Raw genomic sequence first — 57,227 nt, forward strand, 5'->3', positions numbered from 1 at the left:
ACGGAAAAATCAACCCCGACACACCCCGCCAGGCCGCCACCAAATACGACCTCCTCAACGTCAACGCCGGCACCACCGGCAACGCCGGAGGCGACAGCTAACCCCAACCGGCGACAACAAGCCCGGCGACAACAAGCCGAAAGGGGCCGGTACGGGCAGTTTGCCTGTACCGGCCCCTTTTGCGTGCCCGGAACGGCCGGCGCCCGTGCCGGGCACGCGCCGTCGTCCGGTTGTAGAATTCACACAATTAACGGCTTTGGGGGTCGGAGGACATATCCTCGAGGAATGGCAGCAAAGAATTCCGGCACGGCAGCCGCCCCCGCCGCGGTCTCCCCCGTTCCGAAACCGGCACGGGAACGCCGGCGCCCGGGGCAGGCCAAGGCGTCCCCCGAGACACTTCAGCGGCTGCGCGCCACCATCGGGCCCCTGTCCACCACGATGCTGCGTGAACTGGAGAACACCCTGCCCTGGTACCGCCGGCTCAGCGCGGATGAACGGTCCACCCTGGGGCTCGTGGCACAAAACGGGATAGCCGCCTTTGTCTCGTGGTACGAACAGCCGTCCTCGCCCAGCTGGGTGCTCTCCGATGTCTTTGGCACGGCCCCCACGGAGCTGACGCGGTCCATCAGCCTGCAGCGTGCCCTGCAGTTGATCCGCACCGTGGTGCAGGTGGTGGAGGATAGGGTGCCGGAGCTGGCGGCCGCCAGCGAGCAGGTGGCCCTCCGCGAGGCGGTGTTGCGCTATTCGCGTGAAGTGGCGTTTGCGGCAGCCGACGTTTACGCCCGTGCAGCGGAAAACCGGGGCGCCTGGGACACCCGGCTGGAGGCCCTGGCGGTTGACGGGATCCAGCGCGGGGAGAACCCGGATGCACTCCAGTCACGCATTTCCGCCCTGGGCTGGACCTCCCACAACCGCTTCACCATCATGGTGGGCCCGGCCCCGGCGGAGGCCAACGCCACGTTCCTGGCCACGCTGCGCCGCGCCGCGGGCCGCTTTGCCGCGGACGTCATGGTGGGCATCCAGGGCGACCGGCTGATCCTGGTGCTGGGCAACGTTGCCGACCCCGAAACCGCCTACCTGCGCCTGAGTGACCTGTTCGCGGCCGGCCCCGTGGTTTACGGTCCGCTCGCCGCCACGCTGGCGGATGCCACGGCGTCAGCCCAGGCCGCGTTTGCCGGCATGGCCGCGGCCAAGGGCTGGACGGGTGCGCCCCGGCCCGTCTCGGCGGACGACCTGTGGCCCGAACGCGTCATGGCCGGCGACGACTCGGCCCGCCGGGCGCTGGTGGCCGGCATCTACCAGCCCCTCGTGGCAGCGTCCAACGGGCTGGTGGAGACACTCAACAGCTACCTGGAGCTGGGCCATTCGTTGGAGGCTGCGGCCCGGGACCTGTTTGTCCACTCAAACACCGTCCGCTACCGGCTCCGCCGCGTCTGCGACGTCACCGGCTGGGACCCGCTGGTCCCCCGCGAGGCTTTTGTGCTGCAGACAGCCCTCGTGGTGGGCCGCCTGGCCGCCCCGCCCAGGCAGGCGCCCGAGCGCCCGGCTGCGCGCGGCTGACGCCCCTGAACCCGGCGGCGATATTGTAGACTTCCTACAAATCCTTCTCGTGAGCTTGGTGCACGCAAACACCGTGCAAACACCCTTAAGTTTGGAAAGCTGGTAAATGTGCTTGCAATAGTCTGCCCTGGTCAGGGGTCCCAAACGCCCGGCTTCCTTGCGCCCTGGCTCGAACGCCCCGGCGTCGAGGAAAAACTGGCGTCCCTCAGCGAAGCGGCGGGCCTTGACCTGATCGCCCACGGCACCACCTCGGACGCCGAAACCATCAAGGACACCGCCGTGGCGCAACCCTTGATCGTCGCCGCCGGCCTGGTGGCCGCGGAGGCGCTGCTCGACGTTCCGCTGGAATCCCTGCAGGTGGTGGTGGCCGGGCACTCCGTCGGTGAAATTACCGCAGCCGCCCTGACCGGCACCCTGTCCTACGCGGACGCCATGGCGTTTGTGCGCGAACGCGCCAACAGGATGGCGGACGCCGCTGCCGTCACGCCCACCGGCATGGCCGCCGTCGTGGGCGGGGACCCGGAGGAGGTCCTGGCCGCCATTGCCGCCGCCGGCCTGGCCCCGGCCAACATGAACTCCAAGGGCCAGACGGTCGCCGCCGGCACGCTGGAGCAGATCGACGCCCTCGTCGCCGCCCCGCCGGCCAAGGCCCGGGTCATTCCGCTCCAGGTGGCCGGCGCGTTCCACACCCACCACATGGCACCGGCCGTCTCCGCGCTGGAGGCCCTCGCCCCGTCGCTTTCCCCCCATGCCCCCAAGGTGCCCCTGCTCTCCAACTACGACGGCGCCGTCGTGCCTTCCGGGACAGCGGCCCTTGAGTCGCTCATCGCCCAGGTGTCGCGGCCCGTGCGCTGGGACCGGTGCATGGAGACCATGTCCGCCATGGGGGTCACGGGCCTGATCGAGCTGACGCCCGCCGGAACCCTGACGGGCCTGGCCAAGCGCGGCATGAGCGGTGTTGCTACCGTTGCAGTGAAAACGCCCGATGATTTGGAAGCCGCCAAGCAACTGCTGAACGGGCACGCGCAGCAGGAAGAGGACCATAAGTGAGCACAGCCACGTTGAATCAACACACCGCACGCAGCGGCGCCCGGATCATGGGCGTTGGCGCCTACCGCCCCGATGTGGTCGTCACCAATGAAGACGTCTGCCAGTGGATCGACTCCTCCGACGAGTGGATCCGCCAGCGCACCGGCATCATCACCCGCCACCGCGCCCCGCGCGACGTCTCCGTCATCGACATGGCCGTCGCTGCCGGAACCGAGGCCATCCAGCGCGCCGGCATCGAGCCGGCACAGCTCGGCACCGTGCTCGTCGCGACGGTCACGCACCCGTATGCGACGCCGTCGGCCGCCGCCATGATCGCGGACCGGCTCGGCGCCACCCCGGCCCCGGCCTACGACATCTCCGCCGCATGTGCCGGCTACTGCTACGGCGTGGCCCAGGCCGATGCCCTGGTCCGCTCCGGAACGGCCGAATATGTGCTGGTCATCGGCGTCGAGAAGCTCTCCGACGTCATCGACAACCACGAACGCACCATCTCCTTCCTGCTCGGCGACGGCGCAGGGGCAGTGGTGATCGGCCCGTCCGACGAGCCCGGCATCAGCCCCAGCGTCTGGGGCTCGGACGGCGGGCGGTGGGACGCCATCGGCATGACCCACTCGCTCACCGAGGTGCGCGACTTCAGCGACCGGGCCATGAAGGCCGACGACATCGAATCGGCCGCGGCCGACGAGGCCCACGCAACACTGTGGCCCACCCTGCGCCAGGACGGCCAGACCGTGTTCCGCTGGGCCGTATGGGAAATGGCCAAGATGGCCAAGAAGGCCCTGGACGACGCCGGCATCACCGCCGGGGACCTTGGCGCCTTTGTCCCCCACCAGGCGAACATGCGCATCATTGACGAACTGGCCAAGCAGCTCAAGCTGCCCGAGGATGTCGTCATTGCACGCGACATTGCCGACGCCGGCAACACCTCCGCGGCGTCCATTCCCCTGGCCACGCACCGCCTGCTGGCGGAAAATCCCGAGCTTTCCGGTAAACTCTCGCTTCAGATCGGCTTTGGTGCCGGACTGGTGTTTGGCGCTCAAGTGGTGCGCCTCCCCTAGGTTCAGCTAGCACGGCAAGCCGCAAACGTGGTTTGATCAACACTGCCTGAAAAGATCAAAGCCCTTGATCACAGCGAAAACAACAAAAGAAGGAGCCATCAATGGCTAGCAACGAAGAAATCCTGGCCGGCTTGGCTGAAATCGTCAACGAAGAGACCGGCCTGGCCCCGGAGGCCGTTGAGCTGGACAAGTCCTTCACGGACGACCTGGACATCGACTCGATCTCGATGATGACGATTGTGGTCAACGCCGAAGAGAAGTTCGACGTCAAGATCCCCGACGAAGAAGTCAAGAACCTCAAGACCGTTGGTGACGCAGTCAGCTTCATCGCCGGCGCACAGGCGTAGTTTTCGCCCCTGCTGCCCTCCTCCGCAAGCGCGACACGGGGCATTCGTGGGTGGCCGGCACACTGCGTGCAGGCCACCCACAGCACTAATTGAGTCTGTCCTGAACATTTTTCTTTTTTTAGAGAGTTGAACCATGGCCCGCAAAGTAGTCATCACTGGACTCGGAGCAACCACGCCCATCGGCGGCGACGTCCCCACCACCTGGCAGAACGCGCTGAAGGGTGTTTCCGGCGCCCACACCATGACCGACGAGTGGGTGGAAAAGTACGACCTCCCGGTGCACTTTGCCGCCCGTGCCTCGACTGCAGCCACCGAGACCCTCAGCCGTGTGGAAGCCAAGCGCATGGACCCCTCCACCCAGTTTGCCGTGGTGGCCGCCCGCGAGGCCTGGAAGGATTCCGGGCTGGAAGAGATTGACCACGACCGCCTGGCCGTGGCCTTCGCCACCGGGATCGGCGGCGTATGGACGCTGCTGGACGCCTGGGACACCCTGCGCGAGAAGGGCCCCCGCCGCGTGCTGCCCATGACGGTGCCCATGCTCATGCCCAACGGCCCCGCCGCCGCCGTCAGCCTGGACCTCGGCGCCCGCGCAGGAGCCCACACTCCCGTCTCCGCCTGCGCCTCCGGCACCGAGGCCCTGCACATGGGCCTGGAGCTGATCCGCTCGGGCAAGGCCGACGTCGTGATGGCCGGCGGCGCCGAAGCCGCCATCCACCCGCTGCCCATGGCCGCCTTCGCCGCCATGCAGGCCCTGTCCAAGCGCAATGACGACCCCGAGCACGCGTCGCGGCCGTACGACGTCAACCGCGACGGCTTCGTCATGGGCGAAGGTGCCGGTGCCCTGGTGCTGGAGGCCGAGGAACATGCCCTGGCCCGCGGCGCCCGCATCTACGGCGAGCTGGCGGGCACCTCCGTCACCGCGGACGCCTACCACATCACGGCCCCGGACCCCGAGGGCCTGGGCGCCACGCGCGCCTTGAAGGCCGCCCTGTTCGACGCGCGCGCCCATGCCACAGATGTGGTCCACGTCAACGCGCACGCCACGTCCACCCCGGTGGGCGACCGCCCCGAGTACATTGCGCTGCGGGCCGCGCTGGGGGACCACGTGGACAACGTGTGCGTCTCCGCCACCAAGTCGCAGATGGGGCACCTGCTGGGCGCCTCGGGGGCTGTCGAGTCGGTGCTGACGGTGCTGGCCGTCTACCACCGCCTGGCCCCCGTCACCATCAACCTGGAAAACCAGGATCCGGAGATCCCCCTGGATGTTGTGACCGGCACGCCGCGCGAACTGCCCGCCGGCCAGGTCATGGCGCTGAACAACTCCTTCGGCTTCGGCGGCCACAATGCCGTGGTTGCCATCCGCAGCACCGGGCCCAAGGTTGAGCTGGCCTAGGCACCCCGCTGGCATTAACCACGAAGGCGGCGCGCACCTTGTGAAGGTGCGCGCCGCCTTTTGTTCGGGTCGGGGCTGCGTGCGGCCACGGCGCCGGCTTCGGGTGGATCGACGCTGGAATGAAGCGGGGTCAGTCAGCCCACATGGTGGAGCCACCGGACGGGGGCCCCTGCTGCCGCGTGCCGGAACGGCTCCAGCTCTTCGTCCCAAGCCTCTCCCAGGGCAAGCGACAGTTCCTGGTAGACGGCGGAAGGCTCGCCCTTGCCAGCCTCGTAGGCATATCGGATGCGGTCTTCGGAAACCATGATGTTGCCGTGGACGTCGGTGACCGCATGGAAGATGCCCAGCTCGGGGGTGTGCGACCACCGGGAGCCGTCGCAGCCGGCGCTGGGTTCCTCGGTGACCTCGTAGCGGACGTTGGCCCAGCCGCGGAGGGCCGAGGCCAGGCGCGCACCGGTGCCGGCCAGGCCGTGCCACACATATTCCGTGCGCATGACATTGGGCGCCGCGGGCTGTGGCGTCCACTGCAGTCCCGTGCGCTGATCCATCACGGCGGCGATGGATGATTCAATATGTGGGCACATGACAGCCGGGGCTGAGTGCACATACAAGACACCGCGCGTCATTACGACGTTCATTCCATCCTCCATTGCAGTAGGTGCGTCTTCCCCAACGACCTTCATACGGATGGAACTGTTTGTGCGGAGCTGCTTGTGTGCCGACCCTTCCCTGCCAGCGGCCTGTTATCTCCCCCTGGTTTGTTCCGGCAATGCACCGTTCGCCCCAAGGTTCCCTCTCATTGTGCCGTAGCCGGGCCGATTGCGCCACCGGACGCGGCAAATTCGCCATACGGCCCGAAAAAATGTCCTGGTGCCGGGTTGCTGCCGGCCCGGTCCGGGTTCCCGGACGTCGGGCACAGTCCGGGTTCAGGCCCTGGGGTGCGCCTGCCGGTAGCCCTCGCGCAGCCGTTCGACCGAGACGTGCGTGTACAGCTGGGTGGTGGCCAGGGAGCTGTGCCCCAGGATTTCCTGCACCGCGCGCAGGTCCGCCCCGCCGTCGAGCAGGTGGGTGGCCGCGGAATGCCGGAGCGTATGCGGGCCCGTGGCCGCGGTGTCCCCCAGGGCGCCAAAGGCCCGTTCGACGACGGTGCGCACGGTGCGCTGGTCGATCCGGCCGCCGCGCCTGCCGAGAAAGAGCGCTGGTCCGCTGGCGTCCTTGGCCAAATGCGGCCGGCCGGCCAGCAGCCACCGTTCCACGGCCCGGGCGGCCGGCAGCCCGTAGGGGACCACCCGCTCCTTGTCGCCCTTGCCGAGGACACGAAGGGTGCGGCGTTCGCGGTTGAGGCTGTCGACGTCGGTGCCGGATAGTTCACCGACGCGGATGCCCGTTGCGTACAGCAGTTCCACCATGGCGTGGTCCCGGAGTGCTGCTGCGTCCCCGCCCGCCGCGGCCTCCCCAAGCCTGGCCATGAGCCGCTGGATTTGCTGTTGCTGCAGCACGGCCGGGAGGGCATGGTCCTGCCTGGGCGCCTTCAACCGGAGCGCGGGGTCAACGTCAAGGAGCTCTTCACGAAGCGCCCAGGCGGTAAAGCTGCGGGCCGTGGCCGCCCGGCGGGCCAGCGTCGAGCGGGACATGCCTTCCGCGCTTTGCCCGCCCAGCCAGCGGCGCAGGAGCGGCAGGTCGAGGCCGCCGAGGCCCGTGACCCCTTCGGCGACCGCGTGGATGAGCAGGGCGTCGACATCGCCCCTGTAGGCCCGCACGGTGTGCGCAGACCGGCCGCGCTCCGCGGCAAGATAGCGCTCAAATCCTTCAGCTGCCCGGGCCAGCGGTTCGGGCAGGTGCGTGCGTTCGTCATGGTCCACACCCCCACTGTGCGCTGTCCGGCCCGTCCGGGCAAGCTGACCCGCCGCCGGGGTCCGGCTTAGCCCGCGGCTTCTCGGAATGCGCGGGCCATGGCGGGCGAAAAGGCCACGAGAACCACTGCCTCCGGAAGCTGCGGCCCGCCCCGGACCCTGGCGGCGTGCCCGGCGGCGGCAAGGCCCGCCATTGCCGCGGCGGCGACGTCCGTGGCCGACCAGCCGTACACCCCGCCGCCGATGGCGGGAAATGCCATGGTCCGGGCCCCGATCTCGGCGGCCACCTCGCAACAGCGTGAAAAGCAGCTCTCCAGCAGGGTCCGGTCCACCTGCCCGGCATAGCGGTTGGGGCCCACGGTGTGGATCACCCAGCGCGCCGGCAGCAGCCCTGCGCCCGTGGCCACGGCATCCCCAACGGGCAGTCCGCCGGGATAGCGGGTGCGCCGCAGTTCCCGGCACTCGGCCAGCAGTTCCGCTCCGGCGGCCCGGTGGATGGCACCGTCCACCCCGCCTCCCCCGAGCAGGCCCGGGTTGGCCGCGTTGACGATCGCGTCCACGTCCAAGGTGGTGATGTCCGTCTGGACAACGGTGATATCCATGCGCCCACGCTATCAAAGGTGCCGTTGCCGCTGTCAGGGGCACCCGGCCCTCCCGGCCAGGTTCGTGCGGCCCGGCATGCCGGCCACGGCGCACCCGCCAGGCGGGAAGAGGGTCCTGCAGGCCCCTCGCGCACTGATGGCATTGTGGCCGCCCCCCCACGGCGCGCCCGGCAGCCGGGCAGCGGCTGCTGCACCTGGTTGGACCGCCGGGCAACACCCCGTGCTTCGGCCGGCTTCATCGATTGCGCTTCCAGCCGTTGTTCAGCCGCTCGGCCAGCCCGAGCAGTTCCAGCCGGCCCAGGCCCGCCAGCACGGTGGCCGTCCCGAGCCCGGCCACCACGGTGAGCTTGTCCACCGTGGTGGCCGAACGCAGCGGCAGGGCGTCGAGCAGCAGGAGGTCTTCCACGCCGAGCCCGTCGTGCACGGCCGGTGCGGCATCCCGTTCCGGTGCCAGGTTGGCCCCGGCGGCTCCGGCCAGTTCGGCAATGTCCGCCGCGTCGGTCACGCACACGGCAGCCCCTTCCCGCAGCAGCCGGTGGCAGCCGGCGGAGTTTGCCGAGTACACCGAGCCGGGGACGGCTCCGACGGACCGGCTGAGCTGCTCGGCATGGTGGGCGGTGTTGAGGGCCCCGGACCGCCACCGTGCCTCGACCACGACTGTCATTTCACACAGCGCCGCGATTAACCTGTTCCGTTGCAAAAAGCGGTAACGGGTCGGGTTGGTGCCCGGGGGAACCTCGGCGATGATGCAGCCTTGTTCGGTGATGGTGCGCAGGAGGTCCTCGTTGCCCGACGGGTAGAACCTGTCGAGGCCCCCGGCCATGACCGCCACGGTGGGCGGCTGGGCCGTGCCGCCGGCTCCGGGCAGGGGCGCCGCTCCGGCGGGCGGGGCAGCGCCCCAGTAGGCGGGGTCCTGCCTGGCTGCGGCGAGTGCGCCGCGGTGGGCACTGGCGTCAATGCCGTAGGCCCCGCCGCTGACCACGGTGTAGCCGCGCTGCACGAGGGACGAGGCGATTTCCGCGGTGAGGTTGACGCCGTAGCTGGTGCCGTCCCGGGAACCGACCAGGGCAATGCAGCGCTGTTGCCCCGGCAGGTGCAGCATGCGCCCGCGCATCCACAAGGCAATGGGTGCCGTCAGCTGCAGGTCGGCCAGGGAGGCCGGCCACTGGGGGTCTTCGGGGATCAGCAGCCCGCCGCCGTACCGTTCCAGCAGTCCCAGGTCGCGTTCGGGGGCCAGGTCGGCCAGCCGCGGCCGCCACCGCCCCAGCGCGTCGGCCAGGCCCGGCCAGCGGCCTGTGCCGGCCTCGGCCATCACCTCGGTCATCTCCTGTTCCAGCACGGCGCTGGACGCGGCGCCGCTGCGGATGAAGGCCAGCGCGTCCACGGGGCCTGCGACGGCAATGAGCGCCAGTCCGGCCAGGTCGGACGGTTCCATCAGCCGGGTCAGGGCCGCCCTGGCCACGCGGATGTCTGCACTGCCGTCGCCTGGGCCCGTGCCGCGGTGGTTGGTGTCGTTCATTGTCCTTCTCCTCGTTGTCGCAGTGTCAGGGCCAGGCCGACGTCGTCGGCGCGGGGCCGTTCGCGGCCCTGCAGGTCCGCGACCGTCCAGGCCAGGCGCAAGACCCTGTCATAGCCGCGGGCCGTCAGGGTGCCCAGGCCCATGGCCCGGTCCAGCAGGGCCGTGTCAACCGGGGGCAGCCGCAGGGGCCCGCGCAGGATCCTGCCGGTGAGGTCTGCGTTGTGCACCAGGCCATACGGGCGCAGCCGTTCCCTGGCGTTGTCCCGTGCCGCCTGCACCCGTGCCGCAACCTGGGCGGTGCCTTCCCGCGGTGCGGCGTCGGAGAGCTGGGCCAGCTGCACGCGGTTGACTTGCAGCTGGATGTCCACACGGTCCAGCAGCGGCCCGGACAACCGGCCAAAGTAGCGGCGCCGCGCCATGGGCGTGCACTCGCAACTGATGCCCTTGCCCGCCGCCTTCCCGCACGGGCAGGGGTTCGCGGCGAGCACGAGCTGGAAGCGTGCCGGGTAGGCGGCCGTCCCGGCCGAACGGTGGAGCACCAGTTCGCCGCTTTCGAGCGGTTGGCGCAGGGCGTCGAGGACCCGCTTTTCGAATTCGGGGGCCTCATCCAGGAACAGCACGCCCCTGTGCGCACGGGATGCGGCCCCCGGCCGGGGAATGCCGGTCCCTCCCCCGATGATGGCGGCCGGGCTGGCGGAGTGGTGCGGGCGTTCGTAGGGCGGACGCCGGATCAGGGCATTGACGCCGCTGCGCACATGGTCCAGCGAATGGATGGCCGTCACCTCCAGGGCCTCGTCGTCGCTGAGCTCCGGCAGGAGCCCCGGCAGGCGTTCAGCCAGCATGGTCTTGCCCGAGCCCGGTGGGCCCACCATCATCAGGTGGTGGCCGCCCGCCGCAGCGATCTCCAGTGCCAGCCGGGCCTCGGCCTGCCCTGCCACCTCGCAGAGGTCCGGCGTGGCCCGGTCCACGGCGGCCGGGCCTTCGCGTGGCCCCGCCGCGGCCGCCGTGGGGCCATCGGGCACGGCGTACACCAGTTCCCGGGGATCGGCGTCAAAATCCGCTGCCACGTGAGCCAGCGAAGCGTAGCCGCGCACCTTGGCCCCGGCCACCAGTTCCGCCTCCGCCAGGTTCGACTCCGCCACCACGAACTCCTTCCAGCCGGCCTGCATGGCCGCCAGCACCGCCGGCAGCACACCGCGGACCGGCCGCAGCCGCCCGTCCAGGCCCAGTTCGGCAATGAATACCGTTCCCCCGGTCCGGCGCACGTCCCCGGCCGCTTCCAGCGACGCCATGACGATGGCCAGGTCAAAGCCGGAACCCTTCTTGGGCAGCGAGGCGGGAACCAGATTGACCGTGATCTTCCGCCGGCTCAACGGGATCCCGGAGTTATGGGCCGCCGAACGGATGCGCTCGCGCGCCTCGCTCAGGGCCGCATCGGGAAGTCCCAGCAATATGAAGCTGGGAAGGGTCTGGCCGATGTCCGCCTCAACCTCGATCACGTGGCCGTTGAGCCCCACGAGGGCCACCGCCAGCGCCCTGCCCATCCCCATTCACAACACCCCCTTGAGGTGGTCAATGCTGGGTTCCGCACGCCCGTTCATGACGATGCCCACGGCGTCGACCCGCAGCCCGCCGATGACGTGCCGGTGCTCCCTCGCCCACAACACGGCCAAGGTCCGCAGCCGGCGCAACTTGGCCGGCGTGACGGCCTCCAGCGGGTCGCCGTAACGCCTCGACCGGCGGGTCTTGACCTCCACGATCACCAGTTCGGCACCATCGAGTGCCACCAGGTCGATCTCCCCCGACGGGCACCGCCAATTGCTGTCGATGACCCGGATCCCCCGGTCCTCGAGATAGTCCGCGGCGAGCCTTTCACCGCTCAGGCCCAATGCATCTTTCGCTCTCATGGCAACCTCCACTGCCAGCGTGGCGGTTTTTTCCGTGCCGCGGAGGAATGGTTGGGCCAAATGTGGAAAGCCGGCGCGCGGGCACCCCTTGTGGAGGAAGGACGGCGGGCACAAAAGGAAGGACGACGCCGGAACCCGGGTTCCGGCGTCGTCCTCCCCTGCCTGCCTGGGTCCGGCCGGTACGGGCCGGAAGGGTCAGCCGAGCGGGCCCAGCCGGCCGTCCTTGGGGATTTGGAGGTCGTCCGTCTTGATCAGTTCCTCGACGTTGACGTCCTTGAAGGTGATGACACGGACGTTCTTGACGAAGCGGGCCGTGCGGTAGACGTCCCACACCCAGGCGTCCTGGAGGGTCAAGTCGAAGTAGACCTCGCCGTCGGCGGAGCGTGCCTGCAGGTCGACGTGGTTGGCCAGGTAGAAGCGGCGCTCGGTCTCCACCACGTAGCTGAAGAGGTTCACCACGTCCCGGTATTCACGGTAGAGCTGCAGCTCCATGTCGGTTTCGTAGTTTTCCAGGTCCTCAGCGCTCATGGTTCCATCATCCATCACTTGGGGCGCTGGCGACGAACGGCTCCGTACGCCCGCGGCGAAAAGCTACACCAGCCGCCAGGTCTTGCGGTGGAAATCCGTGGGTCCGTGCCCGGCGATCGCCGCGCGGTGGGCTGCCGTCGCATAGCCCTTGTTGCCGTCCCAGCCAAACTGCGGATGGTCCTGCGCCAGCTCCACCATCATCGAGTCCCGCTCCACCTTCGCCAGCACGCTCGCGGCAGCCACCGACAGGCAGGTCATGTCCGCCTTGATGCGGGTGCGCACCGTCATGGCCGCGCCCGGGGCGGGTCCGGCGGAATCCTGCGGCAGCCCGGGGAACGGCAGCTCCGGCTGGACGGGGGCGGAGAGCCAGTCCTGGTTGCCGTCGAGGATGACATAGCCGGGCAGGAGCTCCGCGGCCACCGCAGCCAGCGCCCGTGTCCCGGCCAGGCGCAGTGCGGACACGAGGCCCACCGCGTCAATCTCGGCCGCCGAGGCATGTCCCACCGCCTGGGCCTGCGCCCACTCCCGGATGGCCGGCACGAGTGCCTGCCGGACCGGCCCGCCCAGCAGCTTGCTGTCCTTGACCCCCGGCAGTTCGGTGGCCGTCGCGGCGTTGATGACCACCAGGCCGACGCTGACGGGGCCGGCCAGCGCACCCCGGCCCACCTCATCGCAGCCGGCCACCAGCGTGTAGCCTTGGGCCGCCAGTTCGCGTTCCCAGGCCAAGGTGGGCGGCGGCGCCGCCACTACTTGCCCGCCGGGACGACGCCCGACGACGTCCCCTGGCCCACGCCTGACGGTGCGGGCACGTCGGCGAACACCTTCGGATAGTTCCCCAGGATGCCCAGGTGGTTCAATGGCCAGGCGATCACGATGGCCCGGCCTTCCACGGCGGAGATGGGCACAAAGCCGGTCCCGTTCAGGGCCTGGTGCGCGCGCGAGTCCTCGGAGTTGTTGCGGTGGTCGCCCATGACCCAGATGTGCCCGGCCGGGACTGTCACGTCAAAGGTGGTGTCCGAGGGAGAGGCCCCCGGGAAAAGGTACGGCTCCGTGAGGGCCGCCCCGTTGACCGTCATTTTGCCGGCCGCAGTACAGCACTTCACATGGTCCCCCGGCAGACCGATGACACGCTTGACGAGGTGCTGCTGCGAACTGTCCGGGGCCAGGCCAAGGAACGTGGCGACGTCGCCAATCCAGGTAAACGGCCCGGTCGGGGCCGCCTGCGGCGGCAGCCATCCCAGGGTGTCCTTGAACACGACCACGTCACCGCGCTTGAGCGCAAAAGGTTCCGGCACCAGCAGGTTTACAAAGATCCTGTCGTCGATGCGCAACGTGTTTTCCATGGAACCGGACGGAATGTAAAACGCGCGGAACAGGAAGGTCTTGATCAGGAAGGACAGCACCAGGGCGATGGCCAGGATGGTGACAATTTCCCTGCCCCAGCGCCAGGCGCTGCTGCTGAAGCGTCCCAACGCCGTGGCCTCGGGGACGTGCGCGCCGTGGGTGGCGTGGGCACCCTGCGCCCCGGTGCCGCGGGCACCCTCCTGCGCACCGCCGTCGTCCGGGTGGGACTGGGCGGGATCGCCGGGTGCTTGGTGCTCCATGGGGGTTCCTTAAGGTCAGTTCAACGGATCAGTCCTGCACATGCGGGATCGGCAGCTCAGGGCGTGGGGGCGCCGCTCTTCAAAACATGGATCCGCCCCAGCGGCCACACGGTGGCCCACGGCCTTCCGATCACCTTGCCGGTGTCGATCAGGCCGCCACCGGGCATGCCCAGCAGGGACCGCGAATCCGCTGAGATACTCCGGTGGTCGCCCATGAGCCACAATTTACCCTGCGGCACGGTGACGTCGAACTTCAACTCGCTGGGTTTGTCCCCGGGATACAGGTAACTCTCAGTCACCGGAACGCCGTTGACCTCCAGCAGGCCGGCCGCGGTGCAGCACTTGACAGTGTCCCCCGCCACGCCCAGCACCCGCTTGACGTAGATGTTGTTGTTGGGCACCAGGCCCAGCCACTGCCCGGTGGCGACGGCAGCGGCCATGAGCGGGTCGCCGGCGGGACGCCACGGCGTGAAGGACCCTGTGCCGTCAAAGACCACCACGTCGCCGCGCTTGATCGGCGTGTGCGCAAAATCGGTGCGCGAGACCAGCACGCGGTCCCCGGTCAGCAGCAGCGGTTCCATGGACCCGGACGGGATGTAATACACGTCCACCCAGACGTTGCGCACCACCGCGGCGAGCAGGAACAACACCACCACGGCAACAACAACAAAACGCCAGCCCAGTTTCCTGGACTGGCGTTTCGCTTGGATCAAAGTGCGGTTCCCTTTTTACTTGGCGGGAACGTTGTCGCGCTTTTCCTTGATCTTGGCAGCCTTGCCGCGCAGCTTGCGCATGTAGTACAGCTTGGCGCGGCGGACATCGCCCTTGGTGACCAGCTCAATCTTTTCGATGACCGGGGAGTGCACCGGGAAGGTACGCTCCACGCCGACACCGAAGGAGACCTTGCGGACCGTGAAGGTTTCGCGGACGCCGTCGCCCTGGCGGCCAAGGACGAAGCCCTTGAACACCTGGACACGCGAGCGGGAGCCTTCAATGATGTTCACGTGAACGTTGAGGGTGTCACCGGCGCGGAAGGCGGGGATGTCGCTGCGCAGGCTGGCTGCGTCAACAGAATCGAGAATCTGCATAGTCTCACTCCAGGCAAACGCCACAGGTCATCTGCTTTGTGTCACGCCTGCCATGGACGGCACGGGGCCAGTCACGGAAGGCGAAAGATGAAAGACCGGGATTCAGTGGTGGATGCCCGGTGTGCCGCCCTGTTGACGAACGCTCCCCCTGTGGCAGGAACGCGCCCAGTAGGCACATGCCCTTATTTTGCCATACCGGGCGGCACCGGCACCAATCGGTGCTGCGGCACGCGGCCCCGGCAACTGTTCGCCGAGCTATTCACCTGATGGTTCGCCGGGGCGGCGCACCGCCCGTCCGTCGACGACGGCGTAGCCGAGGTCCCAGAGCACGTTCCGTTCCGTCTTGCTGAAGTTGGAGACGTCCAGCTTGTCCAGCAGGTCGGGGCGGCGGGCTGCCGTGCGGCGCAGCTGGTGTTCGCGGCGGAACTTGGCGATCTTGCCGTGGTTGCCGCTGAGCAGCACCTCCGGCACCTCCCGGTCCCGCCAGCTGGAGGGCTTGGTGTACACGGGGTACTCCAGGAGGCCGTCGGAGTGCGATTCCTCGACCAGCGATTCGGGGTTGCCGACAACGCCGGGGATAAGCCGGCCGATGGCCTCCACCATCGCCAGCACGGCCACCTCGCCGCCGTTGAGCACGTAGTCGCCGAGGCTGAGGGGCCGCACGGTGTACTGGCCCGCAGCCCATTCCAGGACACGTTCGTCGATGCCTTCATAGCGCCCGCACGCAAACACCAGGTGGTCCTCTTCCGCCAGCTCCCGGGCCAGCCGCTGCGTGAAGACCTCCCCTGCCGGGGACGGGACGATGAGGATGGGTTTCCGTCCCGGGGCCGCGCCGTCGGCGGCTGCCACGGAGGCACCGGCAATGTCCTCCAGTGCCTGGGCCCACGGTTCGGGCTTCATGACCATGCCGGCGCCGCCCCCATAAGGGGTGTCATCCACGGTGCGGTGGCGGTCCTGCGTGTAGCTGCGCAGGTCATGGACGGCCAGTTCCAGCAGTCCTTCGGTGCGGGCCTTGCCGATCAGGCTCAGGTCCAGCGGGGCCAGGTATTCCGGGAAGATGCTGACGACGTCAAGGCGCATCAGTCCTGCCGGCCTTCCGTGTCCGCCGCCCCGCCGGTTTCATCATTTTCGGTGGCTTCCTTGTTCACGGCGAACAGCCCCTCCGGGGGCGTGAGGAGGACGTAGCCTTCCTCGATGTTGACCTCGGGGACGATTTCGTCGACGAACGGGACCAGGACCTCGTCGCCGTCGGCGTCCTCGACGATCAACAGGTCCTGCACGGGCAGGGTGCGCAGGCCCGTGACCTTGCCAACCTTCCGGGTGCCGATCCGGACCTCAAGGTTCAGCAGTTCGTGTTCGTACCAGGCGTCGTCGTCCCCGTCGTCCTCGGAGTCAAAGAGCAGCGTGGTGCCACGGAGCAGTTCGGCGTCGTTGCGGGTGTTGACACCCTCGAAGCCGAGCAGCAGGATGTCCTTGTTCCAGCGGGAGCTGCGGACTGTCAGGGTGCCGGCGGTGGCCGGCTCGGCGGCAAATTCCGCGCCGACGGCAAAGCGTGAATCGGGGGCATCGGTGAGGACCAGGACGGTCACTTCGCCGCGAATGCCGTGGGGCTTGCCGATCCGGGCAACCTGAACCTGCATGTGTACTCCTTGGGGCGTGCGTTGGTGGGGCCGGGGCGGCCGGGAAAACAGTTGGCCCCGACACCATGATGGTGCCGGGGCCAATCCGTGGCTTTACTACTGAAAACTTCTGCTGCACCGCCTGCGCGGCGCAATGGCCTGTCGCGGCAGCTTAGCGGCGGCGGTCGGTGTCGACAACGTCAACACGGACCGGTTCGCCGTGGGCCAAGGCTGCAACCACGGTGCGCAAGGCACGGGCGGTGCGGCCCTGGCGGCCAATGACCCGGCCCAGATCGTCCTGGTGAACGCGCACCTCAAGGGATTCCCCGCGGCGGTTGTTGTTCACGCTCACCTTGACGTCGTCGGGGGAGTCAACGATCCCCCGGACCAAGTGCTCCAGCGCTTCAGCCAGCAAGTTACTCAGCCTCGGTGCTTTCGGCAGCCTCGGCCCCGTCAGCCTTGGCGGCCTTCTTGGTGATGGCTTCCTTGACAACAAGGTTCTTGGCCTCGGGGGCAACAAACGCCACCTTGGGCTCCTTGGTCTTCAAGGTGCCTTCGGCGCCCTTGATGCCCTTGAACTTCTGCCAGTCACCGGTGATCTTCAGGATCTTGGCTACGGGCTCGGACGGCTGGGCGCCAACGCCAAGCCAGTACTGTGCACGGTCAGAGTTCACTTCAATGAAGGAAGGCTGCTCGGTGGGGTGGTACTTGCCGATTTCTTCGATGGCACGGCCGTCACGCTTTGCGTGCGAGTCCATGACGACGATGCGGTAGTACGGTGCGCGCATCTTGCCGAAGCGCTTAAGGCGAATCTTTACGGCCACTTTAGTGGTTACTCCTGGTTCGAAAAGGGGCGAATTCCGTTTCACGCTCCCGTGGGGCGGGCCGATCACGCGGATTTCAAAGGACAGGATCATCGAACGGAGAGAGGGGCCGAACGGATCGAGTACCCGTCCATTATGCCAGACAATTGCGCATCGGTGTGACACCAGTGGACGGGGCGGTGCATGCCTGCCGGATTTAACACCGGGCGGGGCCGGGCCTACGGGGCGGCGAAGAAGAACAGCCCCATTTTCGCGTTGTCCTCCGCCGCGGCCATGGCTGATACCGCCATGGCCGCAAGGGCGCGCACCAGCGGCCCGGTCACCTCGGGGGTGGACTCCATCTCGTCGGCGGCGGCCCACTCGGCGGCCAGCTCCGCCACGTCGGCCGGATCCTCCGGCGCGTCCAGTTCGGCGAAAACTTCCAGCAGGGCATCGGGGACGGCATAAAGCGTGTCCAGCTCAATGTCCACCAGGCTCAGTTCTGCACCGACGCCGGTCGCGTGGACCTTCCTCACCGCCAGTTCCCCCAGCACCTCAATTTCAAGGTCTCCCAGGCCCGGCGTTGGCAGGACGGGGACGTCCACGGCCGGCGATTTTCCGGCCTCACGGGCCTTGGCACGGGCAACGGCCTGGTGGTGGTCGGCTATGAAGAACTCGGAGTAAAGGGCCACACGGGTGCCTTTCGCGAAAGGGGTGGTGCCGGGTCAGCTGTGGGCTGCGGCGGGGGCACTCTCCACACTAACGCGAATCCGGTTGCGCCACGGGTCGTCGAAGAGGATTTCGGACCCGGTGTTGGCAACGGCAATGCCGTGGTGGGCCAAACGCTCGCCCAGCGCGCCGATGTCGTCCTGGCCGGGGAGCTTGATCAGGACCTCACCCAGGCCCAGCGTGTCCTTGCGGGGGCCGGCGCCGCGGCTGTTCCAGACGTTCATGGCCATGTGGTGGTGGTACCCGCCGGCGGAGACGAACAGTGCCTGCCCGTGCCATCCGGCCGTACGCTCAAAGCCGAGGGTGTCGACATAGAACTTCTCCGCGGTCTGCACGTCGCCCACCTGCAGGTGCACGTGGCCGACGCCGGCGGCGGCGTCCCGCTGCCCCGTCACCGACTTCTCGGTCAGGTGCTGCGTCAGGTAGTGCTGCGGCGGCAGGGCCAGCGAATCCATTTCCACCGTTCCGTTGGTCCAGTTCCATTCGGTGCGGGGGCGGTCCCAGTACAGCTCGATGCCGTTGCCTTCAGGGTCGGTGAAGTAGAAGGCTTCGGACACGAGGTGGTCGGCACTGCCGGCAAACAGCTTCGGGTCGTACTGTGCGGCGCTGGCCACGGTGGCAGCCAGGGAGGCCTGGTCGTCGAAAAGCAGGGCCGTGTGGAACAGTCCGGCCTCGCCGCGGCCGGGGATGTGCAGGCCGCCGGCCGGCTGCAGGTGGACCAGCGGCGTGGTGCCGCGGCCCAGGTACTGGCCGCCGTCGGCCTCGACGACAATGTCCAGGCCGAGCGCCTTTTGGTAGTAGTTGCTCATCAGCTTCATGTCCCCGACCTTGAGCATCACGGTGCCCATTTGCAGGTCGGCGGAAAGGAGGTCTTGCGGGGTGGTGGTCATGGCTTCTCCAAGGGTTGTTGTGTTCATATCTTATCAAACTACTTGAAGCTTCAACTTATTCCGGGGTTGGTTCCGGGGACCCGCTCCCACAGTCCATGGTCCAGGGCGAAGAGGGTCGCCGAAACCCGGTTGGCGGCCCCGGTCTTTTCATAAATGTGCTCCACGTGGTTGCGGGCTGTCTTCGGGGCAATGAACAGGGCGGCGGCAATATCCTTGTTGTTCATGCCCCGGCACAGCAAGGCAAGCACCTCGAGCTCCCTGGGTGTCAATCCGGCGGCTGGGCTGCGGCGCCGGGCAACATGGCCGCCTGAGGCCCGCAGGACCGCGTCCACGGCGCGCGCGTCCAGCCGGCCCGCCACGACGTCGGAGCGCAGCCTGGCGGCAGCTTCGGCAGGCGTGGCAGCCCGGCGGTGCGGGCGCGGCTCGAGGCTGCCCTGGTAGGCATCGGCCGCGGCCAGAATCCGCTGCCCGGCGTCCAGCCCGGCGCCGCTGAGTCCGCGCGGGTAGCCGGACCCGTCGAGCCGTTCCCGGTGTGCGCCGGCGAGCCCCGCCACCCGTCGCAGGCCGGGGACCCTGCCCAGGATGCGCTCGCTGAGGAAGGGGTACATTTGCAGCCGTTCACGGTCCATGGAAGACAGCTGCGCCTGCTTGTCCCAGATCGCGTTGGAAACACCCATCCGGCCCAGGTCATGGGCCCAGCCGGCACGGCGCAGCAGCTCCACCTCAGTGGCCGGCAGGGCCCACTCGCGCCCGGCGGCCGCCGCCAACGAGGCCACAGCCCGGGAATGTCCCGCCGTCCACGGGCACTTCAGGTCGGCAAAGTCGCCCATGGCTGCCAGCACGGCGTCCAGCCCGGCCTCGGTCAGGTCGTCATCGCCGGGAGCCGCTGCGAGTGCTGCCGGCCATGGGTCCCCTTCCAGCAGACCCGCCGCCAGGGCGGCGGCCCGGGCGCAAAACAGGTCCGCCAGCTCCGGGTCGAACTGCGTGCCCCGGCGTTGCCGGACCATGGCCACCGCAGCGGGCAGGCCTCCGGTCCGCAGGAACACCTCGGCCGTGTCCGCCAGCTGGGCTATGCGCATTTCCAGGGGGATTTCAACGCCGGCCCTCCCCGCAGGGAGCCCCTTGCCGTCCCAGCGCTCAAAGGCATGGCCCAGAATCTCCGGCATGCCCGGGTCCAGTCCCACCCGGTTTGCCAGCTGACCGGCGGACAGGCAGTGGGAACGGATCAGCTTCCGCACCGCCGTGCCCGCTGTCGCCGCAAACCGCGACTGCCGGGCGGCCCGGCGCAGGGGCGGCAGTTCGGTGCCGGTGCGGTGCAGCATCAGCGTCAGCATGGGCAGCCCCCGGGCGTCGATGAGATAGTAGTCGGCACGGAAGCCGATGTCGTCGCCAAAACGGGCCGCCAGTTCAAAGGAGTCGGCGTGGCAGCCGATCCAGGCCAGGAGGTTGGCGTAGTACGTCCGGGCCCGGGCCTCCGGCCCGATGTCCAGCAGATCGGCCATCCGCGCGCCCAGCTGCATGGCGCGCAGCATGTGATCCATGGGCTGGCCGAGCCCCAGGTCGATGGCCAGGGAAAGGGCCGCCAGCACCTCGGCGCGCCGGGCGGTAAAGGGAGCCCGCGGCACCATGCCCGCAGGCCCGGGGGCCGTGGGAAGCCGGAGGGAATCACCGAAGTCCTGTGCCGCCACACCCCCATTCTACGGCCGGGCCCTCGACGCGTACCGGTTCCCGCCGCAGTCCGGCCCAGGCCCGGCCACCTCCGGCCCCGGGTGGGGTCAGCTGCCGGCCGGCGCAGGATGCGCCGGCCCGCCCAGGGGTGCGAGCAGGGCATCCTGCAGCTTCGGATCGAGGCCGGGAGGGACATCAACGTCCACGGCCAGGGCGTGCAGCGCCCGGCTGAAATAGTTGCGGGCTGCAGCAGCCAGTGCGATGTCCACGATCTCCCGGTCGCTGAAGCCGGCGTCGCGCAGGGAGCGGGAATCGGCGTCGTCCATGGTGGCGGAAGCCGTGCTGAGCTTGAGGGCGAAGTCCATCATGGCGACCTCATCCGCGGGGAGTCCGGCGGTCCGGTAGTCTCGGGCCACCCGCTCCAACTCGTCCGCCTCCATGAATGTCAGGGCCTTCCTGCCGTGTGCCAGCAGGCAGGCCGCCGAGCCGATCCCGCGTGCCGCCGCCAGGGTCACCAGTTCGTAACGGCGCAGGCCAAGCGAGCCGGCGATGGCCGCCTGCAGCGCCCGCCAAGCGGCGAACGCCCCGGGATTCAGGGCCATGGCCCGCGAGTGGCTGGGCACGTAGCCCAGCGCCCGGACGTCGTCGGCATACAGCTGCGCAACGGGCCCCGCAGCAGCGGATTCGGGAATGGTTTCAATGACGCTCATGGTGTTTTGCCGCCCTTTCGTGATCCGGCGTGCGCTGCGGTGGACGGGAACCTGATGCCCACGTCCGCCACGAACAGGCCCCGCCGGGGGAGCCAAAAATCGGCCAGGTGCTCCTGCCCGGGAAGTACCCGCAGGATTCCCGCGTCCTCGCCGCCAATGACGGCCCGGCTGTGCGTGACGGTCCAGAGCCGCAGCGGCCTGGCCTGGAACCTTTGGCCGTTGGGGACCAGGCCGGCAAGTTTCATCCGCCCCGCGCCCAGCGCCGGTCCCATCATGCGGCCCATGGCGTTGACCACGCCGTCGCGGCGCCACACTGCGGAAGGAAGCCGCAGGGCCGCCGCCGTGGCGGCGGCGGTGGCCCAGCTCACCCCCAGTTCCAGTTCCCAACTGACGACGCCGGGCACTCCCACCTTGAGCGCCCGCGGGCCGGCCCATTCGGCGTCGACCCGTGCGGTCACGGCCTGCGCCAGGGCGGCCCCGAAGTACCTGGCGCAGCTCTGTTCCGGCGGGACGTCGGCGTAAACCGTCCACTGCCCCGCGGGCGTGCGAAGCCACACGGCGCGGTACCCCGGGCCAATTGAACTGGACGGGAAGCATCGGAAGGCCAGGTAGTGGCCCGAACTGAGCGGAACCCCCAAGACCGCGTAGCCGGCAAAGTGTTCGGCGGGGTCTGGGGGCATGTCTGCTGCCGCCTCGGCCCGGACCGCGCATTCCTGCGGTGTTGTGGTTGCCATGGGTGGCCTCCTTATGCGGTGTTCTGACCAGCGTAGGGCCGCAGCCGCCCGGGCGCATGGGGCAGATGACCCATTAAGGCCCGGCCCCGTTCGGGGTACCGCCGCCGGGCCGGGCGGACCGTCAGCGGAGCCCGGCGGACATGGCCACGCGCCGGCCCATGGCATCGAGCCCCAGCGCGGATTCCTCGCGGCGGAGCCGGCGCAGTTCCGGGGCCAGCGATTCCTCCGGCAGTTCCACAAAGCCGCAGCCGGCATAAAACGGGCCGTTGAACGGCACGTCGGCGAAGGTGCACAGCGTCATGGTGTGGAAGCCGGCCTCCAATGCCCACGCCTTGGCGGCCATGACGAGCGCCCGCCCGATCCCCTGCCGGGCATGCTCGGGGCTGACGGCCAGCTGCCCCAAATGGGCCTGGCCGTCAACAATGTCCAGGCGTGCAAAACCCACGGGCGGCCGTCCTGCCACCATGATGTGGAACGCGTCGGCATAGGACTCGGCCGTACCCGGCGGCGGAAACTCCCCGCGATGGCCGAACGGCGGGTCCAGGGTGTCGAAGGCCAGGTCCGCGTCCGCTTCGAGGGCAGGCAAAAGCGAGAATTCACTCAACGCCGCGGGACGGATTTCCAGCATGGAACGATCCTACGGCTTGACACCGGCACCTGGTGATCGTGTAACTTCGTCTTTGACCACACGGGAGCCCCGAAGCAGGGGCTGAGACACGGGCTGCAGCTGCCCGGGACCGTTGAACCTGTCCGGGTAATGCCGGCGAAGGAAGTGAGTACCACCTAGTGAATTCCACCGAACAAAGCCCTGCCCACACACTGTCCTACCTGACGGATGACCACCATGGCCTGCGGGTCCCGGTAACGTCCATCACGCTGGAGGATTCGGCGCCGGGGCGGGAAAATCCGCCCCTTCAGGTCTACCGGACGGCAGGGCCCGGCAGCGACCCCGTCCACGGGCTGCCGCCGCTGCGGGACCCCTGGATCGGGGCGCGCGGGGACTGCGAAACCTACCAGGGCCGCGGCCGCGAGCTGCTCGACGACGGCCGCTCGGCCCAGCGGCGCGGCGCCGCCTCGGCGGAGTGGAAGGGTGCCCAGCGGGCGCCACTGCGGTCCCGGGAGGGGCACACGGTGACCCAGATGCACTACGCCCGGGCCGGCGTCGTGACCCAGGAAATGCGGTTTGTGGCCCTGCGCGAAAACTGCGACGTGGAATTGGTCCGCAGCGAGCTGGCCGCCGGGCGGGCCATCATCCCCAACAACATCAACCACCCGGAGTCCGAGCCGATGATCATCGGCAAGGCCTTCCTGGTGAAGATCAATGCAAACATCGGCAACTCCGCCGTCACCAGCTCCATCGCCGAGGAGGTGGACAAGCTGCAGTGGGCCACCCTGTGGGGCGCGGACACCGTCATGGACCTCTCCACGGGCGACGACATCCACACCACGAGGGAGTGGATCATCCGCAACTCCCCCGTGCCCATCGGCACGGTGCCCATCTACCAGGCCCTCGAAAAGGTCAACGGCGAGGCGGACAAGCTCACCTGGGAGATCTTCCGCGACACCGTGATCGAGCAATGCGAGCAGGGGGTGGACTACATGACCATCCACGCCGGCGTGCTGCTGCGCTACGTCCCGCTCACGGCCAACCGGGTCACGGGCATCGTTTCCCGCGGCGGGTCCATCATGGCCGGCTGGTGCCTGGCCCACCACCAGGAGAACTTCCTGTACACGCACTTTGACGAACTGTGCGAAATCTTTGCCCGCTACGACGTGGCATTTTCCCTGGGCGACGGCCTGCGCCCGGGCTCCACGGCCGACGCCAACGACGCCGCCCAGTTTGCGGAGCTGGACACGCTGGCCGAGCTGACCAGGCGGGCCTGGAAGTACGACGTCCAGGTCATGGTGGAGGGGCCCGGCCACATCCCGTTCCACCTGGTCCGCGAGAATGTGGAACGCCAGCAGGAACTGTGCGACGGCGCCCCGTTCTACACGCTGGGCCCGCTGGTGACGGACATCGCCCCCGGCTACGACCACATCACCTCGGCCATCGGCGCCACGGAGATCGCCCGCTACGGGACGGCCATGCTGTGCTACGTCACGCCGAAGGAGCACCTGGGGCTGCCCAACAAGGACGACGTGAAGACGGGCGTGATCACCTACAAGATCGCCGCCCACGCCGCCGACATGGCCAAGGGGCACCCCGGTGCACGGGACCGTGACGACGCGCTGTCGAAGGCCCGCTTTGAGTTCCGCTGGCGGGACCAGTTCTCGCTGTCCCTCGACCCGGCGACGGCGGAGGCCTTCCACGACGAGACCCTGCCCGCCGAGCCGGCCAAGACGGCGCACTTTTGCTCGATGTGCGGCCCCAAGTTCTGCTCCATGCGGATCAGCCAGGACATCCGGGACGCCTACGGCTCGGCGCAGGACCAGGAGCAGATCGCCAGCGGCATGGCGGCCAAGAGTGCCGAGTTCATGGCCTCGGGGGCGAAGGTCTACCTTCCGGAGTTGAGCGTGCCGCGCAGCTAGCCGGCACCGCCCCGTCCGCCGGACTCAATGCCGGGCGATGAATTCCTCAATCAGCGCGGCGCCTTCCTCCGAGTCCTGCGGGCGGTGCCCGCCGCGGGTGACCTCGTGGCGGGCGCCCGTGGTGGCGAGGTAGTCGGCGATCTCCTCGTAAAGCGGTTCCCATCCGCCGGTCACAACCAGGGTGGGCACGCCGGGCACTATGTGGACCGGCGCGTCCCACTGTGGCGCCTGCAGGTGCACTCGGGCGGCGATCCTGGCCGCGGATTCCGCCGGACCCCTTTGCGGCGCTGCCGGGCCCGCCCGGAGGCCCGATGCCCCGCCGGCCGGGGCGCCCGGCCCGTTCATGGATGCGGTCAGGCGGCGGAATTCGGCGGAAAACGCCGCGTCCGTCAGCGACGCACTGCGCGCGAAAAGCGGCTCCAGGTGTTCACGGTACGCGGTGGTGGCAGGCAGTTCCGCCGTCAGCGACAGCAGCGCCGGTTCCACCAGGACCAGCGACTTGACGAGATCGGGCCGCTCCACGGCCGCCATGACAGCGGCAATGGCGCCCTGGGCATGTGCCACCAGGTGCGCGCCGCCGTCCAGGGCGTCGATGACGATCCCGGCGTCGGCGGCAAAGTCAGTGGGCAGGGGCGGCTCCACGGCGTCGAAGCCCGTCCGTTTCAGGAACAGGGCATCGTAACGCCCGGCCAGGCGGTGCTGGACCGGCCATGCGGCGGCGCCATAGCCGTCGATCCCGTGCACGAACACGATCCGGGGTTTAGTCATTCAAGCAGGTTACCGGACGGGACGGACAACGCCGGGGACCCCGCGGCCCGGGTCACCGGCCGGGGACGGGCCTCACGCATCCGGCTCCTCCGGCCCCCCGGACAGCGTGTCGGCGGCGGCGTGGCCGTTGATCGGAAAGTGGCAGGCCGTCATGTGCGGGATGGTTCCGTGCGCGGCGGCGGCCGCGGTCATGGCTTCCAGCCGGTCCGCCGGCATGGGCACCGATCCGCCGCCGGGCTGCAGCGGCGGCACCACCTTGGCGCAGATCTCCTGGGCCATGGGGCAGCGGGTGCGGAAACGACAGCCGCTGGGCGGGTTCATGGCCGAGGGCAGCTCCCCGCGCACGCCCAGCTTCGCCTTCTTCCGTTCAATGACGGGGTCCGGGATGGGGATGGTGTCGATCAGCCCGCGCGTGTAGTGGTGCAGCGGATGCGAATACACGGCCGCTGCCGGGCCCACCTCCACCATCCGGCCGAGGTACATGACCGCGATGACGTCGGAGAGGTAGCGCACCACGGACAGGTCGTGGCTGATGAAAAGGTACGTCAGCTCCCGGTCCCGCTGGAGTTCCTTCATCAGGTTCAGCACCTGCGCCTGGATCGACACGTCCAGGGCGGAGACGGGCTCGTCGGCCACGATCAGCCCGGGCTGCAGGGCCAGTGCCCGGGCCAGCCCGATGCGTTGGCGCTGCCCGCCGGAGAATTCGTGCGGATACCTCTCGGCCGCCCGGGCGGGCAGCCCGACGGCGGCCAGCAGCTCATCGACGCGGTCGTTGCGGTCGCGCGCGGTGCCCACGTGCTGGATGTCCAGCGGCTCGCGCAGGATGGACCGCACGCGCATCCGCGGATCCAGCGACGCGTAGGAGTCCTGGAACATGAACTGCACGTTGCGCCGGCCCTCCTTCGCCTCCTTGCCACGCAGCTTCGAAATGCGCCGGCCCCGGAACAGGATCCTGCCGCCGGTGGGCACCTCCAGCCCCACCACCAGCCGGCCCAGGGTGGTCTTCCCGCAGCCCGACTCCCCCACCAGCCCCAGCGTCCGGCCGCGGGGGATGGAGACCGTGACGTCAGCGACGGCGCTGATGTCGCCCACGTGCCGACGCAGGATGGCGCCGGCCGTGACCGGAAAATCCTTCACGGCCCCCTGGATCTGCAGCAGCGGCACGCCGTCGGCCGGGATGAAGGTGGTGGGTGCCACCCAGGTGCGCTCGTCCGACGTCGTGTCCTCCCCCGGCCGTTCCGTCGCCCGGTGGGCGGGCCCCGGGGTGACGGGCGCGCCCGGCCGGGGCCCGCCGTCGTCCATCCGGCCGGGCGTCTCCACCTCGGAAAGGTCCATGCCCGCCTCCAGCTCGGCAGCCTCCACACGGGCGGCCTCGGGGATGATGGTGCGCAGGTCCACGGGCTCGGGCACCTTCAGCGGCGTGGTGCGCGGGACGAAGCAGGCGTACTGCTGGGGCCCGTAGGGGGTGGAAATGGTGGTGGTGGGCGGCACCAGGGTGCGGCAGGATTCAACGGCGAAGCGGCACCGCGGCGCGAACCGGCAGGCAGGCGGCGGCTCGGTGAGGTCCGGAGGGAGTCCCGGAATCGAGTACAGCCGCTCGCCCGTGCCGGCCGCGCGCTCGGGCAGCGCCTCAAACAACGCATCCGTGTAGCGGTGCTTGGGCGCGGCGAACAGGGTGTGGACGTCCGCCATCTCCGCCACCTTGCCGGCGTACATGACCACCACCCGGTCCGCGCTGCCGGCGATGACGCCCAGGTCGTGGGTCACCAGGATCATGGCCATGTGGAATTCCTGGCGCAACCGGTCCACGAGTTCCAGGATCTGCTTTTGCACCGTGACGTCCAGCGCCGTGGTCGGCTCATCCGCAATCAGCAGCTTGGGCTGGCAGATCAGCGCCATGGCGATCATGACACGCTGGCGCTGCCCGCCGGACAGCTGGTGCGGGAAGTCCTTGACCCGCTGGAGCGGGCTGGGAATGCCCACCAGCCCGAACATCTCCACCACCTGCTTCATGGCCGCCGACTTGGACAGGCCGCGGTGGAGCATGAGCGGTTCGGCCACCTGGTCCCCGATGGGCATGACTGGGTTCAGCGAGGTCATGGGGTCCTGGAAGATCATGCCGATGTCCCCGCCGCGGATCTCCCGCAGCCGCGGTTCCTCCAGCTGCACCAGGTCCTCGCCGTCAAACAGGATTTCGCCGTGCGTGATGTGGCCCCCGGGCGGAAGCAGGCGCTCAATGGACATGGCCGTCATGGTCTTGCCGCTGCCCGACTCCCCCACGAGCCCCAGCGTCTCCCCGGCGTCCACATGGAGGGTGACATGGTCCAGGGCATGGACCACCGACTTGCTGAGCTGGATGTCGGTGCTGAGGTCGTTGATCTCCAGAAGTGCCATGCCGTAAGTCCTTTCCCTGTGACCCGATGTGCGACGCCGGGATGCTCAGCGCCGCTGCAGCCGCACCTCCACCGAATCGCGCAGGCCGTCGCCCACAAGGTTCACGGCCACCACCACCACGATGATCAGGATCCCCGGAGGGTAGATCAGCCACCAGTAGTTCGGGAAGATGAAGGCGGAGCCGTTGCTGAGCATGCCGCCCCAGTCGGTGGCCGGCGGGGAAATGCCCAGGCCCAGGTAGCCCAGGTAGGCGATGAGCAGGATGGCGTCGGCCACCTGGAACGTCGCGTTGACAATGACGGTGCCGACCACGTTGGGCATGATGTGCCGGAGCACCGAATGCCAGGACGAACCACCCATGACGCGCACTGCCTGGACGTATTCACGCACCCGCAGCGTCAGCGATTCACCGCGCACCAGCCGCGCCGGGACCAGCCAGGCTGTCAGGCCCAGGACGAAAATCATGACCGGGATGCTGGGCCGGACGATGGTGACGAGGAAGAGCAGCAGGAACAGGATCGGGATGGACAGGATGGCGTCGACAATGCGCATCATGACGGCGTCAACCGCGCCCCCGAAGAAGCCGGCGATGGCACCCCACACCGTGCCGACGATGGTGGCGATGATGGCGGCGGCAAAGCCGATGGCCAGGGATGTCTGCCCGCCCACCATCAACCGGCCAAGCTCGTCATAACCTGTCTCGTCGGTGCCCAGCGGGTGGCCCGGGCCCGGCGGCAGGTTTGTCTGGAGCAGGTTGACCGTCACCTGGTCCGTGCGGTAGAACAGCGGGGCGACGAAGCAAAACAGCACGGCGAGCGCCAGCACCACGAGCCCCACGATGGCCAGCTTGTTTTGGATGAAAACCTCAAAGCCGAGGCGGAACATGCTCTTGGCCTTGCCGACGGGCAGCCCCGTGGCGGCGTGCACCGGCTCCGGCAGTGCCCCGGAAACCTCAACCTCTGCCCTGCCCGGATCGCTCACAGCTTCACCCTCGGATCGATAATGGCCAGCGAGACGTCCGCCAGGAGGTTGCCGGCCACGGTGGCAAAGGCGGTGATGATCACCACGCCGAGTTCCACGGGATAGTCCGAGGACTGCGCCGCCTGCCAAAAGAGCAGGCCCATGCCGGGAAAGTTGAAGATGGATTCGGTGACCAGGGCGCCGGCAAAAAGGGCCGGCAGCGACAGGCCAAGCAGCGTGATGATGGGGATCAGGGCGTTGCGCAGGACGTGGTGGTACAGCACACGCTGCGGCGAGGCGCCCTTGGCCTGGGCGGTGCGGACGTAGTCCTGGTCAATGTTGTCCAGCACGGAGGAGCGCATGTACCGGGAGAAACCGGCAATGCTGAGCAGGGCCAGGGTGACAATGGGCAGGATCATGGCGTCAAACTGTCCAAAGATGGGGCCGATGCCATTGGACTGGGGGGCTTCCGGCGGGAACCAGCCCAAGTTTTGGGAGAAGACCTCAATCACGACCAGGCCGATGAAAAAGGTCGGTGCCGCATAGAAGATGAAGGAAAAGCCGGTGGCGATGTAGTCGGGGACGCGGTTGCGCCGCACTGCCTGGTAAATGCCCAGCGGCACGGCCACCAGCACCGTCAGCAGCAGGGACAACAGTGACAGGATCACCGTCTTGGGCAGCCGCTCCACCAGCAGTGAGCTGACCGACTGGTTGAGTTTGATGGAAAAGCCGAAGTTGCCGCTAAACCACTGCCCCAGCTGTCCGAAGTATTGGATGAGCAGGGGCTGGTCATAGCCGTTTGCGGCATTGAACTGGGCGATCTGGAGCGCGGTGGCCCGTGGTCCCAGAATGGCCCTGGCCGCGCCGCCCGGAAGCTGGTGCAGCAGGATGAAGACGATGATGGTCACGACAAAAACCACCAGGATGGACTGGGCCAGGCGGCGCAGGATATAACCGATCATGACGCCACAATCCCTGCTGGCATCGTACCGATGTTTGTTCCTGCTGCCGCCATGCCCGGCTCACCCCGTTGTCGTGACCTTCACTTGTTGTCGCAACCCTTTGCTTGTCCTGGCACTGGTCACCAGGCCCAGTTCTCGGGGTTGATGGGGCTGTACGGGTTCTGCGTCGTCGCACCCTTGAGGCCGTTGGCCACCTCAGTCAGGCTGTAGGTGTAATTCGGCTGCCAGATCACCGGCAGGTCCTTGGCCAGGGCATCTTCGTAGGCGTGCAACACATCAACGCCGCTCGTGGTGGTGGTGTTGGTGATCAGCTGGTCGACCATGGGGTTGGAGTAGCTGCCGCTGTTGGACCCTGCCCCCGTCTGCCACAGTTCCTCACCGGTCGGGTAGTAGTCGGGCAGGTACACCCAGCCGCCGCCCCAGTTCGCCATCTGCCATGTGCAGGTCTTGCCGCTGCAGGGGCTGGCCGCAGCGATGACCTTGTTGAACGGTTCCGAGGAGATGTTCAGCGTGATTCCGACCTGCGCTGCGTTGGACTTCATGGACTGCATGGCCGTGGTGATCGTCTGGTTGCCACTGGCATACTGCAGGTCGAAGTCCATCTTTGCACCGGCCGCAACCCCTGCGCCGCACTCGCCGGCACCGGTTCCCGGCTTGGCACAAACGCTCGTGCCGCCCGGGTTGACGGTCCAGCCGTTGTCAGTGAGGTATTTCTTCGCATTTGCGATGCTGAACGGATACGGGTTGTTCTTCTCGGTTTGGGAAATCAACGGGCTGTCCGACGGATACAGCGGGACCGGCCCCGTGGTCGGAACCCCGTAGTTCTTGGCGGCCGAGCCCAGGATGCCCTTTTGGTCAACCACTGACTGCAGTGCCTGGCGGAAGTAGAGCTGCTTGAAGATCGGCCCCACGGTGGGGTTGTTGAAATTGATCGGGAAGTAGTTGACGCCGTACAGGAACCACGGTGCCAGCGTGTAGTTGGTGCTCAACGGGTTCGGCCCGGCCTCGGCCGGTCCGGTGTTGGCGGGCTTGGCCTGCTTCAGGTCCTGCGTGGGCAGGTAGCCCACATCGATGGTGTCCCCGGCACGCAGCACGTTGAATTCAGCAGAGTCCGTGGTGAACGGAACCTCGATGAACTCCTTGAGTGCGGGCTTGACCGGACCGGAGTAGCTGGTGTTCGGCACGAAGGTGAGGTGCCCGTCGGCGTTGAACTTGGACAGCTTCCACGGCCCGTCGACCACCTGCCACAGCGGGTTCGTGGCGTACGTCGGCAGGTCCTTGGACTGGGCCGTCAAATACGCGTAGACCGCGGCACAGCCGGATTCATTCGTGGCACAGTCGCCCTTGGTGTTGGCAGCCGTCATGTCCCAGGCGTTCGGCATCGGGGTGATGGTGCTCAACTGGTTGTACAGGAACCACTGCTGGCTGTAGGCCTTGTTTGTGTTGAACACCACGGTCTTCGCGTCCGGCGCGGACGCTGAGACGACGTTGTCCGGGAACTGGCCCGGCGCGTACGCTGCGAAGTTCTTTTTCTCGGCCTTGAGCATGTTGAACCAGAACATCACGTTCTGTGAGGTCAAGGTCTCACCGTTGGACCACTTGTAGTCCTTCAGCTTGATGGTGACCGTCTTGCCGCCGTTGCTGTACGTCGGCTCCGCGGCCAGGCTGAGGGAATCATTGATCTCAGCCTTGCCTTGGTTCCCAAACCAATACAGCGGCCGGAACATGAGGAACTGCAGGTCCGAACCGTTGGCTACCGAGAAGTCGGCAAGTGGCGAAAACGGCCAGATCCAGTTCGGGACCGTATTTGGCGGCAAAGCCATTGTTGCGGTGTCAGCGGCTTTTCCGGGGTTGGTCCCTGAAGTTTTGGTGGCTGTCGGGGAACCACCTCCCGAGGAACATGCCGTCAACGCCAGCAATACCGCTGCGATAATTCCCAATATCCGAAAGATCGGCTTCCGGATGATCCCCCCATGAGTTCGCAATTTTTTCATGATGCGCCTCCATGGCAGAGCCAGGCGGTGGTGGATCAGTTTGGTCTTCGCAAGGCTCCTAAATCCGAGTCTAAACCTCCACTGCCGCACTGTCAGGCCGCAATTTGACAACGATTTGCCCTTTGTCAGGCCCCAAGGGTTGACACAAACGGCCTGCGGTGCGGCGCACCGGGGATCTTCGGGCGCGCTGGGCGGTTTCTGGCAATATCCTGCCAGTTTCCTGCAATCTCCCCGGCCAAGAGGTGGGACCTTGAGCTGTGATGCCCCTGGCGGGGACACGATGGCCCGGGACCCGTTGAGGTTCTAAGCTGACGTGTGTGAGCGTCGACGAGGAGGACTCCGTTGTTCCGTCCGCACAGGTTTCACCCGGCGGGATCCTGGGCCGCGGCTACCGGACGGTCACCCTGGGCATCTGCGCCCTCATCGTGCTGTCCGCCTTTGAGGCCTTGGCCGTCACCACCGTCATGCCCACCATCAGCGCAGCACTCAACGGGGCAGCGCTGTACGCCCTGGCCTTTGCCGGCCCGCTGGCGGCCGGCGTGGTGGGAATGGTGGCGGCCGGCAACTGGTCCGACCGCGAAGGACCGCGTGGCCCCTTGTACGCCTCGGTGGTCCTGTTCACCGCCGGGCTTGCCGTGGTCGGCACGGCTCCGGACATGGCCGTGTTCCTGGCGGGCCGGCTCGTGGAGGGGCTGGGCACCGGCGCCCTGACAGTTGCCTTGTACGTGGTGGTGGCCCGCGCCTACCCGCCCGGGCTGCACCCCCAGATCTTCGCGGCCTTCGCCGCCTGCTGGGTGGTGCCCTCGCTCATCGGCCCGCTGGTCGCCGGCCTGATCGCCCAAACCCTGGGCTGGCGGTGGGTGTTCCTCGGGGTCATCGTGCTCGTGGCGGGCGCCCTGGCCATGGTGGTCCCCGCCATGGCAAGGCTTCGGACTCCCGGGGCAGGTGCCGATGGCCGCGGCACCGCCGAAAGAAAGCCCGTGCCCTGGGAACTTGGCCGCCTCGGCTGGTCGCTGCTGGCCGCCGTCGCCGTGCTGGCCCTGAATTTGCTGGCCGATTCAAAAGGCCCGCTGCTGTGGGCCGGCCCCGCGGCAGCAGCCGTCGTCGTGTTGCTGGCGCTGCGCCCGTTGCTCCCCCGACGCACCTTGCGCTCCGGTGCCGGGCTGCCCAGCGTGATTCTCAGCCGCGGCCTTGCCTCGGGTGCTTTCTTCGGCGCTGACGTCTACATCCCCTACCTGTTGACCGTCCGGTACGGCTTCCCGCCCCTGGCAGCCGGGCTCTCCGTGACCGCCTCCGGCGTCTGCTGGGCGGGCGGGTCATGGCTGCAAAGCCGGCTGGCTGCGCGCCTGTCCCATGCGCGCAGCGTCCGCTTCGGCGCCCTGCTCCTGTGCCTGGCCATTGCCGCGGCCGGTGCGACTGCAGCCTTCGCCCTGGTGCCCGCGACCGCCATTGCGGGGTGGGCCGTGGGAGGCTTCGGCATGGGCCTGATGTACCCGCGCACCAGCGTTGCAACGCTGGAATACTCCACGGTGGAGAGCCAGGGCTTCAACAGCTCCGCGCTCAGCATTGCCGATTCCATCGGCGCGTCCATGTCCCTGGCTGCGACGGCAATCGTGTTTGCCGCCTTTGCCGGACTGGGCGGGGCCTGGCCGTTCACCGGCTGCTTCGCCCTCACGATCCTGCCCGCACTGGCGGCCCTGGCACTGGCCCAGCGCATCCGCCGGCCCCGTCCGGGCGTCACGTCCTGACCGGAGCCACCGAGGGCGGGCAGGTAGGCCGACGCCGGCCCGCGGCTGCGCGGCACCACGGCGGCCCGGACGCCGTCGCACCTTCCCCCAAAAGGGGCCGGGGTGCTACTTGAGGAACTTCTCGAAGCCCTTGGGCAGGTTCAGGCTGGCCGGGTCAAAGTCCTCGTTGCCGGCGCCAAAGGACGCACCGGTGGGCAGCGGTTTGGGGGCGGATGCCTTGTCCTGCGCGGCACGCAGCTCGGCGGCGGCCTTGGCGGGGTTGCCGGAGCGGGCCTTCTTCTTCGGCGACTGCCTGCCCTTTCGGCCGCCCTTGAAACCGCCGGGACCGGGGACACCGGGCATGCCGGGGATGCCGCCGCCCTGGGCCATTTTCTTCATCATCTTCTGGGCCTGGCCAAAGCGCTCCAGCAGGCCGTTGACCTCGGAGACGTGCACGCCGGAACCCTTGGCGATGCGGGCGCGGCGGGAGCCGTTGATGATCTTCGGCGCGACGCGCTCGTGCGGGGTCATGGAACGGACGATCGCCTCGACCCGGTCGATTTCACGCTCGTCGAAGTTTTCCAGTTGCTGGCGGATGTTGGCCGCGCCGGGCATCATCATGAGCATCTTCTTCATGGAGCCCATTTTGCGGATCTGCTGCATCTGGGACAGGAAGTCGTCCAGGGTGAAGTCTTCCTGGTCGGCGAACTTGCGCGCCATGCGCTCCGCTTCGCCCTTGTCCCAGTTCTTTTCCGCCTGCTCAATGAGCGTCAGGACGTCGCCCATGTCCAGGATGCGGCTGGCCATGCGGTCCGGGTGGAACAGTTCAAAATCGTCCAGGGACTCGCCGGTGGAGGCGAACATGACGGGCTTGCCGGTTACGGATGCCACCGACAGGGCAGCACCGCCGCGGGCGTCGCCGTCGAGCTTGGAGAGGACCACGCCGGTAAAGTTCACGCCCTCGTTGAACGCCTGGGCCGTGTTGACGGCGTCCTGGCCGATCATGGCGTCGATGACGAAGAGGACCTCGTCCGGGTTGATCGCGGCACGGATGTTGGCCGCCTGTGCCATCAGCTCGGCATCGATGCCGAGGCGGCCGGCGGTGTCGACGATGACGACGTCGTGCAGCTTGGACTTGGCCTCGGCCACGCCGGCCTGGGCAACGGCCACGGGATCGCCGGTGGCGGATTCAAATTCGCTGCTGACGCCGGGGTGCGGGGCGAAGACGGGCACGCCGGCGCGCTCACCGTTGACCTGGAGCTGCTTGACGGCGTTGGGGCGCTGGAGGTCCGCGGCGACCAGGAGCGGGCTGTGGCCCTGGGCCTTGAGCCACTTGGACAGCTTGCCGGCCAGCGTGGTCTTCCCCGCGCCCTGAAGGCCGGCAAGCATGATCACGGTGGGCGGGTTTTTCGCCAGGTTGATGCGCCGGGTCTCCCCGCCCAGGATCGTCACCAGCTCTTCGTTGACAATCTTGACGATCTGCTGCGCCGGGTTCAGGGCCTCGTTGACCTCCGCGCCGAGCGCGCGTTCGCGGACCTTGGCGGTGAATTCGCGCACCACGGGCACCGCCACGTCGGCGTCCAACAGGGCACGGCGGATTTCCCGGACGGTGGCGTCGACGTCGGCTTCACTCAGCCGGCCCTTGCCGCGCAGGTTCTTGAAAGTTGCTGTCAGCCGGTCAGATAGGGAGTTGAACACGCGCCGTGTACTTCTTTCGTCTGGGATACAGCCATCACCCGCGCGGCCCCGCCGTGGCGGCCGGGCCGCGAACGACGGGTGCGGCGATTTCGAATGTGCAGGATGAGAACGGCGGGCGGCAGTGCTGCCCGCTCCCTTTCCTGTAGGACTCAACTATCAAGGGTACCAAGTGCAGGGCCGGTTCGTTGCACGTTTTCGCTGCCGGCAGCCGTGGCCCGGCCGGCAACACGGCCGTGCCGGGGGAAAGGAAATCCACCGGACAAAGTGGCATGCTGGGATCGTGACCAAAACCACAAGAACGTCCCGCAGCCCCCAGTCCACCACGTCTGCAGCCCGCGGCTCGTCGTCCGCCAGTGCCCCGGCGTCCGGCGCGGCCGCCGGCAGCCCGCCTGCCGGTGAGCGCATCAAGACGCTGGTCATCCTGGGCGCCTCGGGCGACCTGACGGGCAGGCTGTTGTTGCCCGGCGTCGCCCGTCTCATCGCCTCGGGGCGCGCGCCCGGCATCACGCTGGTGGGTGCCGGCAGCGACGACTGGGACGCCTCGAAGTGGCAGGACCGGCTCTCGGACAGCTTTGCCGACGCCCTGGCACCGGGCGGCGAGTCCACCGCGGCCGGCATCAAGGAGCTGAAAAGCGTCCAGAAGGACAGCCGCTACGAGCAGGTGGACGTGACCGCCAAGGGTGCACTGGGGGAACTGCTGGCCACGGTGGAAGGCCCCGTGGCACTCTACTTCGCCCTGCCGCCGGCCATCAGCCAGGAGGCCTGCAAGGTCTTGAAGAAAAAGGACCTGCCGGCCGGAACCCGGCTGGTGATGGAAAAGCCGTTCGGCTCCAGCGCCGAATCCGCCCATGCGCTTAACGCCACGTTGGCGCGGCTGGTCCCCGAGGACCACATCCACCGCGTGGACCACTTCCTGGGCAAGTCCACGGTGCTGAACATCATGGGGCTGCGCTTTGCCAACCGGCTGCTGGAACCGCTGTGGAACGGCGTGCACATTGAAAAGGTGGAGATCATCTTCGACGAGGACCTGACCCTGGAAAACCGGGCCCGGTACTACGACCACGCCGGGGCGGGCAAGGACATGATCCAAAGCCACCTCCTGCAGATCATGGCCATCATGGCCATGGAGCCGCCGGCCACACTGGGCGAACAGGATGTCCGCTCCGCCATAGCCGCGGTGCTGCGCGCCAGCACCATCGGCAACTCCTACAAGCCGGATCTGGCCGACTCCACCCGGCGCGCCCGCTACACGGCAGGCTCCATCGGCAGGCGGAAAGTGCCCGACTATGTGGCCGAGGACGGCGTGGACCCGGCAAACGAGACGGAGACGCTGGCCGAAGTGGAGGTTTACGTCAACAACTGGCGCTGGGCCGGCGTGCCGTTTGTGCTGCGCTCCGGGAAGGCCCTGGGCCGGGCGCGCAAGGAGGCCGTGGTGACGTACAAGCCGGTCCCGCACCTGCCGCTGGGCTTCACCGGCACCGACTCCCCCACCCGCCTCCACGTCGGATTCGGGCCGGAAACACTGACGCTGGACCTGGACGTCAACGGCCCGGGCGACCTCTTCACGCTGGACCGCGTGCAGCTGGAAACGGAACTGGCTAGCGATCCGCTGCTGCCCTACGGTGAAGTCCTTGAAGGCGTGCTCAGCGGAGACCCGCTGCTGTCCGTCCGCGGCGACACTGCCGAGGACTGCTGGCGGATCGTGGAGCCGGCATTCGCTGCGTGGAAGGCAGGCAAGGTGCCCATGGAGGAATATGCCGCCGGTTCCAACGGACCTGCGGACTGGACCACCAGCAACGACTGAGCGCCGGCAACGACCAAGGACCCTGGCGCGCCACAAACGACGCCGGCACCCGGGTGGGGTTCACTGCCCACCCGGGTGCCGGCGTCGTCCGTGGAATGACTTCAGATCGCGGCCACCCCGCGTTCGCCGGTGCGGACGCGGACGGCTTCAAAGACCTCCACCATCCATACCTTGCCGTCGCCGGCCGTTCCGGTGTTGGAACTGGCCACGATGATGTCCATCAGGTCCCAGGCGCGTTCGTCGGAGGTGAGGACCTCGATGCGGATCTTCTCGTGCAGGTCCACCGTGTATTCGGCGCCGCGGTAGACCTCGGTGTGCCCGCGCTGGCGGCCGTAGCCGTGCGCGCCGCTGACGGTCAGCCCCTGGACGCCGTAGCTTTCCAGGCCGCTGCGGACCTCGTCGAGCTGTTCGGGCCGGATGATGGCGGTGATCAGTTTCATGCGTCAACCTTTGACTGAATGCGGGCGGGGGCTGCGTGCTGCTGCAGGGCGGGGTTCCCGTGCAGGGGGTGGAAGCTGCCGGCGATGTGGCTGCCGAAGTCATAGGCCGATTCTGCGTGGACCGAGATGTCGATGCCGGCAGCCTCGTGGGCGGCAGAGATGCGGAAGCCCATGGTCTTGTTGATGATCCAGCCGATGATGAACGCCAGGACGAAGGAGTACAGGAAGACGGAGAACGCCCCGACCGCCTGCTTGCCGAGCAGTTCCAGCCCGCCGCCGTAAAACAGGCCGTGGCCGGCGGACGGCGCGTTGGGGTCTGCGGCCAGCCCGATGAACAAGGTGCCGATGATGCCACCGACCAGGTGGACACCGACGACGTCGAGCGAGTCGTCAAAGCCGAGGCGGAACTTCAGGCCCACGGCCATGGCGCAGACGACGCCGGCCAGCAGTCCCAGGACCATGGCCCATACGGGGGTGACGGCGGCGCAGGCCGGGGTGATGGCGACCAGGCCGGCGACGGCGCCCGAGGCGGCACCCAGGGAGGTGGCGTGTCCGTCGCGCAGCCTTTCCACCAGCAGCCAGCCAAGCGTGGCGGCACAGGGGGCGGCGAGCGTGTTGATCCAGGCATAGCCGGCGATTCCGTTGGCGCCGAGGGCGGAGCCGGCATTGAAGCCGAACCAGCCGAACCAGAGCAGGCCGGCGCCCAGCATCACGAACGGCATGTTGTGGGGGCGGTGGCCCGGGTCCTTGCCGAAGCCCTTGCGCTTGCCCAGGATCAGGCACAGTGCCAGGGCAGCGGCACCGGCGTTGATGTGGACGGCGGTCCCGCCGGCAAAGTCGATGACGCCCAGTCCCTGGCCCAGCCAGCCACCGGTCTTGGCGCCGCCCGGGCCGGTGTTGAAGTCAAACACCCAGTGCGCCACCGGGAAGTACACCACGGTCACCCAGATGGCGGCGAACACCATCCAGGCACCGAACTTGGCGCGGTCCGCAATGGCGCCGCTGATGAGGGCCACGGTGATGATGGCGAACACGGCCTGGAAGCCGACGAACGCAAGTTCCGGAATGGTGCCGACCAGCGGCATGGCCTTGCCGGTGTCAAGGACGCCCTGCAGTCCCAGCTTGGCGAACGGGTTGCCCAGAAGGCCGCCGCCCACGTCGTTCCCGAACGCCGCCGAGTAGCCGAACAGGATCCACAGGACCCCGACGACGGCGATGGCTCCGAAGCTCATCATCATCATGTTCAGCACGCCCTTGGCACGGGTCATGCCGCCGTAGAAGAAGGCCAGGCCGGGTGTCATCAGCAGCACCAGGGCTGCGGAGACAAGGACCCAGGCGGTATCTCCGGTGTTCATGTTTACGGCCTTTCGTTGCAAGAAGTGCTGCCGCCGCCATCCAAGGGGCTGTGCAATCTGGACACTTACAACTCTCCCGTGGGCATGTTTCACCCGCGCGCGGCAAAGATTGCCGTGATGTTACAAAAAGCGGCGCCAGGTTAATTCCTGGCGCCGCTTATGTTTCCGGCACGTTACGGGCGCCGGCGGCCCTGCCTTGCGAATGGCCCTAGGACAGCAGCGCGTCCACGAAGCCCTCGGCCTCAAACGGCGCGAGGTCGTCCGCACCTTCGCCCAGGCCCACCAGCTTGACCGGCACGCCAAGCGTCTTTTGGATGGCCACCACAATGCCGCCCTTCGCCGTGCCGTCCAGCTTGGTCAGCACAATGCCGGTGATGTTCACCACCTCGGCAAACACCTTCGCCTGAGTCAGTCCGTTCTGCCCGGTGGTGGCGTCCAGGACCAGCAGGACCTCGTCCACGGTGGCCTGCTTTTCGATGACGCGCTTGACCTTGCCCAGCTCATCCATCAGGCCCACCTTGTTCTGCAGGCGCCCGGCGGTGTCCACCATGACCACATCGACTTCCTGCTCGATGCCGGCCTTTACCGCTTCAAAGGCGACGGAGGCAGGGTCCGCGCCATCGACGTCGGACTTCACGGTGGGCACGCCCACGCGCGCGCCCCAGGTTGCCAGCTGCTCGGCGGCCGCGGCGCGGAAGGTGTCGGCCGCGCCCAGCAGCACGTCCTTCTCCTCGGCCACGAGCACGCGGGCCAGCTTGCCCACCGTGGTGGTCTTGCCGACGCCGTTGACGCCGACCACCATGAGCACGGCCGGGCGCCCGTCGTGGCGGGCGATGTTCAGGCTGCGGTCCATGGCGGGGTCCACGAGCTTGATGAGTTCCTCGCGCAGCATGGCCTGGACATGGTCGGCGCTGCGGGTGCCCAGGACCTTGACACGCGCGCGCAGCGTGTCCACGAGTTCCATGGTGGAATTGGTGCCGATGTCCGCCAGCAGCAGCGTCTCCTCAACCTCGTCCCACACGTTGTCGTCGATGGTGTCCCGCGAGAGCAGCGCCAGCAGGCCCTTGCCCAACGCGTTGTTCGACTTCGACAGCCGGGCCCGCAGCCGGACCAGGCGCCCCTCGGCGGGGAGCGGCGTTTCCAGCGCCGGGGCTTCCGTTGCCACCTCCGCCGTCTGCAACTCCGACGCCGGGGCTTGGCCTTCGGGGCGCTCCTCCACCAGGGTGCCGGGGCCTTGGGATGCACCCCCGGCCTGTCCTTCCGCCGGTTCCACGGGTGCGGGATCGTTGGCGTCGCGCGGGCCCGTGTAGTTTTGTGTGTTCTTCCGGACCTTCAAGAAGACAGGGACAAGGCCGCCGATAATCGCAAGCCCAATGACGATGTACAGGATGATGGCAAGAGTTTCGTTCACCGTCCAAGTCTCTCACGGGGCCCGGAATCCCCGGCCTGGACCCGGCCGCCCCGCGGCTGTGGCAAACTCGATGCTGATGTCCATGCCCAGCCCCGCCCCCGAAACCGTCGATCCGCCCGCCGTGAAGCTTCCCCGCGAGATCAAGGTCCTGGTCGCCGCCGCGTTCCTCATTGCCATCGGCTTCGGGATCGTGGCGCCGGTGCTGCCGCAATTCGCGCAAAGTTTCCACGTCAGCGTGGGGGCGGCCGCCGTGGTGGTCAGCGTATTCGCGTTCACCCGGCTGGTGTTTGCCCCGCTCAGCGGCGTCCTCGTGGAACGGCTCGGTGAACGCCGCACCTACATCCTGGGGATCCTGATCGTGGCCGCGTCCTCCGCGGCCTGCGCGTTTGCGCAGAACTACTGGCAGCTGCTGTTGTTCCGCGGCTTGGGCGGGATCGGTTCCACGATGTTCACGGTCTCCGCCATGGGACTGCTGATCCGCCTCGCTCCCCCGCAGGCCCGCGGCAAGGTCTCCAGCCTGTATGCCGGCTCGTTCCTGCTCGGCAACATCACGGGCCCGGCGGCCGGAGGGCTGCTCGCCGGATTTGGCCTGCAGCTGCCGTTCCTGGTGTACGCCGGGGCGCTGGTCCTGGTGGCGCTCCTGGTCGCCACCCAGTTGCCGGCCGCCGCCCCGGGGAAGGAAGCGGCGCGCCCCGCCGCCAGGGCCGGTGCCCGCGTTGGGGAGCCGGCCTGGACGACGTCGGACGGCGACGCCGCGGCACCGGGCACGCTGCCGGGGCCGGGGAGGCAGGAGCCGGCCCCGGGGAGGCAGGAGCCGCTCCTGCTGCGCACAGCCCTGGGAGTCCCGGCGTACCGGGCCGTGCTGGCCTCGAGCTTCGCGAACGGGTGGTCGGCATTTGGGATCCGCATGGCGCTGGTGCCGCTGTTCGCCACGGCAGCGCTGGGCGCGGGGCCGGAGGTGGCCGGGATCTCGCTGGCCGTCTTCGCGATCGGCACCGGGATTGCGCTGATGTTTTCCGGCAGGCTGGCCGACACCTGGGGACGCAAGCCGATGATCCTGCTCGGCCTGCTCGTCAACGGCCTGGGCATGGGCGTGCTGGGATTCACCGGCGGCGTGTTCTGGTTCTTCGCCATCTCCCTCGTGGCCGGGCTGGGCAGCGGGCTCATGGGCCCGGCCCAGCAGGCCACCGTGGCGGATGTGATTGGCAATGAACGCTCCGGCGGCAAGGTGCTGGCCACGTTCCAGATGTGCTCGGACTTCGGCGCCATCATCGGCCCCATCGCCGCCGGCTACCTGGTGGACCTGTTCTCCTACGGCGTCGCGTTCTTGATGGCAACGGCGGTGGCCCTGGTGGCCGTGGTGTTCTGGCTGCCCGCCGCGGAAACGCAGCGCTGACCCGCCCGCCCGGGTCTGTGTTGCCGTTTTTGGCCGGAAAGGGTCAGGCCCCGGCCGGGGCCCGGTCCAGGCGCTGGCTGATGACGGTCGAGACGCCGTCCCCGCGCATGGAGACGCCGTAGAGGGCGTCCGCCACCTCCATGGTGCGCTTTTGGTGCGTGATGATGATCAGCTGGCTGGATTCGCGCAGCTCCTCGAAGATGGTGATGAGCCGGCCCAGGTTGGTGTCGTCCAGGGCGGCCTCCACCTCATCCATGACGTAGAAGGGCGAGGGCCGCGCCTTGAAAATGGCCACGAGCAGCGCCACGGCCGTCAGCGACCTCTCACCGCCGGACAGCAGCGAGAGGCGCTTGATCTTCTTGCCGGCCGGCCGGGCCTCCACCTCGATCCCGGTGGTCAGCATGTCCGACGGGTCCGTCAGCACCAGCCGGCCCTCGCCGCCGGGGAACAGCCGGCCAAAGACGCGCTCAAACTGCACGGCCGTGTCCGCATAGGCGGCGCTGAACACCTCCTCGACCCGCTGGTCCACTTCCTTGATGATGTCCATCAGGTCCTTGCGGCTGGACTTCAGGTCCTCCAGCTGCGTGGACAGGAACTGGTGGCGTTCCTCCAGGGCCGCAAATTCCTCCAGCGCCAGCGGGTTGACCTTGCCGAGCGCAGCCAGGTCCCGTTCGGCCCGCTTGAGCCGCTTTTCCTGCTCCGCACGCACAAAAGGCACGCCCTCGGGGATTTCCTCGCCCGAGTCGTCCACGGCCACGCGCAGCGCAGCCCACTTGTCCGTTGATTCCCCGGGCCCCGGCGGCACGGGCGTTTCCGGCCCGTACCCGGCCAGGAGGTGGTCAACGGTCAGGCCGAGCTCCTCGACGGCCTTGTTTTCCAGCGCTTCAATGCGCAGCCGCCGGGCGGCCCGGGCCAGCTCGTCACGATGGACGGAATCGGTCAGCTTGGCCAGTTCCACTTCCAGTTCCAGGGTGGAGGCGCGCACGGCCATCAGCTCCACCTCACGCTCTGCGCGCAGTTCCTCGGCCGCATCCCGTTCCTGCGCGGCCAGTTCAATGGAGGCCTCCACATGCGCCAGCACATGCTCCACGCCGGCCGCGACCGCAGCGGCCTTGCGGGCCTGGAAGCGGCGGCGGCGGGCCCGCTGGGCGGCCTGCTCGCGGGCGGCCCGTTCCGTCGCAGCAGCCCGTTCCAGCGCCGCGGCCCGGGAGCGGACGGCGTTTAGCTGTTCCTCGGTGGTGCGCAGTGCGAGCCGGGACTCCATCTCCACTGCCCGCGCCGCCGTGGCCTGCGCGGCCAGGGCGTCCCTGTCCTCCATGGAAGGGTCCGCCTCTTCCGGGGACTCCTGCGCCCGCGCCAGCCGTGCGGCAATTTCCGCGAGTGCGCCCTGCTCCTTCTCCAGGTTGGCGCCGGCCACGGACAGCGCCAGCTCGTGCCGCTCCGCCTCGCCCTCGGCCGAACGCAGCGTGGCGCCCAGCGAGCCGAGCCTTTCGGCGACGGCCGCCAGCCGGGCGTCGGATTCGTGCAGCGCAGCCAGCGCGTCGGACTCGGCCTGCGCCGCGGCGGCCCGCTGTGCCTTGGCGGCCACGAGGGCAAAGCGGGTCCGTTCCCCTTCGGCGGTGGCCTCCCGCAGCCTGGCGTCCGTCTCGTCGACGGCGGCCTGCAGTTCCAGCAGCGACGGCGCCGTGGCCGAGCCGCCCCGCACCGACAACGCGGCCAGCACGTCGCCGTCCGCTGTGACGGCGGTCAGGGCCGGAAACTTCTCCAGCACCGAGCGCGCCCCGGCCAGGTCCGGCACCAGCACCACCCCGTCCAGCAGGGTGTCCAGGACGGGGCCCAGTTCCGCCGGCCCGTCCACCTGCGCGCGTCCGACACCGGCCCCCGCCACGGCGGCCGCCGCGGCTGCCACTTCGTCCGCCAAGGCTGCCCCGGCGGTCCCGGCGGCCGTGCCGGTCCCGCCGGTCCCTTCGGCCACGAGCAAGGTGACGCGTCCGCCGTCGTCCGCCTTGATGCGCTCCAGCGCGGCAACGGCGGCATCCGCCGAGCCCACGGCCACGCCTTCGGCCGCCGCGCCGAGGGCAGCAGCGATGGCAGTCTCGTGGCCGGACGCCACCGTGAGCATCCCGGCGACGGCGCTGAGCACACCCGGCAGCCCGGCCTCGAGCAGCTGCGCCGAACCGTCCTTGCGCAGCAGCCCCACGGCCAGGGCCTCGCGGCGGGCGGTGAGTGAATCGCGTTCCCGCTCGGCGGCGCGCTGGGCAGCCGTCAGCTCCTCGATCTGTTCATCAATGTCCGCGAGCGCGGCGGCGGCCTCCTCGTAGTCGGCGTCGAGGCTTTCCTCGCCCTCTTCCACGCCGGCCACCTGCGACTCGAGCGCGGCAAACTCCCGCGCCGCTTCGCTGCGCCGTTCACTGCCGGCCGCCTTTCCCTGGTGCAGGCGGCCGATCTCGGCTTCGGCGGATTCCACCCGGGAGCGTGCGGCCGCTACCTGCCCGGCGAGCTTCGCCAGGCCCTCGCGCCGGTCGGCCGTGGCGCGCAGGAGCTCCCGGACGCGCTGTTCCTCGGCACGGACGGCGGACTCGACGTCTTCCTTGATTTCCATGGCCGTCTCCAGCCCGATCCGGCGCTCCTCCAGGGCCAGGTCCAGCTCCGCCTCTTCGGACCGCAGCCGCGCGGCCTGCCCGGCCAGCCGGTCGGGGTCGCGGCTGGGGTCCGGCGCGTCCTCGGCGGCGCCCAGGTGCCGGCGCCGTTCGGCCGCCAGCACGCCCAGCGACTTCAGCTTCTCGCGTGTGGCGGACAGCTGGTACCAGGTGTCGCGGGCGGTGTTGAGGACGGGCGTGGCGGCCGCCGACTCCTGTTCCAGCCCGGCCTGCCGGGTCCGCCCCGCGGTGAGCTGGGCCTCGACCTGTTCGCGGCGGGACTTGAGTGCCGCCTCGGCCGCCTCGTCGCGTTCGACGGCGGTGGTGAGGGTGGTGATGTCGTCGGCCAGCAGGCGGGCGCGGGCGTCGCGGACGTCAAACTGCACGGCCTGGGCGCGGCGGGCCACGGCGGCCTGCTTGCCCAGCGGGGTGAGCTGCCGGCGGATCTCCCCCGTGAGGTCGCTGAGTCGGGCCAGGTTTGCGGACATGGCGTCCAGCTTGCGCAGCGTCTTTTCCTTGCGCCGGCGGTGCTTGAGGATGCCGGCGGCCTCCTCAATGAAGCCGCGGCGGTCCTCCGCCGTGGCATGGAGCACCTTGTCCAGCTGGCCCTGGCCCACGATGACGTGCATCTCCTTGCCCAGGCCGGAATCGGAGAGCAGTTCCTGGATGTCCAGCAGCCGGCAGCCGGTGCCGTTGATGGCGTACTCGGAGCCGCCTGAGCGGAACAGGGTCCGCGAAATGGTGACCTCGGAATATTCGATCGGCAGGGCGCCGTCGGCGTTGTCGATGGTCAGGGCAACGTGGGCCCGGCCCAGCGGCGGGCGCCCTGCGGTCCCGGCGAAAATGACATCCTCCATTTTTCCGCCACGCAGCGTCTTGGCGCCCTGCTCGCCCATGACCCAGGCCAGGGCGTCCACCACGTTGGACTTCCCGGATCCGTTGGGGCCCACCACGGCCGTGACCCCCGGTTCAAAGTCAAAGGTGGTGGCCGAGGCGAAGGACTTGAATCCGCGCACGGTCAAACTTTTTAGATGCAAACTGTTTTCTACTCCTGCGCCGGGCCGGTTTCCACTAGCCAATCTACCGTGCCGCGGCACTTTGCTGCGGAAGTTTCCCACATGTATGCACCGCGGTGCATGTGCGTGAATCCGCCTTCAAGGTGCATAGTTAAGCGTGGGGCTTGACGCCGCGACGGGGACCAGGCCACGCGCATGCCCCGGCAGTGGACGCAAAAACCACCGGATTCAGTCCCCTGGGCACCGTACGCACACAGAAGAAAAAGGCTGGAATTTGATCGGCAACGCGACTTTTCACCACCACAACACCGCCTTACTCGCCGTCGCCAGTGTGGAGGCCCCGGTGGTGGTCAGTTCCTCCGACTTTGACGAACGCCTGGCCCCGAGCCTGAAGCGACTGCGCCTGTCCAAGCGGCTGTTGGAACGCGTGGCGGGAGTGGAAGAGCGCCGCTGGTGGGCCCCCGGCACCGCGTTTGACGACGCCGCGACCGAGGCAGGCGCCAAGGCCCTCGCCGAGGCGGGGGTTGAGGCGCGGGAGATCGGCCTGCTGATCAACACCTCCGTGACCCGGCGCAACCTGGAGCCGTCCGTGGCCGTGAAGATCCACAACGCGCTGGGCCTGCCGTCGTCGGCCCTGAACTTTGACCTCGCCAACGCCTGCCTGGGCTTCGTCAACGGCATCACCCTGGCCGCGAACATGATTGACTCCGGCCAGATCAAGTACGCGCTGATCGTGGCCGGCGAGGACGCCCAGGCCACCCAGGAGACCACTTTCCGCCGGTTGAACGCGGAAACGTCCACGCGCGAGGACTACCTGCGCGAGTTCGCCACCCTGACCCTGGGCTCCGGGGCCGCGGCCGCCGTCATCGGCCCGGCCGACGCCCATCCCGGCGGACACCGCATCCTCGGCGGCGTCTCCCGCGCCGGCACCGAACACCACGAGCTGTGCGTGGGCGGGCCCGACGGCATGTTCACCGACACCAAGGGGCTGCTGGACAACGGCCTGAAACTGGTCACCGACGCCTGGCACGAGGCACACGCCAACGGCTGGGACTGGCGCAAGATGGACCGCTACGTCACGCACCAGGTCTCCAACTCGTACACCAACGCCATCATCAGGGCCGTCAACCTGGTCCGCAGCCGGGTGCCCATCACGTTCCCGAAGTGGGGCAACGTGGGCCCGGCGTCCCTGCCCATGACGCTGGCACAGGAGGCCCAGACCCTTAGCCCGGGCGACCGCGTGCTCTGCATGGGCGTGGGTTCCGGACTCAACACCGCGATGATGGAGATTGCGTGGTAGCTGGGACCCTGCCCGCCTCCCCGGCTTCTGCCGGTGAGCCGTGGCCTGGTGTGCGTGCCTCCTGGCGCCGCAGCCTGTCCGTGCCTTCCACCGCCGCCGTGGACGCCCCCGGCACTTCGCGGCAGTGGCATTTCCTGGACAACGCCGCCGACGTCGCCGCGACCGGCGTTGAGCCCGCCGGCACGCTGCTGTGCGTCCACGGCAACCCCACCTGGTCCTACCTGTGGCGGACCCTGCTGGCCGGCGCCACCTCCCCCGCAACGCTGGCCGCCGGCGGGCCGTGGCGCGTCATCGCCGTGGACCAGCTGGACATGGGCTTCTCCGAACGCACCGGCACCTTCCGCCGCCTCGGGGACCGCATCACCGACCTCTCCGACTTCACCGCGGCCCTGGGCCTGTCAGGCCCCGTGGTCACGGTGGGGCACGACTGGGGCGGCGTCATCTCCCTGGGCTGGGCCGTCCGCCACCGGGAACAGCTGGCCGGCGTGGTGTTGACCAACACCGCCGTCCACCCCGCGGGGTTCTCCCTGCCGCCGGCGCTGAAACTGGCCCTTCACCCGGCCGTCCACCAGTGGGGCACGACGACGTCGGCCGCCTTTTTGCGGGTCACGCACGGGCTCGCGCAGCCCGCCCTGGCCCCGGCCGTCCGGGACGCGTTCATGGCCCCCTACCGCACGGCGCCGCGCCGCGCCGGCGTGGGCAATTTCGTGGCGGACATCCCCGCTTCCCCGTCCCATCCGTCCTGGCCCGCCTTGGAGGAGGTCTCCTCGGGCATCCGCACCCTGGGCGTTCCCGCCCTCATGATGTGGGGTCCCAAGGACCCGGTGTTCTCTGACCGGTACCTGCGCGACCTGCTCGAGCGCATGCCGCAGGCGGACGTGCACCGCTTCGAGGGTGCCGGCCACCTGGTCCAGGAGGACCGCGACACCGCCACCCCCGCCTTCGGCTGGCTGGCCAAGAACGTCGCCGGCGGGCGGGCAGCGGGCCCCGCCGGCCGGGCACCTTCGACCGGCCTGACGCCCACGGGTGCAACGGCCCCTGCCGGCGCGTCAAGGCCCGATGACGGCGCGCCGTTCCGCCCCATGCTCGCCGGGCTGGACGCCCGCCGGGACGACACCGCCGTGGCCATCGTCGACATGGTGCCCGGCGGCAGCGCCCCCTCGACGGCCTCAAGCTCCCCGGCACCGCAGACCCGTTCCGTGTCCTGGGCGGAACTGGCCCGCGATGTTGACGACCTGGCCTCGGGCCTGGCCGACCTCGGTGTGCGCCGCGGCAATCGCGTGAGCCTGCTGGTACCGCCGGGCATCACGCTGACCACCTTGATTTATGCCTGCCTCCGGCTCGGTGCCGTGATTGTGGTGGCCGACGCCGGCCTCGGCACGAAGGGCATGGGCCGCGCCATCAAGGGTGCCGGCCCGGACTTTCTGGTCGGGATCGAACGCGCCCTCACCGGTGCCCGGATCTACAACTGGCCCGGCGTGAAGATCAGCGCAGCGGACTTCGCCCCGTCGGCCGATGCTGCCAAGCGCCGGCTGCTCAACGTCGCGGCCACTGTCCCCCAGCTGCTGGCCAACGGACGCGTCCTGCGCCTGGCGGACTCGGCACCGGCGTTCCCGGCGGTCAACCCGGATGACGACGCCGCGGTGCTCTTCACCTCCGGCTCCACCGGCCCCGCCAAGGGCGTGGTGTACACGCACCGCCGGCTGGCCGCGATGCGGGACACCCTCAAGGCCACGTACAGGCTGGAGGCGGGCACGGCACTCGTGGCCGGATTCGCCCCCTTCGCGCTGCTGGGCCCCGCCTTGGGCGCCACCTCCGTCACCCCGGACATGGACGTCACCGCCCCGCGCACGCTCACGGCGACGGCACTGGCAGATGCCGCGGCGGCCATCAACGCGACCGCCGTCTTTGCCTCGCCGGCCGCCCTGGTCAACGTCGTGGCGACCGCCGCGCAGCTGACGGCAGCCCACAGAACGGCACTGGCCGGCGTCGACCTGGTCCTTTCGGCGGGCGCGCCGCTGGGCGTGCCGCTGCTGGCCCAGGTCCAGAACCTCGCCCCGAACGCCGTGCTCCACACTCCCTACGGCATGACCGAGGCGCTGCCCGTGACGGACATCAGCCTGGCCGGAATCCGCGCGGCGGGGCCCGGCAACGGCGTCTGCGTCGGCGTGCCCGTCAGCGGCGCCGCGGTGGCCATTGCGCCCGTCAACCCGGACGGCAGTGTGGACCCGGTCCCCACCACTGATGCGGGGGTCACCGGGGAAATCCTGGTCCGCGCCCCGCATGCCAAGGAGCGCTACGACAGGCTGTGGATCACGCAGGAGCTGAGCACATCCATCCCGGGCTGGCACCGCAGCGGCGACGTGGGACACCTCGATGCCGAGGGACGGCTCTGGGTTGAGGGCCGCATGGCGCACCTGCTGACCATGGCCGGCGGCGTCCGCACGCCCGTGGCCGGTGAACTCGCCGCGGAGCAGGTGCCGGGTGTGGCCCGGGCCGCCGTGGTCGGCGTGGGACCGGCCGGTGCACAAGTTGCCGTGGCAGTCGTGGAGACCGACCCTGCCGTGAAGCGGTCCGGGCTGGCGGCGGCAGGGCTCGCCGCCCAGCTGCGTGCCGCTGCTGCCGGCACCGGGCTGGAATTGTCCGCCGTCCTGGCCATCAAGGCCCTGCCCACGGACATCCGCCACAACTCGAAGATCGACCGGACGGCCCTGGCGGCATGGGCCGCGCGCATCCTGGCCGGGGAAAAGGCCGGACGCCCGTGACCCGGGTCTTGGTGACCGGCACCAGCGGCCTGCTGGGACGGGCTGTGGCCCGGCTTTTGCACGAGCGCGGCTACACCGTGCGAACGCTGCAGCGCAGCGCCGTGCATGATCCGTGGGAATCCGTCCAGGGTTCGGTGGCGGACCCGGACGTTGCCGCCCGCGCGGTGGCCGGCGCAGATGCCGTGGTCCATTTGGCGGCGAAGGTGTCCTTCACAGGCCAATGGGCCGACTTCGTGGCCACAAACATCGTGGGCACCCGCCAGCTCCTCGCCGCCGCGCAACACGCCGGTGTGCGCGACTTTGTGTTCGTCTCCTCCCCGTCGGTGGCACACTTCGGGTCCTCCATTGTGGGCGCCGGCGCCGGGACCGCGGACCCGTCACGGGCGCGCGGCTTCTACGCCCGGTCCAAGGCAGCTGCCGAAGGGCTGGCCCTGGCGGCCGACTCCCCCACCTTCAGGGTCACGGCCATCCGCCCTCACATCGTGTGGGGCCCCGGCGACACCCAGCTGGTGGAACGCGTGGTGGCGCGGGCCCGGGCCGGCCGGCTTCCCCTGCTCGACGGCGGACGCGCCTTGATCGACACCACGTATGTGGACAACGCCGCCGAAGCCATCGTGCGCGGGCTCGAACGCATGGACCACGCCCACGGCCAGGCCCTGGTGGTGACCAACGGCGAGCCGCGGCCGGTGGGCGAACTGATCGCCGGCATTTGCGCCGCCGCAGGGGTGCCGGAACCGGCCGTTTCCGTGCCGGGCTGGCTGGCCCGCGGCGCCGGATCGATGATCGAGAAGGCGTGGACGGCGGCCGGCACGCGCGGCTGGGTCCGTGACGAGCCGCCCATGACCCGCTTCCTTGCCGAACAGCTCTCCACGGCGCACTGGTTCGACCAGCGGCACACCCGCCAGGTCCTGGACTGGACGCCGTCCGTTTCCCTCGACGAAGGCCTCGCCAGGCTGGCCGAGCACTACCGCACCCGCCCCTGACCGGGCCGGCCCTTGCCGGGACAGGAACTACTTCAGCCCACCGTTCGCTGACAGCCGGGCGTTGCGCGGCTTCGGCTGGCAGCTGGGGCAACTGTAGGAGGACCGGTTCATGAACGCCTCCCGCCGGATCCTGGTGGACAGGCCCATGGCCGCACACCGGGGGCACGGCCGGCCCTCGCGCCCGTAGGCGTTCAGCGAGCGGGAGAAGTAGCCGGAGGCCCCGTTGACATTGACGTACAGCGAGTCGAAGCTGGTGCCTCCGGCGTCCAGGGCCCTGGACATGACATCGCGGGCGGCGTGGACAATCCGTTCCGTGTCCGGGCGGCGCATCGTGTCGGTGGGGCGCGCATAGTGCATCCTGGCGGCCCACAAGGCCTCGTCCGCGTAGATGTTGCCAATGCCGGAGACCGCGCCCTGGTCCAGCAGCGCGCGCTTCAGCCCGGTTTTCCGGGCCCGCAGCTTTCGGTGCAGGGCCTCGAGGTCGAAGTCCGGGTCCAGCGGGTCGCGGCCGATGTGGGCGGCCTCGCTGGGGATCAGCGCCCAGCCGCCGGACGCCATGCCGCATCCTCCCGGCAGCCCGTCGGCAGTGGGGACCAGGGACGTGACGAACAGCCCGCCAAAGATCCGCTGGTCTATGAAGCGCAGCTCTTCCGGTGCATCGACGCGGGCCGAAAATGACATCCGGACCTTCAGGTGTTTCTCATGGGGCTGTTCCGGGGACTCCACCAGCAACTGCCCGCTCATGCCCAGGTGCGCCACGAGTGCGGTGTGGGGCGCATTGCCCTGCGGCGCATCGTCCAACGGCATCCACAGGAACTTGCCGCGGCGCACCACGTCCAGCACGGTGGCACCCACGAGGTTTCCGGCGAAGTCCTCGACGCCGAGGGCGTGTCGGCGGATGGAGCGGGGATCGGGCACCGAGACACCCGTGATGGTCCGCCCCGCAATCCACCGTTCCAGGCCGCGGCGGACAACCTCGACTTCAGGCAGCTCGGGCATTTAGTCCGCGGCAGACGCGGATGCGCCGGGGGTCCCGGCGTCGTGCGTGGACGTGGGGCGCCCGGCAGAAAAACGTTCCTGGAGCGCCTTCCAGCCGGCGGCGGCGGCGGCACGCTCGGCTTCCTTCTTGGACGGGCCCGCCCCGGTGCCGACGTGCTCCCCGCCGATGAGCAGGCGGGCAGAGAACGAACGGTTGTGGTCGGGGCCGGTGCCGGTGATGTCGTAGACGATGCTGCCAAGGTGCCGGGCGGCGGATATTTCCTGGATGTTGGTTTTCCAGTCGGTGCCGGCCCCCAGGACATCGGAGTCGGCCAGCAGCGGGCCCACCAGGCGCATGACGAGCTGGCGGGCGGCCTCGATGCCGTTCGTGAGGTAGGTCGCGCCGATGAGGGCTTCCATGGTGTCGGCCAGGATCGAGGCCTTGTTGCGGCCCTTCGTGAGGCGTTCGCCCTGGCCCAGGTAGATGAATTCGCCCACGCCCAGGGACCGGGCAATCGAGGCGAGGGCACGGGTGGAGACCACGGCCGAGCGGCGCTTGGCCAGCTCGCCTTCAGGCAGCGAGGGGTTGTCGCGGTACAGGGCGTCGGTGACGGAGAAGCCCAGGATGGAATCCCCCAGGAATTCCATGCGTTCGTTGGTGGGAATGCCGCCGTTTTCGTACGCGTAGGAACGGTGTGTCAGGGCAAGACGAAGCGTCCCGGCATCAATGGTGACACCGAGACGCTTCAACAGCAGTTTGTGCCCGTCCTCGAGCTTCGGGGGTTCCGTAACCGAGGACATGAGCAGCTCCTGCAAAACTATTTAGTGGTCGAACGGCCGGTTGGCCGCACGGACGTCTTAGACGTCGGCAACCTTGCGGCCCTTGTATTCCAGGAACAGGGCGGTGCCGGCGGAGTCGGTGACGACCTTGGCCTGGTGCGGCAGGCTGTAGACAACCTGGCCGTTTTCGATGGTCTTGACCAGGTTCGGCGCGGTGGCCTTCCACTGGGAACGGCGTGCACGGGTATTGGCACGGGACATCTTCCGCTTGGGAACAGCCACGGCAAACTCTTTTCTCTCGATAAGCCCCAGGCACGTGCCTGCAGCTAAAAACTTGATTTTGCTAGTTTTCTTCGCCGGTTAAGCCCTGTAGGGCGGCCCACCGAGGATCCAGGATCTCGTGGTGGTGCCCCGGCTCATCCGCAAGGCGTATTCCACATTCGGAACACAGGCCCTCGCAGTCTTCCCGGCACACCGGCTGGAACGGCAGGGCGGTTACCACTGCGTCCCGCAACACCGGTTCAAGATCGATGGAATCGTGCTCGACCCAACGTTGCGTGTCTTCGTCTTCATCAAGGCCCGCGGGCGGTTCCTCGTAGAAGAAAAGTTCTTGCACATTGACTTGGAGGTCTTCCGTGAAGTTCTCCAGGCACCGGGAGCATTCGCCGGTCAGTTCGACCAGTACGCTGCCCGACACCAGAATTCCTTCATGGACGGCCTCAAATCGGAGTTCCAGATCCAGGTCGGTTCCGGGCGTCACACCAATGAGCGGGGTGCCAAAATCCTCTGGCACGGGAATATGTTCGTTGAAAGTCCGCATGCTGCCCGGGCTTCGCCCAAGCTCCCTGACACCAATGGTGAGGGGCGTGCCGTGGTTGGACTTGCTGCCCAACGTGCCTGCGCTAATGAGAACTCCTGAATGAACATACGACCGACGCACCATCCTATCCCGAATAGTCCCGGGCTTCAAAATGGGTGCCTACCAAAGCCGTTTTCGGCCGTAGCCAGTCTACGCCAGCGCACGGTGGGGAGTCGAACCGCCCATGGGCGCGCCGCCGGTGATGTGGCTCTCATGGGGGGCGACGGCGGCTACTGCCGTGTGCGCGGGTCCACGATCCGCATCGCAACGTCGACGAGCAGGTTGGCCAGCACCAAGGCGGCCGACGCCACCACCAGAATGGCAATCTCGAGCGGGAAGGAGAAGAAGACGCGCTTCGGGTTCCCGGCCAGCCACAGCAGGTAGCCGATTCCCGGCAGGTTGAACAGCGCCTCCACCACCAGCCCGCCCGAGACCAGCAGCGGCAGCGAGATGCCCAGGAACGTCAGGATCGGAATCATGGCATTGCGCATCAGGTGCTTACGGACCAGCCGGAAGGGCCCGCAGCCCTTGGAACGGGCCACCACCAGGTAGTCGAGGGAGACCTGGTCCAGCACAGAGGAACGCACGTACCGCGAGAGGCGGCCAATCAGCGGCAGCGCAAGCGTCACGATGGGCAGCACCATCGAGTTGAAGTGGCCCAGGACGGCACCGAAGGTTTCGCCGGGCGGGGCCTGCGGGGGAAACAGGGGAACATCGAAGCTGAACCAGTTGGCGAGCAACGGGGCGGTCAGTATCAACGGCGCGCTGAAAAAGAGGAATTCAACGCCGGTCAGCGCATGGTCCACCACTCCCCCATGGTTCAGCCCCTGGATGATCCCCAGTGGAATCGCTACCACAAACGAGACCAGCATGGCGCCGGCCACGAGCACCACGGTGATCGGCAGGGCCTGGGCCAGGACCGTGGCAATCGGCTCATTGAACCGAGGGTAGTAGCCGAAGTTCCCGGTGGCCCACTGCCGCAGGATCCGCAGGTACTGCAGGATGCCCGGCTCGGCATTGAGTGCGGCCACTTGCTCCGGGGTGTCCGAGAAGCCGGGAATCACGGTGCTGCCATGGCCGGGCGTGAGCCGGTAAAAGAAAAAGATGAAGGCCGTGACCAGCACCAGCGTGGTGACGGCCCGCGCCACCAGGCGCGCCATGAAATGGACCATGAATGCCCCTGCCACTTGCCCGGACGCCGGCTGTGTGGTGCCCGCCGTGCGCACCGCAGCAGCCTCAGCCGCCCCTGCATCCAGCCTAGTCCGCCGCCGTGGTGCCGGCTCGACGGCGGACGCCGGCTGGCGCCGCCCCGGGACGTGCCGCCCCAGGACGCTGCGGCGGGGCTACGCGCCCGGCGGGACCACCGGCGTCGGGCGGGTGTCCGGGCCGACGTCACCCTGGAGGCGGCGCAATACGGCGCGGGGCACAAAGTCTGAAACGTCCCCGCCGAGGGTGTGGACTTCCTTGATGAGCGTTGACGAGAGGTGCAGGTAGCGGCTGTCGCCGGGCAGGAACACGGTTTCAACGCCGGAGAGCTGGCGGTTCATGGTGGCCATGGGCAGCTCGTAGTCAAAGTCGGAGGAGGACCGCAGCCCCTTCACGATCGCGACGGCGCCGCGCGCATGGCAGTAGTCGGAGAGCAGCCCCTCACCCATCGGCTCCACCACAATGCCGGAGAGCGCTGAAAACGTGGTCCGGGCCATGTCAAGGCGTTCGTTCAGTGAGAACCGGTACTTCTTGGCATAGTTGGTCGACACCGCCACAATCACCTCGTCGAAGAGTGCTGTGGCCCGGGCAATGACTTCAATGTGCCCCTTGTGGATCGGATCAAACGATCCGGGGCATACGGCGCGCTGCATACGCCGAATCTATCCGATGAAGGCTGTCCCCACGTGCTGTTTTGCCACATGTCGGCCCTATTACGTCCCCTACCGGCCGGTATGCCCCGTGCCTGGTCCGGCCGGGAGCGGAGCGGCCCGCCCCGGTCCCGGGTAACGTATTCAAGGAGTACACCACCCCGCAGCAGCGGCGCGGGTCCCGGCAGCAAGGAGCAGCAATGAGCACGCCATGGCAGCGCACCGCGGTAGGCGCCAACCTGTTGGGCCCGGACGGCTCGCTGGCCGTGACCATCTTCGAGGAGATCACCACGTTGGCCACCCGGCACGGGGCCATCAACCTGGGCCAGGGCTTCCCGGACGAGGACGGGCCGGCCGAGCTGGGCCGCATCGCACGGGATGCCATCCGCAACGGCAACAACCAATACGCGCCGGGCAAGGGCATCCCGGCACTGCGCGCCGCCGTCGCCGAACACCAGGAGCGCTTTTACGGCCTCGCCCCGGATCCGGAAACGGAGGTCGTCATCACCACGGGGGCCACGGAAGCCATCGCCTCGGCCGTCCTGGCGCTGACCGGTCCCGGTGACGAAGTCCTCACCTTCGAACCGTTCTACGATTCCTACGGCGCCATGATCGGCCTCAGCGGCGCCAGGCACACCACCGCGGCACTGCTGGCCCCGGACTTCATGCCGGACCTTGCCACGCTCGAAAACAGCTTCAGCCCACGCACCAAGATGGTCATCGTCAACAACCCGCACAACCCCACCGGTGCCGTGTTCCCGGAGGCCGTGCTGGCCGAAGTGGTGCGCCTCGCCATCAAGTACGACGCCGTCATCCTGACCGACGAGGTCTACGAGCACCTGACCTTTGGTCCCCGGCACATACCCGTGGCGACGCTGCCCGGTGCAGCGGAGCGCACGCTGACCATTTCCTCGGCCGGCAAGACGTTTTCCTTCACCGGCTGGAAAATCGGCTGGATGTCCGGCCCCGCGGAGCTGGTGGCCGCGGCCCGCACGGTCAAGCAGTTCCTGACCTATTCCTCGGGGACGCCGTTCCAAACCGCCATCGCCGCGGGACTGCGCATGGATGCCGGCTTCTTCACAGAGGCTGCCGCCACGCTGCAACGCAAGCGGGACATCCTCAGCGAGGGCCTGCGCGCCGCCGGCCTGGACGTGCTCACCCCGCAGGGCACCTACTTCATCAATGCCGACACGGCGGCCCTCGGCATCACCGACGCCACGGCCCTGGCCCGCCGCCTCCCGGAACTGATCGGGGTGGCGGCCATTCCCGTCCCGGTCTTCTGCCACCCCGACGGCGCCCGCCGCACCCGCTCGCTGCTGCGGTTCGCGTTCTGCAAGAAGGAAGGACTGCTGGAGCAGGCCGCCGGACGCCTCGCCACGCTGAGGGACCGGCTGTAGTGGCCCCGGCCAGCCGATACCTGCGCCCCAGCGGCGTCCACGCCACGATCAGTGCGGATCCCTGGCATGCCGACGCCTTTGTGCTCAGCATCGACCACGCCGAACAGTCCCAGGTCAACCTGGCGCACCCGGAGGATGTCTTTTACGAGTACCTGCGCCGGATCGCGAACGCGGTGGACCTGGTCAGGCCGCCCGGCGAGCCGGTGGCGGCCCTGCACCTGGGTGCCGGGGCGTTGACGCTGGCCCGCTACATCCAGGCCACGCGGCCCGGGTCGGTCCAGCATGCGGTGGAACGGGAGCGCGGACTGCTCGACTTTGTGCTCGAGCACCTGCCGCTGCCGGCCGGGACGTTCCTCACCAGCCACGTGGGCGACGCCCGCGAAGCGCTCGGCGGGCTGCCGGCGGGACTAAGGTTCGACGTCGTCATCCTGGACATCTTCAGCGGTCCGGACGCGCCGGCGCACCTGGCGTGCACGGATTTCTACCGGGAGGCGGCAGGCGTGCTTGCCCCCGGCGGCGTGCTGGCCGTCAATGTGGGCGACGAGCCCGGGTTCAGGCTGGTGCGCAGCCAGGCCCGGGCGCTGCGGGAGGCCATGCCCGGTGCCGCGGCGTACGGCACCACCAGCTTGTTCACCCGCCGCTACCCGGGCAACATCATCCTGCTGGGCCGTGATGGCGGCTGGCCTGCGGAATGGTCGCAGGCACTCGTGGCGGCCGGCCCGCATCCGGCCACCGTGCTCAGCGGCGTGGAGCTGGACGAACTCGCCGGATGACGGGTGCCGGTCCGGCCCCTGATTTTGGCACGCCCATCACGGGCGGGCCGGTTCAGACGTCTTCGCGCAGGACCTCGGGCAGCTGCTCCACGTAGACGGTCTGGGGCGGTTCAAAGTACATGACGAGGACGCGCTCCCCTACGGGGTACACGCTGGACTCGTCGTAGGGGTGGGCGTGGAACGCCGTGGTGCCGCCATGGAACGCAACCATGACCTCGCCCACCGTTCCCGGCCCCACCACTCCCGAGACGCGGCCCACCCGCCCCGTCAGGCTCCTGTCCATGTCCCTACGGTTGGGGCGGCTGGCTGCCATCGCCGTTGCCTTTCCTCAGCGGGCCGGCGCCCTTCTTCAGTGATTCGGTCAGGGCGGGCAGGTAGCTGCCCACCTGCGCCAGGATCCCGCCCACCATCTCGTTGACGCCGTCGCCGCCGTTGAGCACGGTCAGCTGGCCCACGTGGCCAAACGGTTCGGCTGCCGCGGCGACAATGGAGGGCATGTTTTCGGCCAGCTGCTGCGCGATGACGGCTTCCTGGTTGGTGCCGAGGGCTTCGGCACGGGCCTTGATGCCATCGGCCTCGGCCAGCGCCTTGGCCTTGATGGCCGACGCCGCAGCCTCCCCGCGTGCCTTCGTCGCCGCGGCCTCGGCCTCGCCGGTGATCTTCGTTGCCCCCGCCATGGCTGCGGCGGCCGTGGCGTTGGCCTGCGCCTCCACTTCCGTCTTCCGCGCCCGTGCCTCGGCGGCGCTGATGTCCGCGGCCTTCTGCGCTTCGGCCTCGGTCC

General features: G+C 68.6%; 53 protein-coding genes and 1 riboswitch (1 of these 54 running past the window's edge). Of the genes, 14 read left to right on the forward strand and 39 right to left on the reverse strand.

All coding sequences use genetic code 11. The features are described 5' to 3' along the window. Positions 1-285 precede the first annotated feature (285 nt). The 5 genes from MMF96_RS03475 to fabF all read left to right on the forward strand — a co-directional run bounded on the left by MMF96_RS03475 (position 286) and on the right by fabF (position 5,408). Positions 286-1,560, forward strand: a complete 1,275-nt coding sequence (locus tag MMF96_RS03475) for a CdaR family transcriptional regulator (RefSeq protein WP_176617631.1) — start codon at positions 286-288, stop codon at positions 1,558-1,560. 108 nt (positions 1,561-1,668) lie between these two features. Further along, positions 1,669-2,610: an ACP S-malonyltransferase gene (locus tag MMF96_RS03480; RefSeq protein WP_176617630.1), complete on the forward strand. Its 942-nt coding sequence runs from the start codon at positions 1,669-1,671 to the stop codon at positions 2,608-2,610. Continuing rightward, positions 2,607-3,668, forward strand: a complete 1,062-nt coding sequence (locus tag MMF96_RS03485) for a beta-ketoacyl-ACP synthase III (RefSeq protein WP_371131016.1) — start codon at positions 2,607-2,609, stop codon at positions 3,666-3,668. The genes MMF96_RS03480 and MMF96_RS03485 overlap by 4 nt, the downstream gene beginning before the upstream one ends. A 101-nt stretch (positions 3,669-3,769) precedes the next feature. Further along, positions 3,770-4,015 carry an acyl carrier protein gene (locus tag MMF96_RS03490; protein WP_038462997.1) on the forward strand — a complete coding sequence of 82 codons (246 nt, stop codon included), beginning with the start codon at positions 3,770-3,772 and terminating at the stop codon, positions 4,013-4,015. Between the two features lie 133 nt (positions 4,016-4,148). Beyond that, positions 4,149-5,408, forward strand: a complete 1,260-nt coding sequence (gene fabF, locus MMF96_RS03495) for a beta-ketoacyl-ACP synthase II (protein WP_256882581.1) — start codon at positions 4,149-4,151, stop codon at positions 5,406-5,408. Positions 5,409-5,542: 134 nt separating this feature from the next. Here fabF and MMF96_RS03500 read toward each other — a convergent pair whose 3' ends face one another. From MMF96_RS03500 to MMF96_RS03600, 21 genes are all read right to left on the reverse strand, one after another. Further along, entirely contained in the window at positions 5,543-6,046 is a 504-nt protein-coding gene (locus tag MMF96_RS03500) for a DUF3145 domain-containing protein (RefSeq protein WP_176617628.1), read from the reverse strand. 288 nt (positions 6,047-6,334) lie between these two features. Then, positions 6,335-7,270 (reverse strand): tyrosine recombinase XerC, encoded by a 936-nt coding sequence (locus MMF96_RS03505; protein ID WP_176617627.1) that lies wholly within the window; start codon positions 7,268-7,270, stop codon positions 6,335-6,337. Positions 7,271-7,329: 59 nt separating this feature from the next. Beyond that, positions 7,330-7,863, reverse strand: a complete 534-nt coding sequence (locus MMF96_RS03510; RefSeq protein ID WP_176617626.1) for a macro domain-containing protein — start codon at positions 7,861-7,863, stop codon at positions 7,330-7,332. A 235-nt stretch (positions 7,864-8,098) separates the two neighbouring features. Next, positions 8,099-9,382 carry a DNA-processing protein DprA gene (locus MMF96_RS03515; RefSeq protein ID WP_256882582.1) on the reverse strand — a complete coding sequence of 428 codons (1,284 nt, stop codon included), beginning with the start codon at positions 9,380-9,382 and terminating at the stop codon, positions 8,099-8,101. Beyond that, positions 9,379-10,932 (reverse strand): YifB family Mg chelatase-like AAA ATPase, encoded by a 1,554-nt coding sequence (locus tag MMF96_RS03520; RefSeq protein ID WP_256882583.1) that lies wholly within the window; start codon positions 10,930-10,932, stop codon positions 9,379-9,381. Before MMF96_RS03520 ends, MMF96_RS03515 begins: the two co-directional genes overlap by 4 nt. Then, the gene (locus MMF96_RS03525; protein WP_176617623.1) at positions 10,933-11,289 is read right to left on the reverse strand and encodes a YraN family protein; all 357 of its coding nucleotides are present in this window, start codon (positions 11,287-11,289) and stop codon (positions 10,933-10,935) included. Between the two features lie 195 nt (positions 11,290-11,484). After that, positions 11,485-11,817, reverse strand: a complete 333-nt coding sequence (locus tag MMF96_RS03530; RefSeq protein ID WP_176617622.1) for a DUF2469 domain-containing protein — start codon at positions 11,815-11,817, stop codon at positions 11,485-11,487. 63 nt (positions 11,818-11,880) lie between these two features. Continuing rightward, the gene (locus tag MMF96_RS03535) at positions 11,881-12,564 is read right to left on the reverse strand and encodes a ribonuclease HII (RefSeq protein WP_176617621.1); all 684 of its coding nucleotides are present in this window, start codon (positions 12,562-12,564) and stop codon (positions 11,881-11,883) included. Beyond that, positions 12,564-13,421 (reverse strand): signal peptidase I, encoded by an 858-nt coding sequence (gene lepB, locus MMF96_RS03540; protein WP_176617620.1) that lies wholly within the window; start codon positions 13,419-13,421, stop codon positions 12,564-12,566. The genes MMF96_RS03535 and lepB (MMF96_RS03540) overlap by 1 nt, the downstream gene beginning before the upstream one ends. A 56-nt stretch (positions 13,422-13,477) precedes the next feature. Beyond that, positions 13,478-14,134 carry a signal peptidase I gene (gene lepB / locus MMF96_RS03545; protein ID WP_176617619.1) on the reverse strand — a complete coding sequence of 219 codons (657 nt, stop codon included), beginning with the start codon at positions 14,132-14,134 and terminating at the stop codon, positions 13,478-13,480. A gap of 15 nt (positions 14,135-14,149) precedes the next feature. Next, on the reverse strand, positions 14,150-14,509 hold the full coding sequence (gene rplS, locus MMF96_RS03550; protein WP_176617618.1) for a 50S ribosomal protein L19: 360 nt from the start codon (positions 14,507-14,509) through the stop codon (positions 14,150-14,152). Between the two features lie 255 nt (positions 14,510-14,764). Beyond that, positions 14,765-15,589, reverse strand: a complete 825-nt coding sequence (trmD, locus tag MMF96_RS03555) for a tRNA (guanosine(37)-N1)-methyltransferase TrmD (RefSeq protein WP_256882584.1) — start codon at positions 15,587-15,589, stop codon at positions 14,765-14,767. Beyond that, positions 15,589-16,149 (reverse strand): ribosome maturation factor RimM, encoded by a 561-nt coding sequence (gene rimM / locus MMF96_RS03560; RefSeq protein WP_176617616.1) that lies wholly within the window; start codon positions 16,147-16,149, stop codon positions 15,589-15,591. Before rimM ends, trmD begins: the two co-directional genes overlap by 1 nt. A 151-nt stretch (positions 16,150-16,300) precedes the next feature. Then, complete coding sequence (locus tag MMF96_RS03565) at positions 16,301-16,543, reverse strand: RNA-binding protein (protein WP_176617615.1); 243 nt, start codon at positions 16,541-16,543, stop codon at positions 16,301-16,303. A 1-nt stretch (position 16,544) separates the two neighbouring features. Then, positions 16,545-16,952 (reverse strand): 30S ribosomal protein S16, encoded by a 408-nt coding sequence (rpsP, locus tag MMF96_RS03570; RefSeq protein ID WP_176617614.1) that lies wholly within the window; start codon positions 16,950-16,952, stop codon positions 16,545-16,547. Between the two features lie 218 nt (positions 16,953-17,170). Next, complete coding sequence (locus MMF96_RS03575) at positions 17,171-17,623, reverse strand: hypothetical protein (RefSeq protein WP_176617613.1); 453 nt, start codon at positions 17,621-17,623, stop codon at positions 17,171-17,173. Between the two features lie 33 nt (positions 17,624-17,656). Continuing rightward, positions 17,657-18,550, reverse strand: a complete 894-nt coding sequence (locus tag MMF96_RS03580; protein WP_256882585.1) for a VOC family protein — start codon at positions 18,548-18,550, stop codon at positions 17,657-17,659. A gap of 50 nt (positions 18,551-18,600) precedes the next feature. Next, positions 18,601-20,238: an HD domain-containing phosphohydrolase gene (locus MMF96_RS03585; protein WP_256882586.1), complete on the reverse strand. Its 1,638-nt coding sequence runs from the start codon at positions 20,236-20,238 to the stop codon at positions 18,601-18,603. Positions 20,239-20,325: 87 nt separating this feature from the next. After that, positions 20,326-20,928: a carboxymuconolactone decarboxylase family protein gene (locus MMF96_RS03590; RefSeq protein ID WP_256882587.1), complete on the reverse strand. Its 603-nt coding sequence runs from the start codon at positions 20,926-20,928 to the stop codon at positions 20,326-20,328. Continuing rightward, entirely contained in the window at positions 20,925-21,662 is a 738-nt protein-coding gene (locus MMF96_RS03595; protein WP_176617610.1) for a hypothetical protein, read from the reverse strand. Before MMF96_RS03595 ends, MMF96_RS03590 begins: the two co-directional genes overlap by 4 nt. Positions 21,663-21,783: 121 nt before the next feature. Continuing rightward, a complete protein-coding gene (locus MMF96_RS03600; protein WP_256882588.1) occupies positions 21,784-22,290 on the reverse strand; it encodes a GNAT family N-acetyltransferase in 507 nt (168 codons plus the stop codon). A gap of 50 nt (positions 22,291-22,340) precedes the next feature. Then, positions 22,341-22,451, forward strand: a riboswitch (TPP riboswitch). Here MMF96_RS03600 and thiC point away from each other — a divergent pair. Further along, entirely contained in the window at positions 22,449-24,191 is a 1,743-nt protein-coding gene (gene thiC, locus MMF96_RS03605; RefSeq protein ID WP_176617608.1) for a phosphomethylpyrimidine synthase ThiC, read from the forward strand. Its footprint overlaps the riboswitch before it by 3 nt. Positions 24,192-24,215: 24 nt before the next feature. On the opposite strand, the gene MMF96_RS03610 is transcribed toward thiC, so the two are convergent. The 5 genes from MMF96_RS03610 to MMF96_RS03630 form a co-directional block, all read right to left on the reverse strand. Continuing rightward, positions 24,216-24,959 (reverse strand): alpha/beta fold hydrolase, encoded by a 744-nt coding sequence (locus MMF96_RS03610; protein ID WP_176617607.1) that lies wholly within the window; start codon positions 24,957-24,959, stop codon positions 24,216-24,218. Positions 24,960-25,031: 72 nt separating this feature from the next. After that, positions 25,032-27,353 (reverse strand): ABC transporter ATP-binding protein, encoded by a 2,322-nt coding sequence (locus MMF96_RS03615; protein WP_256882589.1) that lies wholly within the window; start codon positions 27,351-27,353, stop codon positions 25,032-25,034. Positions 27,354-27,398: 45 nt separating this feature from the next. Then, the gene (locus MMF96_RS03620; RefSeq protein ID WP_256882590.1) at positions 27,399-28,334 is read right to left on the reverse strand and encodes an ABC transporter permease; all 936 of its coding nucleotides are present in this window, start codon (positions 28,332-28,334) and stop codon (positions 27,399-27,401) included. Continuing rightward, positions 28,331-29,275, reverse strand: coding sequence for an ABC transporter permease (locus MMF96_RS03625; protein WP_176617606.1), 945 nt, complete (start codon positions 29,273-29,275; stop codon positions 28,331-28,333). The genes MMF96_RS03620 and MMF96_RS03625 overlap by 4 nt, the downstream gene beginning before the upstream one ends. Positions 29,276-29,394: 119 nt before the next feature. Next, positions 29,395-31,098 carry an ABC transporter substrate-binding protein gene (locus MMF96_RS03630; RefSeq protein WP_218063207.1) on the reverse strand — a complete coding sequence of 568 codons (1,704 nt, stop codon included), beginning with the start codon at positions 31,096-31,098 and terminating at the stop codon, positions 29,395-29,397. Positions 31,099-31,586: 488 nt separating this feature from the next. Between MMF96_RS03630 and MMF96_RS03635 the strand changes: the two genes are divergently transcribed. Next, a complete protein-coding gene (locus MMF96_RS03635; protein WP_176617604.1) occupies positions 31,587-33,017 on the forward strand; it encodes an MFS transporter in 1,431 nt (476 codons plus the stop codon). 105 nt (positions 33,018-33,122) lie between these two features. Here the strand turns inward: MMF96_RS03635 and ffh are convergent, their stop codons facing one another. Continuing rightward, a complete protein-coding gene (gene ffh, locus MMF96_RS03640; RefSeq protein WP_176617603.1) occupies positions 33,123-34,694 on the reverse strand; it encodes a signal recognition particle protein in 1,572 nt (523 codons plus the stop codon). A gap of 403 nt (positions 34,695-35,097) precedes the next feature. Between ffh and MMF96_RS03645 the strand changes: the two genes are divergently transcribed. After that, positions 35,098-36,498, forward strand: a complete 1,401-nt coding sequence (locus MMF96_RS03645; RefSeq protein ID WP_176617634.1) for a glucose-6-phosphate dehydrogenase — start codon at positions 35,098-35,100, stop codon at positions 36,496-36,498. Between the two features lie 101 nt (positions 36,499-36,599). Here MMF96_RS03645 and MMF96_RS03650 read toward each other — a convergent pair whose 3' ends face one another. The 3 genes from MMF96_RS03650 to ftsY form a co-directional block, all read right to left on the reverse strand. After that, positions 36,600-36,938: a P-II family nitrogen regulator gene (locus tag MMF96_RS03650; protein WP_176617602.1), complete on the reverse strand. Its 339-nt coding sequence runs from the start codon at positions 36,936-36,938 to the stop codon at positions 36,600-36,602. Next, complete coding sequence (locus MMF96_RS03655; protein ID WP_176617601.1) at positions 36,935-38,293, reverse strand: ammonium transporter; 1,359 nt, start codon at positions 38,291-38,293, stop codon at positions 36,935-36,937. The genes MMF96_RS03650 and MMF96_RS03655 overlap by 4 nt, the downstream gene beginning before the upstream one ends. Before the next feature lie 208 nt (positions 38,294-38,501). Beyond that, positions 38,502-39,704, reverse strand: a complete 1,203-nt coding sequence (ftsY, locus tag MMF96_RS03660) for a signal recognition particle-docking protein FtsY (protein ID WP_176617600.1) — start codon at positions 39,702-39,704, stop codon at positions 38,502-38,504. A 70-nt stretch (positions 39,705-39,774) separates the two neighbouring features. Here ftsY and MMF96_RS03665 point away from each other — a divergent pair, with 70 nt between their 5' ends. Further along, positions 39,775-41,100, forward strand: a complete 1,326-nt coding sequence (locus tag MMF96_RS03665; protein ID WP_176617599.1) for an MFS transporter — start codon at positions 39,775-39,777, stop codon at positions 41,098-41,100. A gap of 43 nt (positions 41,101-41,143) precedes the next feature. Here the strand turns inward: MMF96_RS03665 and smc are convergent, their stop codons facing one another. Continuing rightward, a complete protein-coding gene (gene smc / locus MMF96_RS03670; protein ID WP_176617598.1) occupies positions 41,144-44,776 on the reverse strand; it encodes a chromosome segregation protein SMC in 3,633 nt (1,210 codons plus the stop codon). A gap of 253 nt (positions 44,777-45,029) precedes the next feature. Between smc and MMF96_RS03675 the strand changes: the two genes are divergently transcribed. The 3 genes from MMF96_RS03675 to MMF96_RS03685 are packed head-to-tail and all read left to right on the forward strand — an operon-like array spanning position 45,030 to position 49,803. After that, the gene (locus MMF96_RS03675) at positions 45,030-46,055 is read left to right on the forward strand and encodes a 3-oxoacyl-ACP synthase III (protein ID WP_256882591.1); all 1,026 of its coding nucleotides are present in this window, start codon (positions 45,030-45,032) and stop codon (positions 46,053-46,055) included. After that, positions 46,049-48,820, forward strand: a complete 2,772-nt coding sequence (locus MMF96_RS03680) for an alpha/beta fold hydrolase (protein WP_256882592.1) — start codon at positions 46,049-46,051, stop codon at positions 48,818-48,820. Before MMF96_RS03675 ends, MMF96_RS03680 begins: the two co-directional genes overlap by 7 nt. After that, a complete protein-coding gene (locus MMF96_RS03685; RefSeq protein ID WP_371131013.1) occupies positions 48,817-49,803 on the forward strand; it encodes an NAD-dependent epimerase/dehydratase family protein in 987 nt (328 codons plus the stop codon). The genes MMF96_RS03680 and MMF96_RS03685 overlap by 4 nt, the downstream gene beginning before the upstream one ends. Before the next feature lie 27 nt (positions 49,804-49,830). Here the strand turns inward: MMF96_RS03685 and mutM are convergent, their stop codons facing one another. The 6 genes from mutM to coaD all read right to left on the reverse strand — a co-directional run bounded on the left by mutM (position 49,831) and on the right by coaD (position 54,279). Further along, positions 49,831-50,802, reverse strand: coding sequence for a bifunctional DNA-formamidopyrimidine glycosylase/DNA-(apurinic or apyrimidinic site) lyase (mutM, locus tag MMF96_RS03690; protein WP_176617595.1), 972 nt, complete (start codon positions 50,800-50,802; stop codon positions 49,831-49,833). After that, positions 50,803-51,582 (reverse strand): ribonuclease III, encoded by a 780-nt coding sequence (gene rnc / locus MMF96_RS03695; RefSeq protein ID WP_176617594.1) that lies wholly within the window; start codon positions 51,580-51,582, stop codon positions 50,803-50,805. Positions 51,583-51,639: 57 nt separating this feature from the next. Continuing rightward, complete coding sequence (gene rpmF, locus MMF96_RS03700; protein ID WP_113718495.1) at positions 51,640-51,843, reverse strand: 50S ribosomal protein L32; 204 nt, start codon at positions 51,841-51,843, stop codon at positions 51,640-51,642. Between the two features lie 61 nt (positions 51,844-51,904). Then, positions 51,905-52,381 carry a DUF177 domain-containing protein gene (locus tag MMF96_RS03705; RefSeq protein WP_256127981.1) on the reverse strand — a complete coding sequence of 159 codons (477 nt, stop codon included), beginning with the start codon at positions 52,379-52,381 and terminating at the stop codon, positions 51,905-51,907. A 269-nt stretch (positions 52,382-52,650) separates the two neighbouring features. Continuing rightward, positions 52,651-53,592, reverse strand: a complete 942-nt coding sequence (locus tag MMF96_RS03710) for an ABC transporter permease (RefSeq protein ID WP_256882593.1) — start codon at positions 53,590-53,592, stop codon at positions 52,651-52,653. A 171-nt stretch (positions 53,593-53,763) separates the two neighbouring features. Beyond that, complete coding sequence (coaD, locus tag MMF96_RS03715) at positions 53,764-54,279, reverse strand: pantetheine-phosphate adenylyltransferase (RefSeq protein WP_176617592.1); 516 nt, start codon at positions 54,277-54,279, stop codon at positions 53,764-53,766. A 197-nt stretch (positions 54,280-54,476) separates the two neighbouring features. On the opposite strand from coaD, the gene MMF96_RS03720 reads away from it, so the two are divergent. Both MMF96_RS03720 and MMF96_RS03725 read left to right on the forward strand, forming a co-directional pair. Further along, positions 54,477-55,673 carry an aminotransferase class I/II-fold pyridoxal phosphate-dependent enzyme gene (locus tag MMF96_RS03720; protein WP_176617591.1) on the forward strand — a complete coding sequence of 399 codons (1,197 nt, stop codon included), beginning with the start codon at positions 54,477-54,479 and terminating at the stop codon, positions 55,671-55,673. Further along, a complete protein-coding gene (locus MMF96_RS03725) occupies positions 55,673-56,446 on the forward strand; it encodes a fused MFS/spermidine synthase (protein WP_256882594.1) in 774 nt (257 codons plus the stop codon). The genes MMF96_RS03720 and MMF96_RS03725 overlap by 1 nt, the downstream gene beginning before the upstream one ends. A gap of 52 nt (positions 56,447-56,498) precedes the next feature. On the opposite strand, the gene MMF96_RS03730 is transcribed toward MMF96_RS03725, so the two are convergent. Both MMF96_RS03730 and MMF96_RS03735 read right to left on the reverse strand, forming a co-directional pair. Further along, the gene (locus tag MMF96_RS03730; protein ID WP_256127978.1) at positions 56,499-56,729 is read right to left on the reverse strand and encodes a hypothetical protein; all 231 of its coding nucleotides are present in this window, start codon (positions 56,727-56,729) and stop codon (positions 56,499-56,501) included. 4 nt (positions 56,730-56,733) lie between these two features. Beyond that, positions 56,734-57,227 carry the final stretch of a flotillin family protein gene (locus MMF96_RS03735; protein ID WP_256882595.1) on the reverse strand. It continues 922 nt past the right edge of the window, so 494 of the gene's 1,416 nt are visible here — the last part of the coding sequence; its start codon lies beyond the right edge, outside the window; the stop codon is at positions 56,734-56,736.

It is taken from the genome of Arthrobacter sp. STN4 (assembly GCF_024539665.1).
GTDB lineage: Bacteria > Actinomycetota > Actinomycetes > Actinomycetales > Micrococcaceae > Specibacter.

What these genes read in the sequence shown, in the direction of transcription:
- MMF96_RS03475 (WP_176617631.1), top strand. Translation starts at nt 286, where the DNA reads ATGGCAGCAAAGAATTCCGGCACGGCAGCCGCCCCCGCCGCGGTCTCC.
- MMF96_RS03490 (WP_038462997.1), top strand. Translation starts at nt 3,770, where the DNA reads ATGGCTAGCAACGAAGAAATCCTGGCCGGCTTGGCTGAAATCGTCAAC.
- fabF (WP_256882581.1), top strand. Translation starts at nt 4,149, where the DNA reads ATGGCCCGCAAAGTAGTCATCACTGGACTCGGAGCAACCACGCCCATC.
- MMF96_RS03500 (WP_176617628.1), bottom strand. Translation starts at nt 6,046, where the DNA reads ATGAACGTCGTAATGACGCGCGGTGTCTTGTATGTGCACTCAGCCCCG.
- MMF96_RS03510 (WP_176617626.1), bottom strand. Translation starts at nt 7,863, where the DNA reads ATGGATATCACCGTTGTCCAGACGGACATCACCACCTTGGACGTGGAC.
- MMF96_RS03515 (WP_256882582.1), bottom strand. Translation starts at nt 9,382, where the DNA reads ATGAACGACACCAACCACCGCGGCACGGGCCCAGGCGACGGCAGTGCA.
- MMF96_RS03520 (WP_256882583.1), bottom strand. Translation starts at nt 10,932, where the DNA reads ATGGGGATGGGCAGGGCGCTGGCGGTGGCCCTCGTGGGGCTCAACGGC.
- MMF96_RS03525 (WP_176617623.1), bottom strand. Translation starts at nt 11,289, where the DNA reads ATGAGAGCGAAAGATGCATTGGGCCTGAGCGGTGAAAGGCTCGCCGCG.
- MMF96_RS03530 (WP_176617622.1), bottom strand. Translation starts at nt 11,817, where the DNA reads ATGAGCGCTGAGGACCTGGAAAACTACGAAACCGACATGGAGCTGCAG.
- lepB (WP_176617620.1), bottom strand. Translation starts at nt 13,421, where the DNA reads ATGGAGCACCAAGCACCCGGCGATCCCGCCCAGTCCCACCCGGACGAC.
- rplS (WP_176617618.1), bottom strand. Translation starts at nt 14,509, where the DNA reads ATGCAGATTCTCGATTCTGTTGACGCAGCCAGCCTGCGCAGCGACATC.
- trmD (WP_256882584.1), bottom strand. Translation starts at nt 15,589, where the DNA reads ATGCGCCTTGACGTCGTCAGCATCTTCCCGGAATACCTGGCCCCGCTG.
- rimM (WP_176617616.1), bottom strand. Translation starts at nt 16,149, where the DNA reads ATGCAGGTTCAGGTTGCCCGGATCGGCAAGCCCCACGGCATTCGCGGC.
- MMF96_RS03580 (WP_256882585.1), bottom strand. Translation starts at nt 18,550, where the DNA reads ATGACCACCACCCCGCAAGACCTCCTTTCCGCCGACCTGCAAATGGGC.
- MMF96_RS03590 (WP_256882587.1), bottom strand. Translation starts at nt 20,928, where the DNA reads ATGAGCGTCATTGAAACCATTCCCGAATCCGCTGCTGCGGGGCCCGTT.
- MMF96_RS03595 (WP_176617610.1), bottom strand. Translation starts at nt 21,662, where the DNA reads ATGGCAACCACAACACCGCAGGAATGCGCGGTCCGGGCCGAGGCGGCA.
- MMF96_RS03600 (WP_256882588.1), bottom strand. Translation starts at nt 22,290, where the DNA reads ATGCTGGAAATCCGTCCCGCGGCGTTGAGTGAATTCTCGCTTTTGCCT.
- MMF96_RS03610 (WP_176617607.1), bottom strand. Translation starts at nt 24,959, where the DNA reads ATGACTAAACCCCGGATCGTGTTCGTGCACGGGATCGACGGCTATGGC.
- MMF96_RS03615 (WP_256882589.1), bottom strand. Translation starts at nt 27,353, where the DNA reads ATGGCACTTCTGGAGATCAACGACCTCAGCACCGACATCCAGCTCAGC.
- MMF96_RS03625 (WP_176617606.1), bottom strand. Translation starts at nt 29,275, where the DNA reads ATGATCGGTTATATCCTGCGCCGCCTGGCCCAGTCCATCCTGGTGGTT.
- MMF96_RS03630 (WP_218063207.1), bottom strand. Translation starts at nt 31,098, where the DNA reads ATGGCTTTGCCGCCAAATACGGTCCCGAACTGGATCTGGCCGTTTTCG.
- MMF96_RS03650 (WP_176617602.1), bottom strand. Translation starts at nt 36,938, where the DNA reads ATGAAACTGATCACCGCCATCATCCGGCCCGAACAGCTCGACGAGGTC.
- MMF96_RS03655 (WP_176617601.1), bottom strand. Translation starts at nt 38,293, where the DNA reads ATGAACACCGGAGATACCGCCTGGGTCCTTGTCTCCGCAGCCCTGGTG.
- MMF96_RS03665 (WP_176617599.1), top strand. Translation starts at nt 39,775, where the DNA reads ATGCTGATGTCCATGCCCAGCCCCGCCCCCGAAACCGTCGATCCGCCC.
- mutM (WP_176617595.1), bottom strand. Translation starts at nt 50,802, where the DNA reads ATGCCCGAGCTGCCTGAAGTCGAGGTTGTCCGCCGCGGCCTGGAACGG.
- rnc (WP_176617594.1), bottom strand. Translation starts at nt 51,582, where the DNA reads ATGTCCTCGGTTACGGAACCCCCGAAGCTCGAGGACGGGCACAAACTG.
- MMF96_RS03705 (WP_256127981.1), bottom strand. Translation starts at nt 52,381, where the DNA reads ATGCGGACTTTCAACGAACATATTCCCGTGCCAGAGGATTTTGGCACC.
- MMF96_RS03710 (WP_256882593.1), bottom strand. Translation starts at nt 53,592, where the DNA reads ATGGTCCATTTCATGGCGCGCCTGGTGGCGCGGGCCGTCACCACGCTG.
- coaD (WP_176617592.1), bottom strand. Translation starts at nt 54,279, where the DNA reads ATGCAGCGCGCCGTATGCCCCGGATCGTTTGATCCGATCCACAAGGGG.
- MMF96_RS03720 (WP_176617591.1), top strand. Translation starts at nt 54,477, where the DNA reads ATGAGCACGCCATGGCAGCGCACCGCGGTAGGCGCCAACCTGTTGGGC.
- MMF96_RS03730 (WP_256127978.1), bottom strand. Translation starts at nt 56,729, where the DNA reads ATGGACAGGAGCCTGACGGGGCGGGTGGGCCGCGTCTCGGGAGTGGTG.